The organism is Corynebacterium sp. 401_CJEI (assembly GCF_001076435.1).
In the GTDB taxonomy this organism is placed as follows: domain Bacteria; phylum Actinomycetota; class Actinomycetes; order Mycobacteriales; family Mycobacteriaceae; genus Corynebacterium; species Corynebacterium jeikeium_D.
In genome coordinates this window covers 1-57,671 of sequence record NZ_JVIP01000018.1, presented here as the reverse complement: position 1 = coordinate 57,671, position 57,671 = coordinate 1, and the positions used below count along the sequence as shown (strand labels likewise).

The following is a 57,671-nucleotide window of genomic DNA, read 5'->3' as shown; positions in this document are numbered from 1 at the left end:
GCCCGACCACATTTCTATACTGTGGCCCTTGATCTGGGCGCAGTACTTCTCGCTCGAGCTGGAGACGACACCGTCGATGTGGTTGTTGTCGAAGAGTATGAGCCCGACCTGTGTACTGGAATCGCGAGAATCATCGAGGTCAGTCGTACAGGTTCGCCCACGGCAGCAGCAGCGGAAATGCCAGCTTCGTGCCCTCGACTGGCGATGGGCGAATTCACCTGGACGCTATCTACCGCCCGCACTACCGATGAACTGCAGCCACTAGCTATGCGGGCAACTAGCGGTTCAGTCCCGGAATCAACGCACCCAAATCTGGCAGACCGCCCGGCGCCTGGGAGCCGTCAGGCTCACCCTGCTGCGCCGGGTCATTCGGAGCGCCATTTTCTTGGCCACCCGGCTGACCGCCTGCTGCAGGAGGCACATCCTCCTTCGGCATCTGTGCACCGGTGACATTGCCATTGTCGATAGTGGCAGCGCCCGCTGGTCCCGAGCACTCCAGAGTAGACGGGCCATAGGCCGCGCAGTTGTAACCGAATGCGCTCAACTGAGAATTCGCTGGCAGCGTCTTCATCTCACCCGCCGGCGGGAACGTAAGGACCTCGTAAGTAACTCCCCCCGGGTTCCAGGACACAGCATTGGCGGGAACCTTGTTTCCCGTGCCGTCATCGACCATCGGAGGATTGGCAAGATTCACCTGGCAGGCCAAGTAGGCGTCACCGCTCAGATCGTTGAGGAAGCAGCGTGTCGTGCCATCCTCCAACTGAAAGAGTCGAGTATTTGGGCCGTCCGCCGGGGTGTAATCCGCATCATTGACCTGGGTGATTGCAGGAGTTTCCGTCGGCGTCTCTGATTCTGTCGGTGTCGTCGACTCCTCAGTCGGCTTCGGCGGAGTCGAGGATTTAGTCTTTGCGGAAGAACTGACGGAGCGATTCGAGACTTCCGGCTTAGCCGGCTCGTCGTCTCCACATCCGGCCAGCGCGAAAGTCATCATCACACCAGCTGCGATCGTTGCCATAAATTTATTCATCCGCATGGTGTCCTAACCTACCCGACCATCGCTCCATCCCCTAGTAGCCGAGGGAGGAATTACTTCCGGAGAACTAGCTCGCATCTCGTCGATGCGTTCTGGCGTAATCACGTCATTGAAGGCGAAGATAGTTACTTCCCTATCTCGATAAACAGGGGTTACCCCTGGAGCTACCCAGAGCCCTTCACCAGGAAACTCTAAATCCTCCTTGGAATCCCAAATACCCGGGGGTGACAAATAGATGAATCCCACGTTCAGCTTTCGGGCTGAGCGATCGACATCGTTCACCCCATCCGGCCGGTCGGGGTCTGGAAAACCGAGGTAATCAGCGTGCCAATACAGCATTGAGGTGGCAGTCCACTTATTCGCCACTGGCCAGTCATAGTGCGGGAACACTACTGGCAAGTCATTGCGAGCGTACATCCAGCTGGACCCCTCCGGCGGATTGGTAAACGTGCGGTACTTATGTGCCTCCGGCTGCTCGGCCAACCAATCAAATGCCTTCAAGTCAGCCTTGGAAATGATTTGCCATTCCCTAGGGCTCTTGTAGGCGAAATCCGCAGCGCTAGCATTAGACGCCACTCCATAGACCACAAGTACAGCAGAGCTCACCGTCGCTAAGCTCAACCCCAGAACCCGCCCCGTCGATGGCACCTTTGACTCACTAATTCGAGCCGCCCACGCGCAGCCCCACGCAACGGCGATACCCGCAAACGCGGAATACAGGTACGCGGTGACCATCACCAACCGGTGAGGCGTCGAATAGTGAAGATCCGTATACAGCGCGAGAATATCGCCCGGCACGCCACCAAAATGATTGAGCGCGTGGGTCGTCATCAACACCGAAACAAACCAGGCCGGTACTACCCACACCCGTCGGCGCGAAGTATCTGCGAAAACCAAAAACGCCATCCCGATGAAACCAAGGATGATAATTGGCCAGAACGGCCGGAATTCCTCAGTGTGGCGAGTCAGCATTGTGGCGCCTCGATACCACGCATCGAAACGATCGAGGTCGTCTACTTCAGCACTAACCGCGCGCACATCCTCGGTCTGAGAAGTTCCCGTAAGCCACTGCGGCAGGAGAACTGCCACTGCTGGCACGAAGGCGGCTGCAATCACCGCGACGTCGTAAAGCCTGGCGCGAACCGCACCCAGTTCAGGATGCGCGGGACGCGGCAGGCGGTAGCACAACCACCAGATTGCACCGAGCATAACGACTGTAGGCACCGATGCCGGATGGAGCTCTCCGATACCGATTATCGCAAGAGCGGCGCTCAAGATGCGCTGAGGTGTGTGTGGGAGCGACGTAACAAAGGCAAAAACGGTAATCGCTAGTGCAATCGAGACCTGGTACGGCCAGGCCCCCACGAAGACCCCGACGGGCATCAATACCGGAAGCGCTGCGGAAACAAGCGCTGCAACCCCCGCGGCAACGGCAGTGGACAGCTTTCGGCGATCAATAATTCTCCAGGTGAGCGCCGCAGCCGCCGTGGGTATGGTCACGGCCGGAATGATAATGCCGAGGTAATTGACTGCCTCGGTGATTGGTAGACGGACAATCAATACCCAAAGCGCACCGAACGCATGCCATGCGGCGGGATAGTAGGACACCGCCTGAGTTTCCACATTCTGGATCTCGCCCATCCTAGTGGCCGAGGCCATGCCGTCTTCCGTAATCGAACGGAGCACACTTGCATGCCAGAGTGTGTCCCAGCCTTGCTGGATGGTCGCCATCCCCTCGGACATTGAAGCGATGCGGCCGATAGCGGTCCACGTGAGAACCGCCGCTGCGATGATGACCCCGATACTTGCGATTAGCCCATAGCCCAACTCGCGCCATCGACCTGAGGCGAGCGGCTGCGCCTCGGCCGACACCGAGCGACCGACACTACCGCGCCGCCGCCGAATCAAAGCGCTGCCGCCACTCCAGCAAAGCGCGAGAAGTAGTGTCACGGCCCAGCAGATAGACGCACTGACCAAGGTGAAGCGCACATCGATAGCGCCGAGCGCCCACCCTGCGGTGCCTGCGATACCAAACGTCACCGCAGGACCGAGGGCCAGCGCCCACGGAGTACGAACGCCGCTGGCTCTCACTACAACAGCGCCGGGGATTACGAGCAGCGCAACCAAGCTAACAATTGCCCACACCACTACCGAACACTCCTCCTACGGTCACTTTCTTCAGGGAATATTACCGAGAGCTTGTACATTTAAGCCTCGTCCACATCTGTCCGGGCATCACGACGCTCGCGGGTCTGCTCCGCCCTGGCCGCCAAATCAGCATCGCCGGGGTAATCAACACCTACCAGGCTGAGCCCACGCGCCTCTGCCACCGGGACCAACGGGGAACGCTTCTCTTCACTCAACAACTGTTCAGTGAATCCAACCGCACGTCGCCCCTCACCGACACTAAGGCAGGCCCCAACCAGTGAGCGCACCATAGACCAGCAGAACGCGTCGGCAGTCACATGGGCCTCGTACAGCTCTGGTTCTTCCCGCGTAGATACGTCGAACCACTGGAACTGCTGTAAATCTCTAGTGGTCGTCGCATGCGGCTTGTGTCGGCAAAAAGCGGCAAAGTCATTGAGCCCCAGTAGGGCATCAGCCGCCACCTGCATGCGGTTGATGTCCACTGACCGCCGCCAGTGGGCCGTATCGCGAGCACGGGTAGGAAGCGGGCCACTGACGCAACTAGTGACACGGTAGACATAGTGCCGACGTAGCGCGGAAAAGCGGGCATCGAAACCCGGGGGCGCAAACGAGGTGCCCCTAAGCGTCACGTCCGCGGGCAATAGTCGCGCTACACGACGAACCAAATTACCCGGATCCCCTGCGATAGAACGTGTGTCTAAACAGGAGACAGGAACATCTGCGTGAGCCACCTGCCCGGAGGCATGGACACCAGCATCTGTACGACCGGCCACAGTCAGTTGCACTGGAGTGCGCAACACCTTCTCCAGAGTGGATTCCAACGTCGCCTGCACAGTCCGCACCGGTTCTCCCGTGGGCTTATCGCGCTGAGCAGCCCAACCGTGGAAATCTGTCCCGTCATAAGCAATGTCAAAACGCAACCGAACCAGGTCGGAGTCGGTGCTCCCCATAGCGGCACGATCGGGAGAATCGCACGGGGCATCCGGAGTCGTTGGAGTAAGTGATGTCACGGTTAACAGATTGTAGCCGGGACCCCGGATTAGAGAATCAGCAGTTTCCACCGCAGGGTCTCAGTATGGCTCTCAATGTTGGTGCGAAATCCGTCGGTAGAACCGGAGGCAGAACTGGGGACGGGCGCTATGCACCGTCGTTAAGCACAAAGAACCCCCGGGAGAGCGTTCAGATATGAACTGCTCAACGGGGGTTCAAAGCTGTGACGGCCAGAAGCCGTCGGCGAGGGGAATTACTCCTCCTCTGCAGCCTCAGCCTCAGTAGCCTCAGCCTCTTCGGCCTTTGCCTCTTCAGCCTGCTTGGAAGCAGCAGCGCGAGTTGCGCGAGTTGCCTCAGCAGTTGCGGTCTCTTCCTCAACCAGAGCGATCAGAGAGATCGGGGCGTTGTCGCCCTTGCGGTTACCCAGCTTGATGATGCGGGTGTAGCCGCCGTCGCGATCAGCGAACTGCGGACCGATCTCGTCGAACAGCTTCTTAACTGCGTAGTTGTCGTTGAGCAGCTTTGCAACGTTGCGGCGATCTGCGAGAGTGCCGCGCTTTGCCTTGGTAATCAGCTTCTCAACGTACGGACGCAGCAGCTTGGCCTTGGTGTCGGTGGTCTTAATCTTGCCGTGCTCGATGAGCTGCTTCGCGAGGTTGGCCAGAATCTTCTTCTGGTGCGAAGCGGAGCCGCCGAGACGGGAACCCTGCTTAGGGGTAGGCATAGGTATCTCCTCGTTTTAATGAAGTCGCGTCGGTGAACTACTCGTCGTAGCCAGCGCTTGCGCCATCAGTCCAGTCAGCGTCATCGCCCGAGGCAGCGTCCAAATCAGCGACAGCAGCCGGGTCGAAGTTGTTCGGGGAATCCTTCAGAGCCAGGCCAAGCTCAGCGAGCTTTTCCTTGACCTCATTGATGGACTTGTCACCGAAGTTGCGGATATCCAGCAGATCCGACTCGGTACGAGCAGCGAGCTCACCGACAGTGTGGATCTCCTCACGCTTGAGGCAGTTGTAGGAGCGCATAGAGAAGTCCAGATCCTCAATCGGAGTCTGGTACGCAGCGACATCCTCAGCCTCGCGCGGGCTCGGGCCAATCTCGATGCCCTCAGCAGCCTCGTTCAGCTCACGTGCCAGACCGAACAACTCAACCAGAGTCTTGCCTGCCGACGCCATTGCGTCGCGGGCGGTGATCGAGTTCTTGGTCTCGACATCGATAATCAGCTTGTCGAAGTCGGTGCGCTGCTCAACACGAGTAGCCTCCACCTTGTAGCTGACCTTCAGAACTGGCGAGTAAATCTGGTCCATCGGAATGCGGCCAATTTCGCCACCGGAGTTCGGGGTCGCCGGCACGTAGCCACGACCACGCTCAACGATCATCTCAATTTCCAAGCGACCGGATTCGTTGAGAGTAGCGATGTGGTGATCCGGGTTATGAATCTCCACACCTGCTGGGCACTCAATGTCTGCAGCGGTCACCGCGCCTGCACCTTCGCGACGCAGGTAAACGGTAGCCGGCTCGTCGAACTCGCTCGAGAGCACCAGACCCTTGATGTTCAGGATGATGTCGGAGACATCTTCCTTCACGCCCGGGATAGTGGTGAACTCGTGTAGCACACCGTCGATGCGGATGCTGGTGACTGCAGCGCCCGGAATGGACGACAGCAACGTACGACGAAGAGAGTTACCGAGGGTGTAACCGAAACCCGGCTCCAGCGGCTCGATAACGAACCGGGAGCGAGAGGAATCAATGTAGTCCTCGGTCAGCGTTGGGCGCTGGGAAATGAGCATTTTCGAAAATCCTCCAGGTGGCGACCGCTATATGACGCCATAGGGAATGAATGGATGCAAGCGAAGTTGGTTATTACTTCGAGTAGAACTCGACGATCAGCTGTTCCTGAAGCGGAATGTCGATCTGTGCGCGTTCCGGGGTCTGGTGCACGAGGATGCGCAGGGACTCAGGAACAACCTGAAGCCATGCCGGGACGACAGCGTCGACCAGGTTCTCCTGTGCCTCTTCGAACCAAATCATCTTCTGCGACTTCGGGCGCACGTCGATGATGTCGTACTGGCTTACCTGGAAGGACGGCACGTTGATCTTCTTACCGTTAACGGTGAAGTGGCCGTGGGAAACCAGCTGACGAGCCTGGCGACGGGTACGAGCCAGACCAGCGCGGTAGACAACGTTGTCGAGACGCGACTCCAGCAGGACGACGAGGTTATCGCCTGTCTTGCCCGGACGACGGTGAGCCTCGGCGTAGTAGCGACGGAACTGCTTCTCCATCACGCCGTAGGTGAAACGTGCCTTCTGCTTCTCCTGGAGCTGGAGCAGGTACTCCGACTCCTTGATACGAGCGCGGCCAGCCTGCCCCGGAGGGTAGGGACGACGCTCAAAGTTCATGTCGCCACCGACGAGGTCGACGCGGAGACGACGGGACTTACGGGTTGCGGGACCGGTATAACGGGCCATTTCTGTTCTCTCCTTACCCTATTCCTAGACGCGACGACGCTTCGGCGGACGGCAGCCGTTGTGCGGCTGAGGGGTCACATCCGAGATCGAGGACACCTCAAGGCCAGCGGCCTGGAGGGAACGGATGGCGGTTTCGCGGCCCGAACCCGGACCCTTAACGAAAACGTCAACCTTCTTCATACCGTGCTCCATGGCCTTACGAGCAGCGTTCTCGGCGGCCATCTGAGCAGCGAACGGAGTGGACTTACGAGAGCCCTTGAAACCGACGTGACCAGAGGAGGCCCACGAGATAACAGCGCCCTTCGGGTCCGTGATGGACACGATGGTGTTGTTGAAGGTGGACTTGATGTATGCGTGGCCCTGAGCCACGTTCTTCTTTACAACGCGACGGCCGGTACGACGGCCGCGTGCGGACTTCGGAGCTGCCATGTTTTACTTCTTCTTTCCGGCGATCGTCTTCTTCGGACCCTTACGCGTACGAGCATTGGTCTTGGTGCGCTGACCACGGACTGGCAGGCCACGACGGTGGCGCAGACCCTGGTAGGAACCAATCTCAATCTTGCGGCGGATATCAGCCTGAACCTGGCGGCGGAGGTCACCCTCGACCTTCCAGGTAGCTTCAATCACGTCACGCAGCGCAGCAACCTGCTCATCGGTGAGAGCGTCGGTGCGCAGATCCGGAGAGATGCCGGTCTTCTCCAGCAGCTCATTAGCACGGGCGGGGCCGATGCCATAGATGTAGGTAAGAGCGACCTCCATACGCTTGTTACGTGGCAGGTCAACTCCAGCAAGGCGTGCCATACGGCAATTTCCTTCCGGTTGATGCGGTGGTTTACTCCACTGCCATCCTTTCCAGACCCGGCTTACTCGGTCGGACGCCGAGTCGCGTAGGTGTTATAGAAAGGCTCCAGCCACCGTTGCCGGAGGTATTCTCGCTTACTTCTGTGGAAAAGCTTTCGCAAGGAGCCGCCGTGCCAATCCGCCGAGACACCAGGTCTCAACATCACGCGGCCGTCACCAGAAGCAGCTAGGACGGTGGAGTTTCTGTCTAGTTAGTAAATAAGCCCATAACCACTACCAACAGTGGTCAGGTCAATTTACTTGTAGCGGTAGACGATTCGCCCACGCTCGAGATCGTACGGAGAAAGCTCCACTACGACTCGGTCTTCCGGGAGAATACGGATGTAGTGCTGGCGCATCTTGCCACTGATATGGGCGAGCACCTTGTGCCCGTTGTCCAGCTCCACTCGGAACATCGCGTTCGGCAAGGGCTCGACGACGCGACCCTCAACCTCAATTGCGCCTTCCTTTTTAGCCATGTCCTCCACGTCTCTCTGGTGGATACCCGGGACAACCCCGGCACCAGTTGGGAAATCTCTACTCTGCCTGGTGTTTTAGCAGTTCCGCGCAGGGATAATCATCACTGCAGCGACACTGCGCCCACACCATCGCCCAACTTTACACGCGACCTGCGTTTTTTACCAAATACGACCGCTCTGGGGCCGCCTGCAAGCGACGGCAGGCGGATTCACCCCACGGGGACAGAGGCCATCGCGTCTCAAGTGGCAATATTCTGACCTTTCGCGTGGCCCCTCACGCACTAGTTATTCATATCGAGGAGTCAAAATACGGGGGCCGTCCGCCGTGGCGGCAACTGTGTGTTCCCAATGGGACGCCGGCATTCGATCAGCGCTGACGACCGTCCAGCCGTCGTCAAGCTCATCGCTACCCCACTCGCCGCCGAGAATGAGCATCGGTTCGATGGCCAACACGGAGCCTTCGACGATGCGGGGGCCCTTGCCTGCTTTGCCTTCGTTGGGGAGGAAGGGATCCATGTGCATCTCGCGCCCGATGCCGTGCCCGCCGTAGCCATCGACGATGCCGAGTTCAATATCGTGGCGCAGTTCAGCCTCACGGGTGGCCATTTCAAGCGCATATGAAATATCGGTGAGGCGAGCACCCGGCACCATGGCCTTAATACCTTCGGCGAGGACCTCCGACGTCGCGATGTTTAGTTTTTCGACATCTTCACTCAGCTTTCCGACACCGAAAGTCAGTGCCGAATCGCCGTGCCAACCGTCCAAAATTGCGCCACAGTCAATCGAGACCAGGTCACCTTCGGATAGAACTGTGGCCGAGGACGGAATGCCATGGACGATAACTTCATTCACGGATGCACAGATAGATGCCGGGAAACCTTCATAACCAAGGAAAGATGGCGTTGCACCCGCATCGGTAATGACCTGATGCGCAATCTCATTGAGATCCGCCGTGGTCACCCCTGGCTTAGCGGCATCTCGGCAGGCTAGCAATGCACGACCGACGATCTCGCCGGCCGCTTGCATCGCATCCAACTCTCCCTCGGTGCGGGCAGGAACTACTTTACGGCGGCGTCGAAAACTCATCACGCTGGTTGAGTCTACTCTGACTCAGAAAAGAACCACCGGCTAGCCGCATCCCACCACCTACGAAGGCACCGCTACCCCAGCCAGCTCTTTACTTCATACATTTTTGCATCGCGTTGCATGGGAATTTTTATGGATGTTCATTGGTGACAGTTGATCCGCAATCGACTTGCTTCAATTTTCGCGCAGTTTACTCCCAAAGATGAGCTGCCTTACGATAACTGGCATGCATTCACTGTTGAAGTCCACGCAGATTGCTGGCGTTGTTATTGCTGCCAGCTCGCTTTTCCTGATTGGCGCATGCTCAAGCAACCCCGAACCGGCGCCAGCGCCGACTGTCCCTTCCACTTCCCCTGCTGCGGAATCGCCGGAGGCCCCTGGAAGCACCTCGGGTTTCATGGGCACCTCTGCACTGCCTGAGTCAATCCAAAACTTCACACCTGATTCAATTAAGGAGGCGATTGGCAGCTGCGTCGAGTCGGATGACTCTAAACCCGTCATTTTTGGCAGCGAGAGCGTACATGGCTTCACCTGCGTAATGGCTGTTGGCGACGGCGGCACTGCGATGCTCAGTACGGCCGAGGACCCGGCCACTGTCAGCCGGATTAATGAAAAGGCTGAGTCCGTCGAGAACTACGTGCCATACGAGCTACCCGGCAAGCACGCATTTAGCGGCGTCAACAAGGGCTCCCCTTTCGTTATGGTCATCGACGAGGATAACCGCATCTACCAAGAGTTCGTTTTCGCGAATATTGGTGCCGAGGCCGCACAGCCGCTTATCGACGAGATCATTCAGGACTTCCAGTAGCCCTAACCTGCAGTTCAATCCAGGGAACTCACCCAGCATCAACTCTCCGCTGCCGTAACGCTCTGATTTCGCTACGACGGCCGGAGCACTTCTGCTGTACTCGCCCCAAAAGAGTCTTCACCTCCCGCCAGCGTTACCCCTGCGCCTCGTTACCGCCCGCCCCCCCCCTTCGTCATCCACGTCCGCACCGCACCCGCCTGCGCCGCCGGGGTCAGCGTCATCCTTATCGCCTTGGTTACGCTTCGCCCCTTTTTGCCGAAGTATTCGCCGCAACCAACGTCCTGGGTTATCAAAAGCGTTTGAATCTTGATTCGAGTTCCTGTTTTTCTCTTCCGATGAATCATTCGTCTTTCGGTCTTTTCCTGGCTCAATCCACACCACCCGTTCCGCCTCGACAGGCTCCCCTTCACACTCATCCGGCCGCAACGTCCACCAGGATTTGTCATTCGACCGATTGTCATCAATCTTTCGATGCGTACCGGGGTCAACAAATGTCAGATTTGAAATGTCCGTTGCCCCGCCCCTCGCCCAGGACTCAATATGATGCATATCGCACATAGCCGGTGGCGCAGCTTTGCCCGGCGCGGAAGATCCGCCCTCCTCGCCGCACAGCGCAAGGTACTGGGCCATCGTCCCTAGTCTCTGCGATCGGCCAAGAAACAGACTCTGCCCCTTGTCTCCCAAAACCTGCAAGAACGAATTTCCGGCCGCAACCTTCTCTATCGCCTCAGCGATTGACATTCGCACGCCACCATCGCTGATTGCTTTCCCCATCCCCGGTAGCTTCCAACCATCCGTGCCCTGCAGCTTTACGCCCGCTATTTTCGCGATATCCGAAATATGGGCCACAGTGACAACCGACGTGGTGCCCCGCACCGGCTTTAAGGTCGCACCTATCCCAAAACCGGCATCGACCGCAGCCTCAAGTGCATCATGAAACCGCTGCTCTGGAGCGCGCTCATCCTTAGCGCCTTCCTCCAAGAGTCCACCCGGCCGCCCGTAGTCAGCCTGCAACCTCTTCAGCATCGCCGCGAAGTGCGGCGTAATCAGCCCCGTCAACCGACTCATACCGTCGGCTCGTTGTGGCCCGACCTTCACTCCCCGCAGCCGCTGTCTGTCCTCATCCGTATATGGGTCATCCAATCCCAACATCGCCCGCAGTCGATGTGACAGCGCACCCAAGTCGTCGACACGCACCTGTGTCACAACCTCACTGGCATGCTCATCCAAGGCCTGCGCCACCCGCGCATGTTCTGACTTCGGGAGATCTTTGACAGCTTTATCAATCTTTTGAACCGCATCCGCCCCTACGACCCCTTCGGATACCTTGTCCCGCAGAGCAGGCATTCTTTCATCATCGCTTTTCGACGAAAAAGGCTCCGCTTCCTTCCGGAGCCGCCCTAAACAACTAATTCGCTGACGAGCCTCCGCACGGGAAATATGAGACTCTTCCGCCAGCCAGGCAACTTTCCGGTGATTCGATGAAGGTATCTCCGGCGCAAGCGCCGCCAAGTACTCCGCGTCAACTATGGCTAGGCGCTTCCGAGCCCTCTCAACCAATGCATAGGCGTCTCGCATATGAACTGGTGATAAATCACCGAAGCTCTCCACAACTAACCGAGACAGAGCTTCGAATTGAGTTATCAAGTCTAATATCTGCGACACCGACAGTGCTTGATTCAGCCCCTTTGACGGCTCCTGACCTTGCGGTTGATTAGGTCGCATCATTCCCCTCCCCTCGAATCCCCTAGAAATCGCTTTCGCTTTTACTTCCCTAACTATCCCCTACTACATACAAATATCGCACACCCATTCGAGTACGTCAATACTCTTCTTCGTATTTCTTTTCCCGTTTAGCTCCACACCATTCAAGCCAACTAGCCCCCCCTTCCCGAGCCCACTCAACACAAAAGCCGCCCTTCCAAACCTCAACGGTTCGGAAGGGCGGCTTCAATAACCATCTACTACGGGTCAAACCCATCGGCCCGACCAACGCAAAGTTGCCAGAGCACCAATTACCGGCACGCCAGGAGCTTAGTTCAGCTTCTCCAGCTCGGCCATCGTGCGCTCGTTAATCTCCTCAACGGATCCCTCAGCGGCAATCTTGATGATCTTTTCCGAGTAGTAATCCAGCAAAGGAGCGGTCTCATTGGTGTACACATGCATGCGGTTGCGGATGACCTCTTCAGTGTCGTCTGCGCGACCACGGGCCAGCATGCGCTCGACTACGACATCCTCAGAAACGTCGAACTGTACGACCGCATCCAGCTCAGTACCGAGGTTGGACAGCAGACGCTTCAGCTCTTCTGCCTGACCAACAGTGCGCGGGAAGCCATCCAACAGGAACCCCTTGGCGGCGTCGTCCTCGTTCAGACGGGACTCGACCATACGCACAGTCACGTCGTCCGGAACAAGGTTGCCGGCGTCGATGTAGGACTTCGCCTCAATACCGAGCGGAGTGCCTTCACCGATGTTTGCGCGAAACAGGTCACCGGTGGAGATGTGCGGGACACCGAGCTTCTCCGAGAGGATAGCTGCCTGAGTGCCCTTACCTGCACCGGGAGGACCTACAAGTACGAGTCGCATTACTTCAAGAACCCTTCGTAGTTACGTTGCATCATTTGGCTTTCAACCTGCTTGACCGTCGTCAGCGCAACACTGACCAGAATCAGCAGGGCTGTACCTCCAAACATACCGCCTGTACCCGAGTTCGCGTCGCCAAGCCCCATATCAAGAGCGACATTTGGCAGAACAGCAATCAGCGCCAGGTACAGCGAGCCGACAGTCAGCAGGCGAATCAGGACGTAGGACAGGTATTCAGCAGTCGGACGCCCTGGGCGGAAGCCCGGAATGAATCCGCCGTACTTCTTCATGTTCTCCGCCTGCTCGTGCGGGTCGTACTGCACGGAGGTGTAGAAGAAGGAGAAGAAGATGATCATCAGGAAGAACAGCAGAATGTACTGCCAACTGGACGGCGCCAGCAGGTACTGAATGACATTGCGCTGCCACCAGTTGTCCATGTTCGGATTCGACTGACCGGACTGAACAATCTGGGTAATCAGAACCGGCACGTAAATCAGCGAGGACGCGAAGATGACCGGGATAACACCGGCCTGGTTCACCTTCAGCGGCAGGTAGGTGGAAGATCCGCCGTACTGGCGACGACCAACCATGCGCTTTGCGTACTGCACCGGAATACGGCGCTGTCCCTGCTCAATGAAAATAACGCCGATGATGAGAATCAGCACCGCAACAATCACGGTGGCGAACACGACACCGGTAGTGGAGCGCAGAATGTTCGCGCCCTGTGCCGGCATACCAGCGGCGATACCGGAGAAAATCAGCAGCGACATACCGTTGCCGACACCTCGGTCCGTGATGAGCTCACCCATCCACATGACCAGCACGGCACCGGAGGTCATCACAACGACCATCACCACGAGGTCAAAGACACCCGCATCCTTGACCAGCAGCGACTGCGAGCCACCCAGCAGGGCGCCACGGTCTGCCATGGCCACAATGCCCGCAGACTGCAGCAACGCCAACGCTACTGTGAGGTAGCGGGTGTACTGGGTCATCTTCGTCTGACCCGACTGCCCTTCCTTCTTCAACTGCTCGAAGTGTGGAATCACCACCGTGAGCAGCTGGACGATAATCGAGGCCGTAATGTACGGCATAATGCCGATGCCGAAAATCGCCATCTGCAGCAGAGCGCCACCTGAGAACAGGTTGATCAGCGAGTAAACGCTGGACTGATCTTTCGAAATCTGCTCGAGCTGCGCGTTGACCAACTGGTAGTCGATACCAGGGCTTGGAATCTGCGAACCGATTCGGTACAGAATGATCATCGTCAGAGTGAAGAAGATCTTCTTACGCAAATCGGGATCGCGCAACGCCGCAATGAGACCGGAAGCCACGTGCATCCTCCCGAGGTCAAGAAATCCGCTTCTCCCACGCTTTTCCCGAAAGACTTACCCGCTTATCCGCCAGTAGTCTTCCGTTTTAGTTAAGCAACGCGGATGACGTATTCCTCAAACCTTTAATTGACAGTATTTGACGTAGTGAGTCTACCAGCGTTTCTCCATATCGTCGCAATACGCCTCTATATCACCGTTAGTACAGCGCCCCGTCAATCACCCTCTTTTCGCTTGACGACGATTCCAGCGCTCATCCCCTCTGAGCCCCCGCCCTCTCATGTGCTCCACCCAACCTTCTCAAACAAAACTTGAACAGTGTTAAAGTTTTGCTCTGTGAGTACCTACAGCATCCGCATGCGCTCCAGCGCCGATGGCTGCCATATCTCTGGCGCTGAGCGTCTTGCACCGGCCACCGAACTACCTCAGTTGGCTTCTGCTATGACTAGCCGTGCACTTCACCACGACAAGGGGCGAGCCGACACAATTCACATCACTGCGGACAAGATTGATGAGTCGACCATCAGCACCGTGTCGGCGTTAGTCCCCTTTCTAGAGTCGAACTCCAGCCCTGGGGACGCCCGCAAGCTCATTACTCAACGCCTACACGCTGCAGGTATACAGGCCGCCGATATCGCCGTCGAGATGGCCTATTCACTCACGGGTCTTCGCGGCGCCGCTCTTATCGATGCCTCCTCCGGTGAGCGGCTCGACCCAAACCCAGTCCGCGGTGTACGGGTTTCCACTTTTGATGCCATCTCACACCCCAGCAAGGACTGCGCCAAGGACCATTTTCACGAGGCGCTCATCCTCGCATCCAAGGTTCACTGCGCCCCGGGCATCGTCGCAGAAATCTGCCTCTCCGACGATCCCTTTTACACGCGTGGCTATCTCGCACTGGACGGAATCTTCCACCGTATCCCCAATATCAAGGACCACGGCAGCACTCTTGGTACTCGCATTTTCATCGTTGAACCCGGCACCGATATCCCCGAGCTAATCGATTACCTGGAGAACACGCCGGTCTATATCGAGCTCCCAGCTGACGCCAGTTTCTCGACGGACACTACCGGCCTCAGCAGCGACCTCTCAGCAATCGCCGCCCAAAGAAACACGGCCTGGGCCGGTGCAGGACTTGCCCGCACACTGCGCACTTTCGAAACCGCACAACTACCGCATAGCCGAATTGACGGAGCCGACTACCTATTGTTTTCTTCTTCGGACTACCTCGGCCTGTCCACGCACCCTGAACTCATCTCAGCTGCCACCGAGGCAATTGGACATTTCGGCACCGGGTCCGGCGGCTCTCGCCTGACCACCGGCACTAGCATCCACAGCGCACTTGAGAATGAACTGGCGCAGTTCTTCGGTTTCGACGATGCCGTTCTCTTTGCGACTGGCTACCAGGCGAACCACTCAACCATCGCTGCCATCGCCACCGCCGACGTGGAAATCTTCTCCGACGCCGCCAACCATGCTTCCATCATCGACGGGTGCCGCAATGCCCGAGCTAACGTCACGGTCTTTCCACATGCTGACTACCAGGCACTCGACCGTCTCCTCGCAGCATCGAGCGCCCGCCACAAGCTTGTCATCTCCGACTCCGTGTTCTCTATGTCAGGCGAGGTCATCGACGGCCCCGCACTCGAGCGCACCTGTCGCCGTCACAACGCATGGTTGATGCTTGACGACGCCCACGGCGTCGGCGTTATCGGAGAGCAAGGCCGTGGCACCGCAGCGCACCTGGGCATTCACCCGGACATTGTGGTCGGCACCGCGAGCAAGGCTCTCGGTGTCGAAGGAGGATACGTTCTCTGCTCCGCACCAGTTGGCGACCTGCTACGCAATCAAGCCCGTAGCTTCGTGTACTCAACGTCGATGAACCCCGGTTCCGTCGCAGCTATCCGCGCCGCGTTGAAGCAGTTGGAGGCTGGGGACGTCGTCAAGCGATTGCAGCGTAATATTGCGCGCGTCCGCTCCCTGGTTGACGCACAGTCAGACCCCGCATCTGCAATCATCCCACTGCCCGTTGGCGACGAGGCCGAAGCGATGGACGCCTCAGCACGGTTGGCGGAGCTAGGCGTGTACATACCTGCGATTCGCTACCCGACGGTTCCCCGTGGTGAGGCAATGTTGCGATTGACCATTACCGCGCTCCATACGGACGCTGACATCGACCGACTGGAGCAGGCTCTGCGCCACACCGGCCTGCTGTAAGCGGGCGGTTTGCGCTGCCCTCCCCTCCCCTTTCCTCCCCCTCAATACAAAAAGAGCTCTTAACCACTTGGGTTAAGAGCTCTTTTGTTAAAGCTTAAATGCTTTAGGCCTCAGTGACAGAGCCGCCTGCAGCCTCGATCTTGGACTTTGCGGAGCCCGAGAACTTGGTTGCGGTGACGTTGACGGAGACGTTGATGTCGCCGTCGCCGAGGACCTTCACCGGCTGGTTAGCGCGGACAGCGCCCTTTGCAACCAGGTCGGCGATGGTGACGTCGCCACCGTTCGGGAACAGACGCTCCAGATCCGAAACGTTGACCACCTGGAAGGTGACCTTCGCCGGGTTCTTGAAGCCCTTCAACTTCGGCAGACGCATGTGAAGTGGCATCTGGCCACCCTCGAATGCTGCCGAAACCTGCTTGCGGGCCTTGGTGCCCTTGGTGCCGCGACCAGCGGTCTTACCCTTGGAAGCCTCACCACGGCCGACGCGAGTCTTCTTCTTCTTAGCACCCGGAGCCGGGGCCAAGTCGTGGAGCTTAATTGGTTCGCTCATGGTTTACCTACTCCCCCGCTACTTCTTCAACCTCGACCAGGTGACGCACAACGTTCACGAGACCGCGCACAGCCGGAGTATCCGGGCGAACGGCGGAATCGTTGATGCGCTTCAGGCCGAGGGTGCGCAGCGAATCCTTCTGGTTCTGCTTGGTACCAGCGGTACCACGGACCTGGGTAATCTTCAGTGCCATGGAAATCACGCTCCCTGACCTGCGCGTGCGCGCAGCATACGTGCTGGGGTGACCTCTTCGAGGGACTTGCCACGACGTGCGGCGACCTCTTCAGGGCGAACCAGCTGCTTGAGGGCATCAACGGTTGCGTGAACAACGTTGATGGAGTTGTTGGTACCCAGCGACTTGGACAGAACATCCTGAACACCGGCGCACTCGAGAACCGGGCGGACAGCGCCGCCGGCAATCAGACCGGTACCCGGAGCAGCCGGGCGCAGCAGGACGATGCCAGCAGCGGTCTCACCCTGAACCGGGTGGGTAATGGTGCCAGCAATCATCGGGACGCGGAAGAAGTTCTTACGAGCCTCTTCAGCACCCTTCTGGATAGCTGCCGGTACTTCCTTGGCCTTGCCGTAGCCGACGCCGACCATGCCCTCGCCGTCACCGACGATGACCAGAGCGGTGAAGCTGAAGCGACGACCACCCTTGACGACCTTGGAAACTCGGTTGATAGTTACTACGCGCTCGATGTACTGCGAACGCTCGTCCTGCTGGCGACGGTCGTTACCGCGGCCACCACGACGGTTGTTGTTCTTGTTGTCAGCGGAGTTACGTCCGCCTTCGCGCTTATCGCGTTCCGACATCACGCATTCCTTCCGTTGGACTTGTAAGTGCGCATTAGAACTTCAGACCACCTTCACGGGCAGCCTCGGCCAGAGCAGCAACGCGGCCGTGGTACTGGTAGCCACCGCGGTCGAAAACGACCTTCTCGATGCCAGCATCCTTAGCGCGAGCAGCAATCAACTCGCCGACCTTGGCGCTCTTGGCCTTCTTGTCGCCCTCGAAGCCACGGAGATCTGCGTCCAGAGTGGAAGCAGCTGCCAGGGTACGACCGATGGAGTCGTCGATAACCTGAGCGGTGATGTGGCGGGAAGAGCGGTGCACGACGAGGCGCGGTGCCTCGGAGGTGCCGCGGACGTTCTTGCGCAAGCGTGCGTGACGGCGGGCGCGGGCGACACGACGACGAGTCGAGATGTCCTTGCCTACCGGGAGGCGCTTTTCGTTGGTGTTGCTCATTACTTACCCGTCTTTCCGATCTTGCGACGGATCTGCTCGCCATCGTAACGAATGCCCTTGCCCTTGTAAGGATCATCCTTACGCAGACGACGGATGTTAGCTGCGAGCTGTCCGACCTGCTGCTTATCAATACCTGTGATCGACAGCTTGGTGGTGCCGTCGACGTCGAAGGTGATACCTTCCGGTGCTTCGATCAGGACTGGGTGCGAGTAGCCCAGGGAGAACTCGAGGTCCTTGCCCTTCTTGGCGACACGGTAACCGACACCGAAGATTTCCATCTTGATGGTGTAGCCCTCGGTCACACCGACAACCATATTGTTAATCAGCGAACGGGACAGACCGTGCAGGGAGCGGCTCTTACGGTGGTCATCCGGGCGGTTGACCACAATCTCATTGTCCTTCAGCTCAACGGTAATTGGAGCCGGGATAGAGACAGACAGCTCGCCCTTCGGGCCCTTGACGGAAACGTCCTGGCCGTTGACCTGGGCAGTAACGTTTGCCGGGACAACGACAGGGTTCTTACCAATACGAGACATTGTGTAGTTCCCCCTTTACCAGACGTAAGCGAGGACTTCCCCGCCAACCTTCTTCTCGTAAGCCTGACGGTCAGTCAGCAGGCCCTGAGACGTGGAGATGATAGCCACGCCCAGGCCGCCGAGGACCTTCGGCAGGTTAGTGGACTTTGCGTAAACACGCAGACCCGGCTTGGAGACGCGACGCACGCCAGCGATCGAACGCTCGCGGGACGGACCGTACTTCAGGTTCAGGGTCAGGGTCTTGCCGACCTTGGCATCCTCGACTGCGTAGTCCGCAATGTAACCCTCAGACTTGAGAATCTCGGCGATGTTAGCCTTCAGCTTGGACGACGGCATCGAGACAGAGTCGTGGTACGCGTTGTTAGCGTTGCGCACGCGCGACAGCATGTCGGCGATTGGGTCAGTCATGGTCATGGTTAGTGACCGCTTCCTTTCTCGCTGCGGTTCCTTCCCACCTCGTGGCTAACTCCAATGACCGCGCAAACAGCAACTGCCACACGGCAAAAGCTTAAGTTGGAGCGATTTCCAATATCGTGATTCCGGCGATTTAAGGGCTACTGTTCGCCAACTCGGTTCAATAGCCGAGTCAGCTCGCCACCCAGGTGACGCCAGAGACGATGCGAGGCGAGGGGCCTACAGCAAAGTTCTTACATTTTTACTGCCGCACCTCTTATAGAGGGCAGACCTGGTGATACTAACAAATACAGGCCGAAATGCAAAAACGCCGCAGACGGACGTTAGTCCGCTCGCGGCGTGAAGCCCCACCAATTAACAGTGGAACTCAATTCCTAGCCGACATGGCGCCGGCTAGAGGAAATTAGTAGAGCTGGTCGGCGATGATGTTACCCATTGCCTTTTCACCAGCCACCGTCGGGTGGTTGGTCATCGGACCCATCACCGGGTCTGCGAAACCGGCGACGAAGCGCTCATCCGGGTTCGGGTTGCAGGTACCGTGGCCGAGGGTTGCCTCGTAGACGTCAATGAAGCCGGCACCTACGTGGTGAGATGCGGAGCGAATGCTGTCACGGAATGCACCCTGGATCTCGCTGGCACCCGGTGCCGGGATCGGGAAGGTCTGGTCCGAGGTGTTCACCAGGCACAGCTGATCATCAGTGGCGTACTCAGGGTACGACGCCAGGACGACCTGAGCGCCCGGGGCAACCTGGTGGACGCGGTCAGTGAACTGACGCAGCGTCTGCTTGAACGCGGATGGAGCCTGGGGATCCGGCTTTGCGACAAGCTCGCCTGCCACGTCAACCCACTGGACCCAGTCCATGCCGCCGTACATCAGGACAACCTTCTCGGTGCCCTCTCCGATGTCGCCGTACTGGATGGAAGCCTCCAGGTATGCGAGGAGCTGACCCGGGAAGCCGCCAAGACCGTTACAGGACCAGTCACCCAGGGACTTGTTCAGCTTCGAAGCTGCAATCTTCGGCCAGTTTTCCATGTCGGTAGCGCAGTTAGCGACCAGTGCGTTCTGTCCCGGCGCCAGGCCACGCGGGCCGCCCTTACCGGCATTAGCGGTGAAGGAGTCACCGAAGGTAACGATTTGCTTAACGCCCTTCGGGCCGGTGTCGCCGATACCCGGAATCGGAATGTTCGGCATTTCCGGCAGTGCCGGCTGTGCGTTGGCAGCACCTGCACCCAAGCTCAGACCCAGAGCCGCAACAGTTGCAATAGCAGCCGAGCGGACGGCCACGGAGAAGTTCTTCATGTAGTTAATCCCTTTGCGTTTTAACTTAAGAACCGCTCTGTGTAGAACCACTGGCTCAATCACACAGAAGCTGAAGTCACTTAAGCCTTGCCCAAATTGATAACGACCACAATGCATTTTGGCGGCCGTCACTATGACGAATGGCAGTTTACAACGAAATCATCACAAACGCCTAACTTTCAACTGAGAAACCTTGTGGCTTTACTAATTTCCAACCCCCAAAAAGGGTCAACTTTCCCACCAGCAACACTGGTAACTTTTACGCAGGCCCCGCACAGCGACCTCACTCCCCCACGAACATAAGCAGTTAACAGAGCAGCAAAAAGCCCCGGAGGCCAAGCGGCATCCGGGGCTTCAGGCAAAAGCTACCGAAGAGGCAAAACTACTTCTTGAACGGGAAGCCCAGCTCGCGCAGCAGCGCGCGGCCTTCCTCGTTGTTGGTAGCGGTGGTCACGACGGTGATGTCCATACCGCGCGGGCGGTCGATCTTGTCAACGTCGATCTCGTAGAACATGGTCTGCTCAGACAGGCCGAAGGTGTAGTTACCGTGACCATCGAACTGCTGATCAGACAGACCGCGGAAGTCGCGGATTCGCGGCAGAGCCACGGTCAGCAGACGATCCAGGAACTCCCACATACGGTCGCCACGCAGGGTGACGCGAGCGCCGATGGCATCGCCTTCACGGAGCTTGAAGTTAGCGATCGACTTGCGAGCACGACGGGTCTCCGGCTTCTGACCGGTGATCAGAGTCAGGTCGTTGATAGCACCGTTGATCTGCTTCTTGTCCTGAGCAGCAGCGCCGACGCCCATGTTGACGACGACCTTGGTGACGCCCGGAATCTGCATGACGTTCTCGTAGGAGAACTCTTCCTGCATCTTGCCGCGAATCTCATCGCGGTAACGGGCCTTCAGACGAGGGGTGTAATTTTCGCTCATGCTTAGATGTCCTTCCCGGTACGGCGGGAGATGCGAACCTTCTTGCCGTCCTCATCGAAGCGGTAACCGACGCGAGTCGGGGTACCATCTTCGTCGACCAGCATGACGTTCGACACGCGAATCGGAGCTTCCTGAGTGACAATGCCACCCGAGGAAGCGCCGCGCTCCGCAGCGGAGTTTGCAACGTGCTTCTTGATACGGTTAACGCCCTCGACCAGGACCTTGTCGCGCTTCGGGTAGGCCTCGATGACCTTGCCCTGAGCACCCTTGTCCGGACCGGAGATAACCAGCACGGTATCGCCCTTACGGATCTTCACTTAAATCACCTCCGGTGCGAGCGAGACAATCTTCATGAACTTCTTGTCACGCAGCTCACGCGCGACCGGGCCGAAAATACGGGTGCCCTTTGGCTCACCGTCGGCCTTGATGATGACAGCTGCATTCTCGTCGAACGAGATGTAGGAGCCATCCGGACGACGGGTCTCCTTCTTCGCACGGACGATAACTGCCTTAACAATTTCGCCTGCCTTGACGTTGCCGCCCGGAGTAGCTTCCTTGACAGTTGCGACAATGGTGTCGCCAATGCCAGCGAAGCGTCGGGTCGAGCCACCGAGAACGCGGATGCACAGAATTTCACGTGCACCAGTGTTGTCGGCAACGCGCAGACGGGATTCCTGCTGAATCACTGCGTTTCTCCTGACCTGGTTGCATTGTGCGTCAGATTTCCGTCCTAAACGCACGCGGTCTTTATGTCTTGCGTTTACGCTTTACGACGGAAGCACCTGCTAGAGGTAGCTTTCCTATCGCTTTGACCTCGTGCTTACTACGGTTCTAGACCGTTGAGAGCAGCACGCAGTCGCTTCGCGCAACCTGTGTATTATGGCACGTTCGTGCGGGACAACAAAATCCCTTAGTTTCATGCCCCCAACATGGTTTATGCCTTCTGCGGCAACCCTATACTGAGACAGTGACAAATCAACATTCCGGGAGCGCTCAGACACAGCCAGCACAGACGCTGCCGGTATCGCTACTTGCCGGGTTGGCCTTGTTATCCGCCGCCGCCCCGTTCGGCGCAGATACATATCTGGCATCCTTCGTGGAGATTGCACGCGAGTTCTCCACGACCGAGTCGATGGTTCAGCTCACGCTGACAACCTTCATGATTGGCATGGCTGCTGGACAGCTCGTCATTGGCGCCCTTTCCGATAGTTTGGGCCGCAAGAAGCTGCTTCTCATTGCGACTTTGGTGTTCTTGGGATCGTCAATTCTCTGTGCAGTAGCACCGAATATTGGCACGCTTATTGCAATGCGCTTGTTCCAGGGGTTAGCTGGTGGCTCCACAGTTGTTCTGGCTCGTTCTGTAGTACCAGACCCCTTGACGGGCAAGGCATCAGCGAAAGCTTTCTCTACCCTCATGGGTATTTCCTCCATCGCCCCGGCAATCGCTCCCCTTGTGGGCGGTTTTCTAGGCCCCGCATTCGGCTGGCGCAGCGTGTTCTGGTTTCTCGCAGCCATCAACGTCGCCATGGTCGCGATTGTGATCCTGATGGTTCCGGAAACCCTGCCGCCTGAGCGACGCTCCACAGGCGCTCTGTGCAATCTCCTGCCCAATATTGGCAGGCTGCTGCGGCGGCCAGTATTTGTCGGCTACTTGTTGGCTTTCGCTGGTGGCTTCTCGGTGATGTTTTCCTATATCGCTGCGTCACCCTTTATCTTCCAGGAACTGCTGGGGCTCACCCCTACTCAGTTTTCTCTCGTGTTCGCATCCAATGCAGCGATGTTGACATTTGTGTCAATCCTCAACGGTAAGATGATCAACCGGCTTCATCCCCGCAAAGGCATTTTAGTTGCCCTTACGGTCATGCTCGTGACGTCGATAGGCCTGATTATTAATGCCCTCGTCGGGATTACCTTCTTCACTACTTGGCTGTTGCTGTTCATTACGGTACCGATGATGCCGCTAATCTTCGCCAATGCCACGGCACTCGGAATTGAGGAGGTTCGAGATATCGGAATTGGCTCAGGTTCCGGTCTCATGGGCTTCACACAGTTCCTCGCGGCCGCCACGGTTTCCCCGTTGGTGGGGCTTGGTTCCAATCTGCCCCTCTCGATGGCTATTTCGATGTTGACCTGTGCATTGATTGCACTGACCGCGGTGTTGACATTGACGCGCGCCGACCTCCACAAACGCTCACACCGACTTCCATAAGAGCTACGCGCGCGAGAGGACTCCCCGCGTTTCACTTCACTGGTTGAGAATGTGTCCGAATCGGCATTAAATCGATGGTGAGGCCTCGTACCACCCGTAGGCATGGGGCTGACATGGGAGAAAGGTCCTGCCATGACCACGCACATACATCCTCATGAACCACATAAGGCATCTGAGACGGCGAAGCTCAACTGGCTTCGCGCCGGAGTCCTCGGAGCCAACGACGGTATCGTCTCCACTGCTCTAATCTTGCTCAGCGTGATTGCAGCAGGTTCCTCTCGCGAAGCTATTCTGACTGCTGGCGCCGCGGCCGTTATCGCTGGTGCTATCTCGATGGCTCTGGGTGAATACGTTTCGGTTTCAACCCAGCGCGATACCGAGCGAGCACTCATTGCCAAAGAAAAGGCCGAGCTTAAAGACTTTCCAGATGAAGAGCATAAAGAGCTCGTGGGGATTCTCTCTAGCTACGGTATCCCAGAACATATCGCCGAAGATGCTGCCCACGGCATCGCACAAAGCGATCCGCTGGCGGCTCACCTAAAGCTGGAATTGGGCATTGACGGTGAGGAACTTACCAACCCCTGGGCTGCTGCCGGTTCTTCGGCACTGTCGTTCCTGCTCGGCGCCATCCTGCCAATGATTGCGGCACTGATTTTCACCGGCCCCACCTCTGGCGCAATCGCAGTCACCGTTGTCACCATCGTGACTCTGGCCCTGACCGGCTACATCAGCGCCAAGCTCAGCTCCACGCACTCCGGCAAGGCTGCTCTGCGCCTGGTAATTGGTGGTGCGCTCGGTTTGATTGTTTCCTACTTCGTCGGTCTGCTCTTCGGGCAGGCTGTCGGTTAGGACGTCAGATAGGCGGCCGGTTAGCACGCGACGAAGCTCAAAAACTAGTCAACATAGCTGGTCTTCGTCTGGTTCAACCAGGCGTAGACCGCGCCGATTCCCAGGCCACCACCTACGAAGTTGCCCAGCCACACGGCCACCCAGTTAACAGTAATGTGCAGACCATCGAAGCCTGCAGGATGCGGATCAGCGAAAAAGGCCAAGGAAAACAACGAGAAGTTCGCAATCACGTGCTCGAGTCCGAGCCCGACGAACACTGCAATGATCGGCAGAATCACAGCGAACTTCGAAATGATTTCTTTGGCTTGAAGTGCACCTAGGACAGCCATATTGACCACGAAGTTCGCACCCATGGCCTCTACGAAAGCGCCGAAGAACGGCTTGGCCAGCTTCCCCTCAGTCAAGGTGGAAATCAGATGTGTGTCATCGATCCCACCGAGCTTGGCGCTCTGGCTGAGCACCAGCGCCACAATCGCCGCACCGATGAAGTTGTAGAACGTAGCGACGGCCACCATTCGAAAGGCCACTCCCCACGCCATGCGTCCGCGTGCGGCGGACCAGGACACAAACATCATGCTGCCGGTCGCAAGCTCCGCACCGAGCACCACAATGGCGAACAGCCCAAGCCCGAACAGGCACGCAAAAACCAGTCCCCCAGTCCCCGGCGCGACGCCCTCTGCCACTTGTCCAGCGACCGCTGCAAAGGCCGTCCCGAGCGTCAGGTACATACCCGCCAGGACCGCTCGCACGGCAAATCGTCCGTAGTCCTGCGTCAACAGTTCCTGTTTCTTGTCGCCAGCCGTATCCAGCGTTTCGTATAGCGTCACCGCCGAAGCCTTTCCCTGCGTGCCGTTAATTGCAGTTATTCGCATAAAAGAATAACGACAGGCTGACGCGGAATCGCAACCGCTTTACGACGGTCACAGCGCCCTACCCCCCTTAGGCGCTGCAACCAGGAACTGCGATTCACCGTCGAAGAGAGGCAGATTTACTTCTTTTCTCCGGTACCAGCAGGTGCAGCAGCAGTTTCTGACTTCGGCTCATCCTTCATGGTTGAGGCAATGGCCGAGGCACCCATGCCGATGTAAAACGGCCAGCGCAAACGTAGGTTCACACCGAAGATGGCCGGCTCGGTAATACCGAATAGCGCCGACATACCGGAGGCGCCTGCCAACCTCTTGAGCTTCTCGCTCTTGGCCAGGAAGTACACCGCCAGTGCGGCACCACCTTGAGCGATATTGGCCATCGATGCCGTCGCGAAAATGAACGAGCCGCCCTGATCCCACAGCATGTACTCGATTGGAGGGAAGGACTGGTGCAGACCAGTGATGACAATTGGCGAGTAGACCAAGCCGAACAAGAAGCCACCCACAGGTCCCGCGAATTCGTACAGATTCGCCAGACCAATACCCAGCCATTCACCTGCAGTGCGCAGTACTGGACCAATGGCGGCAAAGGTGATGAAACCAGTGATGAGCAACGTCAACAGTGGTGTCAGCATAAAGTCGACAGTGCCCTTGAGACGCTTATGGAAGAACTTCTCAATCGTTGCCAGAATCCATGAGATAACCAGAATCGGCAAGATGAATCCCACCCTCCGGGCCGGAGGGAGCAAGCGCGCGCACCCGATTCTGCGATGGTATACGGCGTCCGTCTGCCTTCAAGTTTCCGGTATAAAAGAGCCACACATCATCGCCATCAACAGCCGCGCCGCCCGAATAACAACCATGCTTGTCATAGGGCATGTCCGGATACAGCGCATCTGGATGATGACGCCACCGCTCGGCTGTCGTGAGCGACGCGGACGCATGCCCCCACCCAGTTCTCTTCGACGCATGTGGAAAGCATGGATCATGCTGGTAGACACATGCAGTGTCTCGCCGTCCACGAAAAGGCCATTCGGGTCATTCAGTCGGCCCTGCGGCGGTGACAGATGGTAATTCGACCGATAGGTCATACCCCTCCCCCCGATATTATTGAAGTCATGGCTATTTGTGTTTGCGGCGAAGGTCTGGTTGACCTCGTTCCGGTATCTCCTGGCAGCCTCAATAACCACGTGCCGGCGCTAGGCGGAGGCCCCTACAACGTCGCGGTTACGGCCTCTCGCCTCGGTGCGGATGTTATTTTCCAGTCCCGCCTGTCCACGGATGGTTTCGGAAATGAGCTGGTCAAGCACTTGGAAAACGAAGGGGTCGACACCTCTTACGTTCAGCGTGGCCCAGAGCCGACCATTCTGGCGGTAACCACCATCCACGACGATCGCTCTGCAACGTACACCTTTTACACCGACGGCACGGCCACCCCGTTGGTGGAGCCGAAGCACATCGATGCGAATATCGCATGCTTCGGCACCCTGTCACTGGCGCTAGAACCAGGTGCCAGCCGGTACGCGGAATTGCTCAAACAGTTCGCGGCCAATGGCACCCTGGTCGCTTTGGATCCAAATATTCGCCCCATTTACGCAACGGATGCACACCGCGAATTCCTCATGAGCTTGCTCCCCTACGTCAATTTGTTGAAGCTCTCGGACGAGGAAGTCGAGTTCCTTGGCGAAGAGGCGCTGACTAAAGTTCCGGCCGCCGTCATCACCCGAGGTGGCGATGGGCTCACTTTGCTTGCCGACGGAAACCGCATCGATGTCCCAGCCGTCAACGCGAATGTCGTTGACACCATCGGTGCTGGGGACACAATTATGGGCGCGCTGTTGGCACAGTTCGACAAGCGTGGCCTAACAGTCGCTGACCTGACTTCCGTATCACCAGATCAGTGGCGCGAGATTCTGCACTATGCGACCGCCGCGGCTGCCATTACTGTCTCCCGTAAGGGAGCTCAGCCGCCGACGAAAACCGAAGTCGAGGAACTGCTGGCCAAGGATTCCTAGGCGGCACTACTTAGTCCGCTCTATTTAGCTCGCTCAAGCACTGCAACCAGGAACTGAGACTCATCGTCAAAGGGACGAAGATCCCACGTGGAATAACGCTGAATCACGGTGAGCCCAGCCTTCTGCGCAGTGGTTTCAAAATCGGCAAAGTCCCAACCACGGCCAGCGCCGAAGCCGATAATGGCACGACCGTTCTCCGGATTCAGCATCTTCGCGAAGCCCTGCAGTACCTTCGCGCGGTCTTCTGGCGCTACGAAAGTGAGCACATTGCCGGGGCAAATGATGACGTCGAAGGCGGATGCCGTGTCATCGTGGGGTGTGTTCTCCAGCCCGTCGTCAAGCACATGCGGCAATTGCGCCAAGTCCCCTACCAACCACGTCGCATCCGGGAACTGTCGCTTTGCCTCGTCGATGAGATAGGGGTCGACGTCGACACCGACGACTCGATGACTAGCCTTCGCCAGGTAACCGCCGACGCGCCCCTGCCCACAGCCGGCATCCAGGATTCGAGCGTGGCGTGGCGCCATTGCATCCACCAACCGCGCCTCGCCGTCAATATCGCGGCCCTCGCGCACGAATCCCCGCCAGCGGTTGGCGTAGCGGCGGGAATGCTGCGGATCGGCGGCGATAATTTCTTTCCAAGTGCGGTGATTATGGTTGCCATTGTTCATGGCCACCATTATGGCGCGGTTGGTCTCTTTTCTATACCGCCGACGTCCCCTGCGCGACGGGACTAGATTCCCAAAACCGACTTAGCAATCAGGAAGTAGATGATCAGGCCGGAGGCATCAACAAGCGTGGTAATGAACGGGTTAGCGAAGACCGCCGGGTCAATACCGAACTTCTTACCAATCAGCGGCATAATGCCGCCGACAGTTGCCGCGAGAGTACAAATACCCAGCAGCGTCAGACCAATCACTAGGCCGATGTCCCAGCCGTAAACCAAGCCAGCCAATAGCAGGCCGAGAGTACCAAGCAATAAACCGAGGAAGGCACCGACTCTCACCTCGCGGAGAATGACTTTGAATATATCGCGGGGTTGGACATCCCCCAGCGCCAACGCACGCGTAATCGTGGTTGCTGCCTGGTTACCGGTATTGCCACCTGTACCGATCAGCAGCGGCACAAATACCGAGAGAACCACCATCTGAGAAAGAGTCTCTTCGAAAGTTTCCAGGACTTGCACGGTCAATGTTGCACCGATAGCAAGCACGAGCAGCCACACCACACGAGAGCGAACAATCTCGAAAATGGGCGTCGCGAGATAGGGCAAGCGCAGAGGCTCAGAACCGGAAATACGAGCTTGGTCCTCGGAGTCTGCCTCTTCCAGAATCCGGAGGGCGTCGTCCACCGTGAGCAGACCGATAACACGCCGCTCGCTGTCGACAATCGGCAGAGCTAGGCGCTTACGATCAGCGCACATGCGGGCTACCTTCTCTTCGAGTTCGGTAGCTTCTGCGTAATCAGCCTTCCGCAAGATAGCCGCAACATGGATATCACTGCTGGCGCGCATCAGTTCACGAAGGCTAACCACGCCCACCAGCCGACGGTTCCGGTTCGACACCGGCAGCGTGTAGATGGATTCGGCATCATCCAGATGCTTGTAGACGGTCTCCAGAGCCTCCCCCACCGTCATATCGTCGTGAAGCGACACCAGCTCCGGGCTCATCCGACGCCCAATGGAACCGTCGGGGTAGCCGAGGACGATGTTGGTTAGCTCTCGCTCATCATCCGGCAGATCGGCAAGCAGTTTTGCAGCGACAGACGCAGGAAGCTCGTCGAGCAGCTCTGCTCGATCGTCCGGTTCCATCTCCGCGAAAACTGCGGTGACTTCAGGATCACGGAGGCTGTCAATCAGGTGCGCCTGCAGAGCCGAGTTCAGCTCATCGAAGGTTTCAACCGCCGTGTCTTTCGGCAGTGTGCGGTAGAACAGCGCACGTTCCCCATGGCTGAGGCGGCGCATCTTTCGAGCGGCAGCCTTGGGTTCAATATCAGTTAAGAGCCGCGACAGCGTAGCCACGTCATGTGAGCGAAGCGCGGACTCAAGATCTCGATCATCAATCCTGGTCACGTCAGTAGTCACCGAACTTCTCCCCTCACAAAGCACAAATCCTGGCCAATGCTATCAGAGATAAAAACCCATCAAACCTGGACTGAGCGGACTAGAAATACAAAGGAACATGGCTTTCTAAAAAAACAAAACCCCTCCACAGAAAACACTTTCGTGTTTCCCGCGGCGGGGTTCTCGTCGTAAAGCCCGAGCTGATTGCTCAGCTGACGGGTCTTACTTAGCCTTCTCGATGATCTCGATCAGGCGGTAGTGCTTGTCCTTGGAGAGCGGACGGCACTCTTCGATGCGGACGCGGTCGCCCACGCCAGCCTCTTCGTTCTCGTCGTGCGCCTTGACCTTAGAGTTCGTGCGCATGATCTTGCCGTACAGGGCGTGCTGCTTGCGGTCCTCGAGCTCGACGACGATGGTCTTCTGCATCTTGTCGGACACGACGTAACCGGTGCGCACCTTGCGTGCGCCAGCCTCGGTGGTGTTCATGTTTTCCTCACTCATGCTGCATCACCATCGGTTGGTGCAGCAGACAGGCCGAGCTCGCGCTCACGCATAACGGTGTAAATGCGAGCAATATCCTTGCGGACAGTGCGGAGACGGCGGTTGTTGGTCAGCTGACCGGTAGCGCTCTGGAAACGGAGGTTGAACAGCTCCTCCTTAGACTCCTTGAGCTTGGCAACCAGGTCATCGTTATCCAGCGAGCGAAGCTCGTGGGCGGGAATGCCGTTCGACATCAGTACTGATCCTCCTTCCGAACGATTCGGGTCTTAATCGGCAGCTTAGCGCCTGCGCGCTTCAGTGCCTCGACAGCAGTTGCCTCGTCCGGGTAGGACATCTCGAACATGATGCGACCCGGCTTGACGTTTGCAACCCACTTCTCGACCGGGCCCTTACCGGAACCCATACGAACACCCAGTGGCTTCTGGGTCAGCGGACGGTCCGGGAAAATCTGGATCCAGACCTTACCACCACGCTTGACGTGGCGGTTGATAGCAATACGCGCTGCCTCAATCTGACGGTTGGTGATGTAGGCCGGCTCGAGAGCCTGGAGACCGTAGTCACCGAAAGTCACCTTGTTGCCGCCCTTGGACATACCAGAACGGGTCGGGCGGTGCTGGCGACGGAACTTAACGCGCTTCGGGATGAGCATGAATTAGCCCTCCTTCTTCTCAGATGCACGCTGACGACGCTTGCCACCACGACGCGGACGGTCGTTGCCGCGACGCTGGCGGTCGTTGCCGGCGTTGATCTCGGACTCGCGACGGCCACCGATCACGTCACCCTTGTAGATCCACACCTTGACGCCAATGCGGCCGAAGGTGGTGTGAGCCTCGTGGGTGCCGTAGTCGATTTCCGCACGCAGGGTGTGCAGCGGAACGCGACCCTCGTGGTAGCGCTCGGTGCGGCCCATCTCGGCACCGCCGAGACGACCGGAGCAGACAACCTTGATGCCCTTGACGTGCGGCTGACGCATTGCAGACTGGATAGCCTTGCGCATTGCACGACGGAAAGCGACACGGTTGGCGAGCTGCTCAGCGATGGACTGAGCAACCAGCTTCGCATCCGCGTCAATGTTCTTGACCTCGAGGATGTTCAGCTGAACCTGCTTGCCGGTGAGCTTCTCGAGCTGGCCGCGGATGCGGTCAGCCTCGGAGCCACGACGACCGATAACAATGCCCGGGCGTGCGGTGTGGATGTCCACACGCACGCGGTCACGGGTGCGCTCGATAACGACATCGGAGATGCCGGCGCGCTCAAGACCGGTGGACAGCAGATCGCGGATCTTGATGTCCTCGGCCAGGTAGTCAGCGTACTGCTTGTCGGCGTACCAGCGGGACTTCCAGTCGCTGGAAATACCGAGGCGAAGACCGTGTGGATGGATCTTCTGTCCCACTATCGGTCACCTTCCTTCTGGCTCTCGACGACCACGGTGATGTGGCTGGTGCGCTTGCGGACGTGGAAAGCACGGCCCTGCGCACGCGGGCGGAAGCGCTTCATGGTCGGTCCCTCGTTGGCGTAAGCCTCGGAGATGACCAGAGTACGACGGTCCAGGCCGAAGTTGTTCTCAGCGTTTGCAGCTGCAGACGCAACAACCTTGGCAACCGGATCAGCAGCACCCTGCGGAGCGTACTCCAGGATGTTCAGTGCCTCGTCGACGGACTTACCGCGAACGGTGTCCAGGACGCGACGTGCCTTCATCGGAGTAACGCGGACGAAGCGCGCAGTTGCGCGTGCAGAAGTAATGTCGTTGCTCATGGCTTATCGACGTCCCTTCTTGTCATCCTTGACGTGACCCTTGAAGGTCTTGGTCGGGGCGAATTCGCCCAGCTTGTGGCCGACCATAGAGTCATCCACGAACACCGGCACGTGCTTGCGACCGTCGTGAACGGCGAAGGTGTGGCCGATGAAATCGGGGAGAATCGTGGAGCGGCGAGACCAGGTCTTGATGACCTGCTTGGTGCCCTTCTCGTTCTGTGCATCGACCTTCGCGAGGAGGTGCTCATCGACGAACGGGCCCTTCTTAAGGCTGCGTGGCATTCTCAGTTCCCTCCTTAGCGCTTCTTATTCTTGTTGGTACGACGGCGACGAACGATCAGCTGGTCGCTCGGACGGTTCGGCTTACGGGTGCGGCCTTCCTTCTGGCCCCACGGGGAAACCGGGTGGCGACCACCGGAGGTCTTACCCTCACCACCACCGTGCGGGTGGTCGACCGGGTTCATGACAACACCGCGGACAGTCGGGCGCCAGCCCTTCCAGCGCATACGGCCGGCCTTGCCCCAACGGATATTGATCTGATCCTGGTTTCCGACCTCACCGACGGTTGCACGGCAACGTGCGTCGACGCGACGGATCTCAGAGGACGGCATACGCAGAACTGCGTACTTGCCTTCCTTACCGAGAAGCTGAATAGAAGCACCAGCAGAACGTGCCAGCTGTGCGCCAGCACCCGGCTTGAGCTCCACGCAGTGAATGGTGGAACCGGTCGGGATGTTGCGCAGCGGCAGGTTGTTACCCACCTTGATGTCGGCGTTTGCGCCGGACTCAACGATGGCGCCCTGCTTCAGGTTCTTCGGAGCGATGATGTAGCGCTTCTCACCGTCTGCGTAGTGCAGCAGTGCGATGTTGGCGGTACGGTTCGGGTCGTACTCGATGTGAGCGACCTTTGCCGGAATGCCGTCCTTGTCATTACGACGGAAGTCGATGACACGGTACTGGCGCTTGTGTCCGCCACCCTTGTGGCGAGTGGTGATGTGACCGTGAACGTTACGGCCACCGGTCTTCGACAGCGGGCGCAGCAGAGACTTCTCAGGAGTCGAGCGAGTAATCTCGCTGAACTCGGAGACGGAGCTCTGGCGGCGACCCGGCGTAGTCGGCTTGTACTTACGAATAGCCATACTTTTGCTCTTCCTTAACTTCCTCGTCGGCTAGCGGCTAAGCTGCCGAACCGCCGAAGATGTCGATGGGATCGCTGCCGGCCGCGAGAGTCACGTAGGCGCGCTTGGTGTTCTTGCGCTTGCCGTAGCCGGTGCGGGAACGCTTGCGCTTGCCCTCACGGTTGAGGGTGTTGACGGAAGCGACCTTGGCACCGAAAATCTCCTGGACCGCGATCTTGATCTGGGTCTTGTTAGCGTCGGTGTGGACCAGGAACGTGTAAACGCCCTGCTCCATGAGTCCGTAGGACTTCTCAGACACTACCGGTGCAACAATGATGTCGCGGGGATCTGCGATGGTAGCCATTACTTCTCCTCCTTACCGGCGGTGCGAGTGATGAAGTCATTGAGTGCCTGAACGGCGAAAATGACGTCATCGGCCTTCAGAACGTCGTAGGTGTTCAGCTGATCCTCAGACAGGATGTGGACACCTGGCAGGTTACGAACCGACTTCCACGAGTTGACGTCCTCGCGCGGCAGAACGACGAGCACGTTGCGGCGCTCAGTCAGACGCTCGACGAAAGTACGAGCTGCCTTGGTGGACGGGGTCTGGCCTGGGACCAGTTCCTCGACAACGTGGATGCGGTCGTGGCGAGCACGGTCAGAGAGTGCGCCGCGCAGAGCAGCTGCAATCATCTTCTTCGGGGTGCGCTGGCTGTAGTCGCGCGGCACCGGGCCGTGGACAATGCCACCGCCGGTCCAGTGCGGAGCACGGATCGAACCCTGACGAGCGCGACCGGTACCTTTCTGGCGCCACGGCTTGCGGCCACCGCCGCGAACCTCACCGCGGGTCTTGACCTTGTGGGTGCCCTGGCGAGCTGCTGCACGCTGTGCGACAACAACCTGGTGCATCAGGGCGATGGACACCTCCGCGTCGAACACGGAAGCAGGAAGCTCAACCGAACCGTTCACGCCGCCTTCAGCGGTGTGTACGTCTAGCTTGAGGTTGGTCATGCGTGAGCACCACCCTTCGTGGCAGTCTTAACAACCAGCAGGCCGCCGCGTGCACCCGGAACTGCGCCCTTGATGAGCAGCAGGTTCGCGTCAGCGTCAACCTTCTGGATCTTCAGGTTCTGGGTCGTGACCCGGTCGTTACCCATGCGGCCTGCCATGCGCTTGCCCTTGAAGACGCGTCCTGGCGTGGCGCAAGCGCCAATGCCACCAACACGACGGTGAGCAGCCTGGTTACCGTGAGCAGCACCCTGGCCAGCAAAGCCGTGGCGCTTCATACCACCGGCGAAGCCGTGGCCCTTAGAGGTACCAGTGACGTCGACGTACTCAATTTCGCCGAAGATGTCGACACCAACGGACTGGCCGACCTCGTAAGAGGAAGCGTCCGGGGTGCGAATCTCAACGCTGTGGCGACGCGGGGTCACACCGGCCTTCTTGAAGTGGCCGGCCTCCGGCTTGTTGACCTTACGCGGGTCAATTTCGCCGTATGCAATCTGGACGGCGTCGTAGCCGTCGGTTTCCTTAGTGCGCACCTGAGTCACTACGCACGGCCCAGCCTCAACGACGGTAACCGGAACAACGCGGTTCTCCTCGTCGAAGATCTGAGTCATACCGAGCTTCGTGCCCAGGATGCCCTTGATCTCGTTTTCACTCATTTATCTTGTCTCCGCTACCAAAAGTCCAGGATCACTGAATGTTCACATCGACACTTGCCGGAAGGTCAATGCGCATAAGTGCATCGACGGTCTTCGGCGTTGGATCGAGAATGTCGATCAGACGCTTGTGAGTGCGCATCTCGAAGTGCTCGCGCGAGTCCTTGTACTTGTGCGGCGAACGGATAACGCAGTAAACGTTCTTTTCGGTTGGCAACGGCACCGGGCCAACGACGCGTGCACCCGTACGGGTAACGGTCTCCACGATCTTTCGCGCAGAAGCGTCGATAGCCTCGTGGTCGTAGGCCTTGAGCCTGATGCGGATCTTCTGTCCGGCCACGCTTGTCCTCTCCTCGGTCGGCGCGCCCCAATTAAAGGGGCGTCGACCCTGTCAATGTTTCTCGACGCCGTCAGCAACTATGGCCAGCGCCAGAAATCAAAACTGGGTTGTGCATTACTTCAAAGCGATTTCGTCTTCGATCGTCATGGCAAATTAACTTTTGGCCATGACCCGAGCGGACGAATAACGCCTTGCACTCAAATCCCAGTGGAAAACAAGTCCCCCTCGTGGGGCTCTTCATTTGCCTACTGCCGCTGTTAATTTGCCATGCCACCTCCGACCCCCGCGGTCGGGCGTGTCGCCCATTTTCTCCGTGAGGCACGATCAGGAAGAAACTTCCCTACGTGGTCATGCTCGCCTTACCATAGGCGCTATGTCCAATTTCGTACTGGTTCCCAACTGGGCCTGATACAACAATTGGCGCGAACGCCTTTGTTAAAGCAACCTCCGTATTAAAGCACGTCCGGGCTACGAATGTAAAATCACGATTCCAAAGTGCAACGTACATCACACCCATTACGGCACAGTCTGCTTGACGACGGCTATTGCGCCGCCCCCCACCCCGTCTAGTGTCGGCTATGTACAGATACAAAAATCCCGACTCCCGCTTACGCGGAGTCGGGATTCTTCTAAGACTTAAGTTAAAGCATTTCCCCTATGGGGAGAAACCTTACTTAACGATCTTGGTAACGCGGCCAGCGCCGACGGTGCGGCCACCCTCGCGGATAGCGAAGCGCAGGCCCTCGTCCATTGCGACCGGCTGGATCAGCTTGACAGACATGTCAACGTTGTCGCCCGGCATGACCATCTCGACACCTTCCGGCAGGGAAACGACGCCGGTGACGTCGGTGGTGCGGAAGTAGAACTGCGGACGGTAGTTGTCGAAGAACGGGGTGTGACGGCCGCCCTCATCCTTGGACAGGATGTAGACGGAACCCTCGAACTCGGTGTGCGGGGTGTAAGCGCCCGGCTTAGCAACGATCTGACCGCGCTCGATGTCCTCACGCTTGGTACCGCGGAGCAGCAGACCACAGTTGTCGCCAGCCTCAGCGGAATCCAGCAGCTTGCGGAACATCTCGATACCGGTAACGGTGGTCTTCTGGGACTTCTCCTTGATGCCCAGAATCTCGACCTCGTCGTTAACGTTCAGAACGCCGCGCTCAACACGACCGGTAGCAACGGTGCCGCGACCGGTAATGGTGAAGATGTCCTCAATCGGCATCAGGAACGGCTTGTCGGTCTCGCGAACCGGATCCGGGATGTTCTCGTCGCAAGCTTCCATCAGCTCGACGATGGAGTTGACCCACTTCTCTTCGCCCTCAAGAGCCTTCAGAGCGGAGATGTGGACGATCGGAGCTTCCTCGTCGTAGTCCTGCTCAGCCAGCAGCTCGCGGACCTCCATCTCGACGAGCTCGATGATCTCTTCGTCGTCGACCATGTCGCACTTGTTCAGCGCAACGAGGATGTACGGAACGCCAACCTGGCGAGCCAGCAGAACGTGCTCGCGAGTCTGCGGCATCGGGCCGTCAGTAGCAGCGACAACCAGGATTGCGCCGTCCATCTGAGCAGCACCGGTAATCATGTTCTTGATGTAGTCGGCGTGGCCCGGGGCATCGACGTGAGCGTAGTGGCGCTTCTCCGTCTGGTACTCAACGTGGGAAACGTTGATGGTAATGCCACGTTCCTTCTCTTCCGGTGCCTTATCGATGGCATCGTAAGCGAACGACTCGTTCAGGTCCGGGAACTTGTCAGCCAGAACCTTGGTGATAGCGGCGGTAGTGGTGGTCTTACCGTGGTCAACGTGACCAATGGTACCGATGTTGACGTGCGGCTTCGTACGCTCGAACTTCGCCTTTGCCACTTTTAGTCCTCCTGGAGGTCTAGGTGGCCACGACTCTCGCAGCCACAATTTTGTGGTCACTCAATCCGCCTTCACAACATCAGAAGCCTTCAAGCTGTTCGCTTACGACTTCGGAACGTGCGCGCGCAAAAGAGCACTATTCTTTCACTGTGCCAGTTACTCGATACTAGGGCAGGATACTGGAGTTTTCCAAACCAGACCAACCCCCTAGTTAAGGGTGGGTAACGGCCAGCAACTCACATCGTCATTTACCTGCATAAATGCTAGATATTTGAGTTGCGATTTAAAATCGCCCAACGATATGAATTGCGAGCAGCTACCCCCTAGAGCTTGCCTGTGCTAACACACGCCAACAGTCTGACGATGTCTTAGCACAGTCAAAGCTAGAGGGAATCTACTAAAGCTGCAGACCCTCGCACTGCGTTCCCTAAAAAGAGCGACACTGCAGTGCGTGCAGGGATGGGGTCAGCTCTGATTGAGTGCCCCACCCTGCCGGCGCGATTTAAGCGCCGGTACGAGCTGCAATGATCTCCTCGGCCACGGAGGACGGAACCTCAGCGTAGGAGTCGAAGATCATGGTGTAGTTAGCGCGACCCTGGGTCTTGGAGCGCAGGTCACCAACGTAGCCGAACATCTCGGACAGCGGAACCAGAGCCTTGACAGCCTTGACGCCGGTGCGGTCTTCCATGGAGTTGACCTGGCCACGACGGGAGTTGATGTCGCCGATAACTTCGCCCATGTACTCTTCCGGAGTAATGACCTCAACGGCCATCATCGGCTCGAGCAGGACCGGCTTAGCCTTCTGAACAGCTTCCTTCATAGCCTGCTGACCAGCGATCTTGAAGGCCATTTCAGAGGAGTCAACTTCGTGGTAAGCACCATCGAGCAGGGTTGCCTTGATGTTCACCAGCGGGTAGCCAGCGAGGGTACCGTACTGCATTGCGTCCTGAATACCAGCGTCGACAGACGGGATGTATTCCTTCGGAACACGACCACCAGTGACCTCGTTGACAAACTTGTAAGTGGTGGACTCGCCCTCTTCCACCTCGTCAGTAGCCGGAGCGTACGGCTCCAGAGCAATAATGACGCGGGCGAACTGACCCGAACCACCGGTCTGCTTCTTGTGGGTGTACTCGAACTTCTCGACCGGCTTGCGGATGGTCTCGCGGTAAGCAACCTGCGGGTTACCGATGTTTGCTTCAACCTTGAACTCGCGCTTCATGCGGTCAACCAGGACGTCGAGATGGAGCTCGCCCATACCGCCGATAACGGTCTGGCCGGTTTCCTCATCCAGGTGAACAGTGAAGGTCGGATCCTCTTCAGCCAGACGCTGAATAGCGGTACTCAGCTTCTCCTGGTCGGCCTTGGACTTGGGCTCAATAGCAACGTCGATAACCGGATCCGGGAAGGACATGGACTCCAGAACAATCGGAGCATCCTGTGCACACAGGGTGTCACCGGTGGTGGTGTCCTTCAGACCAATGAAGGCGTAGATGTTACCTGCCACTGCCTCGTCAACAGGGTTCTCCTTGTTGGCGTGCATCTGGAACAGCTTACCGACGCGCTCCTTCTTGTCCTTGGTGGCGTTCAGGACCTGCTGACCAGGCTCCACGCGACCGGAGTAAACGCGGACGAAGGTCAGCTTGCCGAAGAACGGGTGAGCAGCAATCTTGAATGCGAGAGCGGAGAACGGCTCATCCTTAGACGGCTTACGGACCATTTCGACGTCCTCGTCGCCCATCTGGTGGCCGTGAACTTCACCGATGTCCAGCGGATTCGGCAGGAAGTCAATGACAGCGTCGAGCAGCGGCTCAACACCCTTGTTCTTGTAGGCGGTACCACAGTAGACCGGGTAGACCTCAGAGTTCAGGACCATCTTGCGGATGGCACCCTTGATCTCGTCCATGGTCAGCTCTTCGCCACCGAAGTACTTCTCCATGAGCTCCTCGTCGGACTCAGCGACGGTCTCAATGAGCTTCTCACGGTACTCGTTAGCCTTGTCGACCATGTCCGCCGGAATCTCCTCGACCTGCGCAGGAGTACCGATCTCAACCTTGCCCGGCCACATGAGGGCCTTCATCTCCAGCAGGTCAACAACGCCGTCGAAGTCATCCTCAGCGCCAATCGGCAGCTGCATAACCAACGGCTTAGCACCGAGGCGGTCAACGATGGTGCCAACGGTGTAGTAGAAGTCAGCGCCCAGCTTGTCCATCTTGTTGACGAAGCAAATACGCGGGACATCGTACTTCTGAGCCTGACGCCAAACCTGCTCAGACTGCGGCTCGACACCTTCCTTACCGTCGAAGACTGCGACGGCACCGTCGAGCACACGCAGGGAACGCTCAACCTCAACGGTGAAGTCGACGTGGCCCGGGGTATCGATGATGTTGATCTGGTTGTCGTTCCAGAAACAGGTCACAGCAGCGGAGGTAATGGTAATACCGCGCTCCTTCTCCTGCTCCATCCAGTCGGTTGTGGACGCACCATCGTGAGTCTCGCCGACCTTGCGGTTAATACCCGTGTAGTACAGGATGCGCTCGGTCGTAGTCGTCTTACCAGCATCGATGTGCGCCATGATGCCGATGTTGCGGACCTTGTGGAGGTCCTTCTTTACGGGAAGTGCACCTTCAGCCACTTGATTCCCCACTCGTTTCAAATCGGTTTGGCGGTGAGACTCAATCACGGGATTGCAATTGGCCGTCAAATCCGCCGTCGGTCGGGTTTGCTTTATCTATAATGCCACCGTCTTGGCGCGAAGTCGCGCCGTGACGTACACCTATTGCGTAAATTCTACGCAAGACATCGGGTGTAAGCGCCGGGCTGGCCCCTATTGAGTGACCCTTAAAGATCTGTGGACCTCGACCGACGCGCGCCGTTGACATACCGGCAGCTGCTTTACGACGGTGACCACTCGCGGCCTCCGTCGATAAGCGATTACCAGCGGTAGTGAGCGAATGCGCGGTTAGCTTCCGCCATCTTGTGAGTGTCCTCACGACGCTTGACGGATGCACCCAGGCCGTTGGATGCATCGAGGATCTCGTTAGCGAGACGCTCGGTCATGGTGTTCTCACGTCGCTGACGGGAGAACATCAGCAGCCAGCGCAGTGCCAGCGTGGTGCCGCGGCCCGGGCGAACCTCGACCGGGACCTGGTAGGTGGCGCCACCAACACGGCGGGAACGAACCTCAAGAGCCGGCTTGACGTTCTCGATTGCGCGCTTCAGAGTCAGCACCGGATCAGTACCGGTCTTCTCTTCGCACATCTCAAGTGCACCGTAGACGATGCGCTCTGCAGTCGACTTCTTACCGTCGATCAGAACCTTGTTGACCAGCTGCGACACCAGAGGGGAGCCGTAGACCGGGTCGTTGACGACAGGACGCTTCTGTACTGGGCCCTTACGTGGCATGGCTTACTTCTCCTTCTTTGCGCCGTAGCGGGAACGAGCCTGCTTGCGGTCCTTGACGCCCTGGGTGTCAAGGGAACCACGGACGATCTTGTAGCGGACACCCGGGAGGTCCTTAACACGACCACCGCGAACGAGCACCATGGAGTGCTCCTGCAGGTTGTGGCCCTCACCCGGAATGTAAGCCGAAACCTCGACACCGGAGGTCAGGCGAACACGAGCGACCTTACGAAGAGCCGAGTTCGGCTTCTTCGGGGTGGTGGTGTAAACACGGGTGCAAACGCCGCGGCGCTGAGGGGAACCCTTCAGAGCTGCGGTTGCAACCTTAGCCTTCTTGTCATGGCGGCCCTTGCGGACCAGCTGCTGAATAGTGGGCATGAAGCCTCTTTCTGTTTTCAATCCTCGCTGGACATTCTCACGACCGATGCCAACCGCAGCGGAGTAACCACCTTCCGTGTGAATGCATCACAAGAAAAGTTATTACTCATCCAGTGGTGAGCCCATCGGTTGAACGCAAGAAATGGAGGGATTTTGAACGTGCGAAACCCAGTCAGCCGCTCTCGCTGGCCTACTGGGTAATGTCTCAAGTTCCCAATTCTTTTCTGGGATCGTTGTATAACAGTACGCGAGCTGCGGGTTTAGTCCAAACACCCTGGTAATGGCCTATAAATTTCAAGCACTTTGAGCGCTTGTGGGCTTGGTGATCAAATTTTTGGGTGTTCAGCACGGCGCGCCTCGCCCCAAAAGACGCAGACGTTACTATGCCGGTTTGAATCGATAACTCGGCCAATTCTGCCGTCCGTTCGGTTTGCCCATAGTACTGTCCTGCATCAGCGCTGGAGAAACTTAATCGCCATGTTCACCACAGGCGAATGCCTTCTTCATTGCCAGCAGTGTACTGGCAGCGTATAGGTGGGGACATGTCTAAGAAGGTTATTGTCATTGGCGGCCACGGCAAGGTGGCCCAAATCGCTACTCCCCTACTTATCGACGATGGCTACGAGGTCACGTCTGTTATTCGCAACCCCGACCAGGTTCCGGATATCGAGGCTCTCGGCGCCACACCAGCCGTTTACGACATCGCCAGTCTCTCAACCGAACAGTTTGCGGACCTTCTCAGCGGGCACGACGCTGTGATTTGGTCCGCCGGCGCTGGTGGAGGTTCACCAGAACGGACGTACGCGATCGACCGCGACGCAGCTATTACTTCGATTGCCGCAGCCGAGCAGGCTGGCGTTAAGCGCTACGTGATGGTCTCTTACTTTGGTGCGGGCCACGACCATGGCGTTCCAGAGGATCACAGCTTCTTTGCCTATGCCGAGTCCAAGGCTGCAGCCGACGAAGCGCTGCGCGCTTCAAACCTGGAATGGACCATTCTCGGCCCGAGTGCGCTCACGCTCAACGAGGGCCAGGATTCCATCGACACCACGGCGGACAAGGCAGGCGAGGTCGCTCGTGCGACCGTTGCCAATGTCATCGCGCAGACCGTGTTCAACGAGGCTACCGTTGGTCGCATGATTAACTTCAACGAGGGCAACACCCCGATTGCAGAGGCTCTCAAGATGTAGAGGAAGGAGGCCGGGACGGACCCCTAGCCCTCCCTCCCTCCCCTGCCTCTGCCTCTGTTCCTATCGCCTTTCTTCAGTCTCCAGCCGAGTTTTCCAGTTGGGTTTCCTCGACAAAGAAAAATCCTCCGGCACGACCGTGACGAACTAGCAATCCGCTAGTAAGCCACAACTGTGCCGGAGGATTTTTCCGGTTGCCACCTAACAGGTAGAGCACGAAGCCCCAACTGTTAGGCGAGGTGCTTTGCCAGACAGTGACCGAGGGAATTCTCCCGCTCCCCCCCCCAGCCACTGCCGCAAAGCTATTGGTTTTTACTCGAAGGTTCCGATGTCATCCAGCGGAACTGCGGAACCGACCTGGTCGATGCCGTAGGTGTCCTCGGCGCCGTAGAAGCCCTCACCGAAGGAAGCGAACGGAGCGGCTGCCTGGCGGGCAGCTTCCTCAGTCGGCTCAACCGTGATGTTGCGGTAGCGCGAGATACCCGTACCAGCCGGAATCAGCTTACCGATGATCACGTTCTCCTTCAGGCCGATGAGCTTATCCGAGCGCTTGTTGATAGCGGCGTCGGTAAGCACGCGTGTCGTCTCCTGGAAGGAGGCGGCGGACAGCCAGGACTCGGTGGCCAGCGATGCCTTGGTAATACCCATCAGCACGCGACGGCCCTCGATGACGCTGCCACCGGAGGCGACAATCTCGCGGTTCTTAGCCATGACCGTGGAGCGCTCGACCAGTGCACCTGGCAGCAGGTCGGAGTCACCTGGCTTAGACACAATCACGCGGCGCAGCATCTGGCTGACGATAACCTCGATGTGCTTGTCGTGAATGGCCACACCCTGATCACGGTAGACCGACTGGACTTCCTCGATGAGGTGGCGCTGGACGCCTCGGCGGCCCAGAACCTCGAGGACCTCGTGCGGATCGGCAGCGCCCTTGAGCAGCTGCTGACCCTTGACCACGTGGTCACCATCGCGGATGGCGCGACGACGGCCATCGACGGTGATCTCAGCCAGGCCCTGACGCTTGGACAGCTTGTCGTATACGACCTCGTCCTCGCTGTTGGCATCCGGGATGAGGGTGAGCGTGTAGAAGTGCTCGTCCTCCTCCAGGCGCACGCGACCGTTTTCGCGGACCAGCGGAGCCTTGTTCTTCGGCACGCGGGCCTCAAACAGCTCCTGGACACGCGGCAGACCACCGGTAATGTCGCCACCGACACCACCCTGGTGGAACGTACGCATGGTCAGCTGGGTACCCGGCTCACCAATGGACTGCGCAGCAACAATACCGACAGCCTCTCCGATGTCGACCAGCTTGCCGGTTGCCATCGAGCGACCGTAGCACTTGGCACAGACACCGGTTGCGGTGGAACAGGCCAGAACCGAGCGGACCTTGACTTCCTTGACACCGTGGCTGAGAGCCAGGGTGATGTGGTCGTCGTTCAGGTCGGTGTCAGCCGAGATAAGGACATTGCCCTCAGCGTCGGTGACATCGGCTGCCAGCACACGAGCAATCGCGGCAGTCTCGACGTACTTCGCACGACGAATCTCGCCGGTCGGGTTACCGGCTGCGTCCAGAACATCCTCGCCGATCTCGACAATGACACCATCGTGGGTGCCACAGTCCTCTTCGCGAACGATGACGTCCTGCGCAACGTCGACCAGACGACGGGTCAGGTAACCCGAGTCAGCGGTACGAAGCGCGGTATCGGCCAGACCCTTACGGGAACCGTGCGAGTTGTTGAAGTACTCGAGAACCGACAGGCCTTCGCGGAAGGAGGTCTTAATCGGACGGGTGATGTATTCACCACGCGGGTTCGTAACCATGCCCTTCATGCCGGCCAGCGAGTGAATCTGGCCCATGTTACCGGCAGCACCCGACTTCACGATCATCGGAATCGGATTGTCATCCGGGTACAGAGCCTCGACCTTTTCACCGACCTCAGCCGTCGCGGCCTTCCACAGGTTAACCAGCGACTCGTGACGCTCAGCAGCCGAGAGCTTACCGCGGCGGAACTTCTTCTCCACCGTGGCGGCCTTCTCTTCGTAGCCGTTCAGGATCTCCCGCTTGTTCGGGAGAACCAGCACGTCAGACATAGCAATGGTGACACCAGAACGGGTAGCCCAGTAGAAACCAGCATCCTTGAGCTTGTCGACGGTCTGAGCGACCGTGATCATCGGGTACTTGGCAGCCAAGTCGTTGATGATCGCAGCCTGCGGCTTCTTAGCCATAACGCCTTCGACGTATGGGTAGTTCCACGGCAGCAGGTCGTTGAACATAACGCGACCCAGCGTGGTCGAAGCCAGCCAGGTATCGCCCTTGTTCCAACCGTCTGGGAACTGCTCGGCCTCAATCTCGGCCGGCGGACGCAGGTGGCTGATGCGAACCTTAATCGGGCTCTGCAGGCCAATTGCACCGCGGTCGTAAGCCATGATGGCCTCGGCCGGGCTGGTGTAAATACCCTGCTCCGGTGCGTCCTCGGTGGCATCCTGGTGGCCACCCGGCAGCTCCGGCTTCTCCAGCGTCAGGAAGTACAGGCCAGTGACCATATCCAGACGCGGCATAGCCAGCGGCTTACCGGAAGCCGGTGACAGAATGTTGTTCGAGGACAGCATCAGGACACGAGCCTCGGCCTGTGCTTCAGCGGACAGCGGCAGGTGGACTGCCATCTGGTCACCGTCGAAGTCAGCATTGAAAGCTTCACATGCCAGTGGGTGCAGCTGAATTGCCTTACCCTCAACCAGGACCGGCTCGAACGCCTGAATACCCAGGCGGTGCAGCGTAGGTGCACGGTTCAGCAGGACCGGGTGTCCGGTAATGACATCTTCGAGGACGTCCCAGACCTCTGGGCGCTGACGCTCAACCATGCGCTTTGCGCTCTTGATGTTCTGCGCGTAGCTCTTGGCCACGAGCTCCTTCATCACGAACGGCTTGAACAGCTCGAGAGCCATCAGCTTCGGCAGACCACACTGGTGCAGCTTCAGCTGCGGGCCGACGATAATAACCGAACGGCCGGAGTAGTCAACACGCTTACCCAGCAGGTTCTGACGGAAACGACCCTGCTTACCCTTGAGCAGGTCGCTCAGGGACTTCAGCGGGCGGTTACCCGGACCAGTGACCGGGCGGCCACGACGCCCGTTGTCGAACAGTGCGTCAACGGATTCCTGAAGCATGCGCTTCTCGTTGTTGACGATGATCTCCGGAGCGCCGAGGTCGATCATGCGCTTCAGGCGGTTGTTGCGGTTGATGACACGACGGTAGAGGTCGTTCAAGTCCGAGGTCGCAAAGCGGCCACCGTCGAGCTGCACCATCGGGCGCAGCTCCGGCGGAATCACCGGGATGCAGTCAAGCACCATAGCGGCCGGGTCGTTGCCGGACTGCAGGAATGCAGTGACAACCTTCAGGCGCTTGAGGGCGCGCATCTTCTTCTGTCCCTTGCCGTCGCGAATAATCTCGCGCAGCTCCTCGGCCTCCTTGGCCAGGTCGAAGTTGCGGATCAGGGTCTGAATAGCCTCAGCACCCATACCACCGGTGAAGTAGTCCTCGTAGCGGTCGACGAGCTCGGTGTAAATACCCTCGTCGATAATCATCTGCTTCGGCTCGAGCTTGATGAAGGTGTTCCAAATCTCATCGAGACGATCCAGCTCGCGCTGGGCGCGCTCACGGATGTGGCGCATCTCGCGCTCGGCTGCAGACTGAACCTTCTTGCGGGCGTCAGCCTTGGCACCGGCTGCCTCGAGCTCAGCCAGATCCTCTTCCAGGGTCTGGGCGCGCTCGGCCAGCTCCTGGTCGCGGTCGTCCTCAACCAGCTTCTTGTCCACGAGCATGTCTGCTTCGAGGGTTTCCTGGTCGTTGTGGCGAGCCTCTTCATCCACAGAAGTGATGATGTTGGCAGCGAAGTAGATGATCTTTTCCAGATCCTTCGGAGCCAAGTCGAGCAGGTAGCCGAGGCGGGACGGCACACCCTTGAAGTACCAGATGTGAGTGACCGGAGCGGCCAGCTCAATGTGGCCCATGCGCTCACGGCGAACCTTCGACTTGGTCACCTCAACGCCACAGCGTTCACAGATGATGCCCTTGAAGCGAACGCGCTTGTACTTACCACAAGCACACTCCCAGTCACGGGTCGGGCCGAAGATACGCTCACAGAAAAGGCCATCCTTTTCCGGCTTCAGCGTACGGTAGTTAATCGTCTCGGGCTTCTTGACCTCACCGCGAGACCAGCGGCGGATGTCGTCGGCGGTAGCGAGCCCAATCCGGAGCTCGTCAAAGTTGTTGACGTCGAGCACCTGTTTTCCCTTTCCCTCCGCATCGAAGTAATGCGGAAACCAAATTCTCTGCGGAGGTTTTTGTACGTTGTCGTCTGTGTTGGGTTATTCGCGAGTTAGGGCTTCCCGACCCTGATACTCACGCAATGTTTCGTCGTTAAGCGAGAAACTATGCGGAGTCAGCGTCGGAACGCTCATCGCGGGACAGGTTAATGCCGAGGGATGCGGTCGCGTGGTCGAGTTCCTCATCGTCGGAGGAGCCCAACTCAACCGGAACGCCGTCGGCCGAAAGGACCTCAACGTTCAGGCAGAGCGACTGCAGTTCCTTCAGAAGCACCTTGAACGACTCCGGAATACCCGGATCCGGAATGTTGTCGCCCTTCACGATTGCCTCGTAGACCTTGACGCGGCCAACCACGTCATCGGACTTGATGGTGAGCAGCTCCTGCAGGGTGTAGGCAGCGCCGTATGCCTGCATTGCCCACACCTCCATCTCACCGAAGCGCTGACCACCGAACTGGGCCTTACCACCCAGCGGCTGCTGGGTAATCATGGAGTACGGACCGGTGGAACGAGCGTGAATCTTCTCGTCGACCAGGTGGTGCAGCTTCAGCATGTACATGTAGCCCACCGAAACCGGGAACGGGAACTTCTCGCCAGAGCGGCCGTCGAACAGCGTGGCCTTACCGTCAGCGTTGACCAGCACCTCGCCGTCACGGTTCGGGCGGGACGACGCGAGCAGACCAGCGAGCTCCTCGTTCTCAGCACCGTCGAACACTGGGGTTGCGACCAGGGAGTCGGACGGAACGTCGTGCAGGTCTGCCGGAAGACGCTTAGCCCAATCCGGGTCGCCCTCAATGCTCCAGCCGGCCTTCGCCAGCCAGCCGAGGTGAACCTCGAGGACCTGGCCGATGTTCATACGACGCGGAACACCGTGGGTGTTCAGAATGATGTCGACCGGGGTGCCGTCCGGCAGGAACGGCATGTCCTCCTGCGGCAGGATCTTGCCGATAACACCCTTGTTACCGTGGCGACCTGCCATCTTGTCGCCGTCCTGGATCTTGCGCTTCTGCGCAACGTAGACGCGGACCATCTCGTTGACACCCGGTGCCAGGTCGTCATCGTCTTCACGGGAGAAGACGCGGACGCCGATGACCTTGCCGGACTCACCGTGCGGAACACGCATGGAGGTGTCACGGACCTCGCGGGACTTCTCGCCGAAGATAGCGCGCAGCAGGCGCTCCTCCGGAGTCAGCTCAGTCTCGCCCTTCGGCGTGGTCTTAGCGACCAGGATGTCACCGTCGCGAACGTCGGCACCGATGCGGACGATACCGCGGTCATCCAGATCCTTCAGCATCTCCTCGGATGCGTTCGGGATGTCACGGGTGATTTCCTCCGGACCCAGCTTGGTGTCGCGGGCATCAATCTCGTGCTCCTCGATGTGAATCGAGGTCAGGATGTCCTCCTCAACCATGCGCTGGTTCAGGATGATGGCGTCCTCGTAGTTGTGTCCTTCCCACGGCATGAATGCCACGAGCAGGTTCTTACCAAGTGCCATCTCACCGTTGTCGGTACCCGGACCGTCAGCGATGACCTGGCCGGCCTCAACACGCTGGCCTTCGTCAACCAGAGGCTTCTGGTTGTAGCAGGTGCCCTGGTTGGTGCGTTCAAACTTGCGCAGCAGGTAGGTGTGGCGCTGGCCCTCATCATCCATGATGGTGATGAAGTCTGCCGACACGGTCTCGACCACACCGGTGGCCGAAGCGACAATGACATCGCCGGCGTCGTAAGCAGCACGCTGCTCCATACCAGTACCGACGAACGGAGCCTCCGAACGCAGCAGCGGCACAGCCTGGCGCTGCATGTTCGCACCCATCAGGGCACGGTTAGCGTCGTCGTGCTCGAGGAACGGAATCATGGCGGTAGCCACAGAGACCATCTGACGCGGGGAAACATCGAGGTAGTCGACCTCATCGGCGCGGACGGACTCGACGTCACCACCCTTCTTACGAACAGACAGAGTCTCCTGAACAAAGTGGCCGTTCTCGTCGATCGGGGTGTTGGCCTGCGCGACGACGTAGCGGTCTTCCTCATCAGCGGTGAGGTAGTCGACCTCGTCGGTGATGACACCATCGCGGACGCGACGGTACGGAGTCTCAATGAAACCGAACGGGTTCACGCGTGCGTAGCAGGACAGCGAACCAATCAGACCAATGTTCGGACCCTCTGGGGTCTCAATTGGACACATGCGACCGTAGTGGGACGGGTGAACGTCTCGAACCTCAAGGCCAGCACGGTCACGGGTCAGACCACCCGGGCCCAGTGCGGACAGACGACGCTTGTGGGTCAGACCCGACAGCGAGTTGTTCTGGTCCATGAACTGGGACAGCTGGGAAGTACCGAAGAACTCACGGATAGCCGCGGAAACCGGGCGCACGTTAATCAGGGTGGTCGGCTGGATCGACTCCACGTCCTGAGTGGTCATGCGCTCACGAACCACGCGTTCCATGCGGGACAGACCCACGCGGACCTGGTTCTGAATCAGCTCGCCTACGGTACGCAGACGACGGTTACCGAAGTGGTCGATATCGTCGGTCTCAACCGGGATCTCGACACCTTCCGGCGAGGTCATAACATTCTCGCCGTCGTGCAGGCGCACAAGGTATTCGATGGTGGTAGCAATATCCTGCTCGGTCAGAACCATCTCGCCGGAGGCATCAGCGCCCAGACCCAGCTTGCGGTTGACCTTGTAGCGACCGACCTTAGCCAGGTCGTAGCGCTTCGGCTTGAAGAAATTGTTCTCCAGCAGAGCCAGCGCGGACTCGCGCGTCGGCGGCTCACCCGGGCGCTGCTTGCGGTAAATCTCCAGCAGAGCCTCGTCGGTGTTTGCAACACCGTCCTTCTCCAGGGTGGCCATCATGATCTCAGAGAAGCCGAAGCGCTCCTTGATCTCCTCGGTGGTCCAGCCGAAAGCCTTCAGCAGAACCGTGACCGGCTGGCGACGCTTACGGTCAATACGAACGCCGACGGTGTCCCGCTTGTCGACGTCGAACTCCAGCCACGCACCGCGCGACGGAATAATCTTCACCGAGTGCAGCGGGCGCTCGGTGGACTTGTCGATGGTCTCATCGAAGTAGACACCCGGAGAGCGCACCAGCTGAGAAACAACGACACGCTCAGTTCCGTTGACGATGAACGTACCCTTGTCCGTCATCATCGGGAAGTCACCGATGAAGACGGTCTGGCTCTTGATCTCACCGGTCTCGCGGTTGGTGAACTCCGCGGTGACGTAGAGGGGAGCCGAGTAGTTGATGTCCTTATCCTTGGACTCATCCACGGTGTTCTTGACGGAGTCGAACCATGGGTCCGACAGCGTCAGGGACATCTTCTGGGAGTAGTCCTCGATCGGAGAGAGCTCTTCTAGAATATCTTCGAGACCGCTGGTAACCCGAGCGTCTTCTCCGAGCTCCTCCTGGCGACGAGCACGCCACTCAGGCGTGCCAATGAGCCATGCGAAAGACTCACGCTGCAGGTCGAGCAGACCAGGAACCGCAATCGGCTCCTGAATCTTTGCAAACGAGTACCTCTTCGAAGCTCCGGGAATACCGGTTACTGCCTTGGTCTGGCGGGAGACTGCCAAGATGCGTCCTTCCAGCACCTCACGCGGTGGAGCACACCGGCAACCGGTGGTGCGCTCCGCCCGCTTGGTTTATACGCGATTCAAGTTGCAGGAATTATTTCTGTTGCGCACCGGGATACTTTGCGTCTAACCTTTGGTCACACACGAAAGTGATTCCCCCGCCACTTGGCCTCCAAGACCAGCCTTTAAAGGCGAGCCCCCGAGCCCTAACGGCGGCGCCGCAGCAACTCCTTTAACAGCTAGATGCACGAAAAACGGTGCTACATAATAGCCCCGCGCTCCGAGCGCAAACTATAAAAGAGCTGGCGACAGATACACTAATTCCAGCGCAACGATTTAGCCTATATCAAAAACTGGCAGTTGTCTAGTACAACTTGACAAATCGGGCGTGTCGCATTCACCCGTTACCGATATAACGATGAGGCCTGGGCGCTATGGCCGTCGTAAAGCGTTACTCTGCTTTACGACGGGTCGAAGGACGCACGATGCCCACGATTGCGATGAATACCAGAATCGAACCGGACGCAATGAGGCCGATTGACCACGGCTCTAGAGCTGGGCGCTGGAAATTCTGTATTGCGCCAAAGAGAAGCTGATTGGAAAGGCCTTCGTCCATCTTGCCGTTGAAGCGCAGGTAGTCCATGATCGGCTCGCCATCGCGGGTCTCCCACCAAAGGTGGATGTCCTCGGCCATATCGATGACCGAGCCAGACTTGGGCTCAACCCACAAATCACGGGTGCCCTGGTACTGGAGGAAGCCGGACTTGTCATCCTGGGTTAGCTGAGAGACATAAGAACGGTACTTCTGGGCGAGATTCGTCTTCTCAATGTCCTGACGGAAATGCAGGACACGGTTACCACCGCGCTCCTCTTCCCCGACAAACTTTGCTGGCAAGGAATCGTGGAGGAGATCATCAAAGATCAGGTATTCCTTTTCCTCCGTGTCGGCCGGGAGCTTCACCCAGTTCCCCTCGAAAGCCACTGACCGTGGAACGCCCGCCATGCGGTCGACAAGTGTCGCAGGAGCCAGCGCCTCGCCGGTGAGTCGGTCGATGGTAACTGTCCAGATATTGGCCTCGATAAGCTCCGTCAGCGGGTCGGTGCCGATAACCTCAGGGGGAAGCTCACGCATTTCAGTCACGCCGACGCGGAGCGAAACCTTGTCCGCATCCGCGGGTTCGATGAGCACGCCGTGAAGCTGTCGCTGCAGCGGCGAGTGCACTTCTTCCCGCTTGCCCTCTTCGTTAATCCTGGTGGATACGCCGTCTTCCGCCCGCAGGGTATACGACACCGGCGGCAGGTCAAGCGGCATTTTGGGATCAACATTGAGCACTTTGGGCAGCAAAATGCCAGCAGCAAGCAGTGCGGTGCCTAGACCCAACAGAAGGATAGACAGAATTCTCGGCCGTGAGAGCATGTTAGATACTTTACAGGCCAATAAGGGTAATCAAGACAATGAGTGGGCTGGTTTTTGCCTCAACTCCCTGTGACGGGTGAGATTAGTGAGGTTTTGCCCGGGTCAGGCGGGTTAGCAAAGGCCCCAGAAACAAAAGAACCGCCAACCCCGGGCACGAAGCCCAGAATTGGCGGTCATAATTGGTAGCTTTAGGCCACTACCGGGGCCGAGGCAAGTATTTGAATTACTTGAGGGCAACCTTTGCGCCAGCCTCTTCCAGCTTAGCCTTAGCAGCCTCAGCGTCGTCCTTGGAAGCACCCTCCAGGATAGCCTTCGGAGCGGACTCAACCATCTCCTTAGCCTCCTTCAGGCCCAGGCCGGAGACGATCTCGCGGACAGCCTTAATAACGCCGATCTTCTTAGCGCCAGCGTCCTCGAGGACGACGTCGAACTCGTCCTTCTCCTCAGCAGCAGCCTCGCCGCCAGCAGCGCCTGCAGCAGCAACTGCAACCGGAGCAGCAGCGGTGACGTCGAACTCTTCCTCGAAAGCCTTCTTGAACTCGGTGAGCTCAACGAGGGTCATTTCCTTGAAAGCCTCGAGCAGTTCCTCAGTGGTGTACTTAGCCATGGATATTCTCCTATGAGTGTGGTGCGGCCGCTCCCCTCAGAGATCCCTGGGGTCGAAGCCGTCAAAGTGATATTGAAAAGTTTTTCGCGTGATTTAGTTCGCGTAGATCGCGAGCCGCTCGGGATTACTTCTTTTCCTCGAGTGCCGCAGCAAGGCGGGCAACCGAGGAGGTCGGAGCGTCGAGCAGGCCAGCGACGTTCGCCAGAACGCCGTTGAAGGCACCAGCCAGCTTTGCCAGCGTGGTCTCACGGTTATCCATATCCGCAAGAGCCTCGAACTGTGCTGCATCCATTGCAGCACCGTCCATGTAGCCGCCCTTGATCACGAGGTTCTTGTTGTCACCGGCGAACTTCTTAATCGCCTTAGCCGCATCCACAGCCTCGCCCTTGATGAAGGCGACTGCAGTCGGGCCGTTCAGGTGCTCATCAAGACCCTCAATCCCTGCCTCGTCGGCAGCGATCTTGATCATGGTGTTCTTGGCGACGGAGTACTTAACATCAGCACCGAGGGCGCGACGCAGTTCCGTGATTTCCGCAACGGACAGGCCGCGGTACTCAGTCAGCACGATAGCGTTGGACTCTTCAACGTCCTGCTTCAGCGCTGCAACAGCTGCAATCTTCTCAGCATTTGCTGCCATGTGTACTCTCGCCTCCTTCCTGGTCTTTGCAATTTTCCGCTCGGCCAAGTGAAGGATTCTTTTGCGCAAATACAACAAACGCCCCAATCCTCGCACAAGGATGGGGCGCACAATTCTTGTGGCATGTTCCACTTCAACTCCGCCGACGCCGTGGTCAGCAGGTGAAGTTAAACTGCGCAAGCGCTTCCAAGTCCTCCTGCGTGGGCCGCTCACTGTATTCCTACAATGAAACCTTCAATCCGCTTCTTTCAAAGCGAATGACCGACGGTCTTCGGTGAAACTTGAGTACCAACCTCCATCTTCCCAACTCGATGTTGGTACCGATTGGAAGCCGGTCAAACTTCGTGAAGAAACTTTATACCAGACCCTGGCAATTAACCAAATCGCCTATCCAAACCGCGCCGCACCTGGCTCTCCGAAGCGGCCGAACTCCAGGTCCTTCTCACGTTGCTGGACAATCATCTCGAGCTCGGCAAAGTACGCATTCAGGTCATCGTCGGCAAGCCAGAGCACTTGGTCGGCGTAGTCGAGTACCACGCGCACCATGTCGTCGGGATGCGCGTCTAACCTAGCGGCGTCGAGAATATCCACGGTCAGTGTCAGCGCCACACGCACGACCGGCGGAATCTGCAATGCCAGGCGCTGTTGCGCCACGACATTGCGCAGCTCCACGGCTTCCATCCGCGCAATGATGCGCAACAACCGCACTACGACGACCTGCGCCGCCCGAGCTTGCAGAGCTTCCTCCTCACTCATCCCCGGAAGCACCACAGAATCCTGGATATTGCGGCGAAGGACCTCAGCTACGCGCTCGTCCTCCCCTAGCCCCGTCAGTACCTCGCCCAGCAGCGTCTGCCCCGCGATGCGCAGGCAGGGCATGTCATAGGCATCGTCGCCCAACGAATCAAGGTACGAGATGAGCTGCGGTTCAATAATTCCGGAACCGTCGTCGAGCTGCGCCAGGCGATTAATCTCGCCGAGCGCCTCCAGCCCTTCTTCGGGTTCCAAAATTAACGTCATAGTCGCGATTTTAAGCAACAAACTTTGGCTGTGAGTCCATTTCGCCTGGATTAGTTGTTTGGATTAGCAATTCGCTTTACGACGTCTACCGCGCCCAAGCCCCCACCGCGCTATCGATACCCCTTATGCCAATGCAAAACCGCCACCTCACACACTGTGGGAAAGTGCGCGCGGCGGCGGTTTTAAAGAGCTTTGCTCAGAGTCGCTCTCGAGTGACTCATGAAGAGCACACTCACCTATCGGCTGATGCTGATTTAGGCGGTGTAGTCCTTGATCACGCTGGTGTCAACCGGGATGCCCGGGCCGTTGGTGGCGGAGACGGTGATCTTCTTCAGGTACTTACCCTTAGCAGCGGACGGCTTGAGGCGCATCAGCTCGTCGATAAGCGCACCGTAGTTCTCGGCCAGCTTCTCAGCGTCGAAGGAAGCCTTACCGATAACAGCCTGCAGGTTTGCAGCCTTGTCAACGCGGAAGGAAATCTTACCGCCCTTGATCTCGGTGACAGCCTTAGCGACATCCGGGGTAACGGTGCCGGTCTTCGGGTTCGGCATCAGACCACGCGGGCCGAGGATACGAGCCACGCGGCCAACCTTGGCCATCTGGTCCGGGGTAGCGATAGCAGCGTCGAAGTCGGTCCAGCCGCCCTGAATCTTCTCGATCAGCTCCTCGGAACCGACGAAGTCAGCGCCGGCCTCTTCAGCCTTGGTGGCGTTCTCGCCAGCAGCGAAGACGACAACGCGGACGGTCTTACCGGTGCCGTTCGGCAGGGAGACAGTGCCGCGAACCAGCTGGTCAGCCTTGCGCGGGTCAACGCCCAGGCGGATGGCAACGTCGATGGTGGCGTCGTAGTTCTTGGAGGAGGTCTCCTTGGCCAGGTTAGCGGCCTCGAGCGGAGAGTAGATGCGGCCGGCGTCGATCTTCTCGGCGGCGGCGCGGTATGCCTTAGAGTTCTTGCTCATGAAAAGTCCAATCTCAATTAAGTGAAATGGTTGGATTGTGGTGTGTAGCGGGCCGAAGCTGGCCCTACCACTTGATGAAGGAGCAGCTAAACGCTGACGGTTTACTTTGCGCCCTCGACGGTGATGCCCATGGAGCGAGCGGTACCGGCGATGATGCGTGCACCCATCTCGATGTCGTTAGCGTTCAGGTCCGGCTTCTTCAGCTCGGCGATTTCCTTGCACTGCTCCCAGGTCACGGAACCGACCTTGTTGGTGTGCGGAACGCCAGAGCCCTTCTGAATGCCAGCGGCCTTCAGCAGCAGCTTAGCTGCCGGCGGGGTCTTCAGAACGAAGGTGAAGGAGCGGTCTTCGTAGACGGAGATTTCAACCGGGACAACGTTGCCACGCTGGTTCTCAGTTGCTGCGTTGTAAGCCTTGCAGAACTCCATGATGTTGACACCATGGGCACCCAGTGCCGGACCAACCGGCGGAGCCGGGTTAGCCTGACCAGCCTGAATCTGCAGCTTAATAATCGCAGAAAGCTTCTTCTTCGGAGCCATCGGATTAACCTACTTCCTAGTTACCGGGGCACGCCGCCCCGATGAAAAGGCGACTCACCCCGTCCGGATGCCGACGCTTTACGACGACCCTTGCGCCCTCGACCATCATGGCCACTGGCGCTGGTCATTGAGTTGGTGCCAGCCACCGGGGATACGAATTACTTGGCGCATCTGTGCTCAAGGCACAAAAATGCACGCCTGGCTACGTTACCGCAGCGTATGGCGTGCATCAAAATCCGTTACCGGATTGGTTGCGCGAGCGAGCTAGCTGGTGCCTTGCTCGGCGCTTGGCTTGGCGGCCGGCTTAGTGCGAGGCCTAGTTCAGCTTCTCGACCTCATCGATGCCCAGCTCGACCGGGGTCTCACGGCCGAAGATGGAAACCAGAGCTTTCATGCGGCCGGTGTCCGGGTCGATCTCGGAGATGGTCGCAGCCACGGATGCGAACGGACCGGACAGGATGGTGACGGACTCGCCGACCTCGTAGTCGATGGCGACGGCCTTCTTCTCCGCCTGCGGCGCCGCTGCGACAGCCAGCTCACCGTCAGCATTTGCAGCTTCTTCAGCGGCGTCCGCGGTGATGGTCTCCTTCGGCATGAGGAACTTAGCGACCTCGCGAATCTTGACCTTGGACGGCTGGCCCTCGCTACCGACGAAGGAAGTAACACCCGGGGTGTCGCGGACGACGGACCAGGACGGGTCATCCAGGCTCATACGAACCAGAACGTAGCCCGGCAGCAGCTTGCGCTTAACGATCTTCTTCTTGCCGTCGTCCTTGCGCTCTTCGACTTCCTCAACCGGAACGATGACCTCGTGGATCTGCTCATCGACACCCATGGTCTGGGCGCGCATTTCCAGGTTGGTCTTCACCTTGTTCTCGTAGCCGGAGTAGCACTGGATGATGTACCAGTCGCCCGGACGACGCTTGAGCTCACGCTGGAACTCGCGCAGGCGCTTACGGTACTCGGCATCTGCGTCAGCAGCTGCCTGTGCCTCAGCGTCAGCGGCAGTCTCCTCTGCCGGCGCTGCTTCTGCTGCAGCAGAGTCAGCTGCGGCTGCGTCGGCTGCGGCTGCGTCGGCTGCACCCTCGGCCGGAGCTTCTACCTGAGCCGGTGCGCCCTGCGCATCCTGCTCAGTTGCGGCAGCATCCGCGGACTGGGCGTCGGAGAAAATATTCTGACCATCATTCATGTCGTGCTAACCCCTCTTGTATCTACATCAACGGTTCGCGACATTGGCATCTTCGCCTAAAGAGTCTTAAGAGCCAATATGCCATCCGCAATCACTTCGCACAGCCAGACACCAGCTGCGCTAACGAATAATCCCGCCGTCCGGAACTCGGAGGCGGGATGAAAAGCATCACTGCGAAACAGTATAACCGATTACTTGCCCAACACCGATCGGACACCCAGACCGGCCAGCGTGTCCACACCCCACACGAGAGCGATCATGGCAATCAGGAACAGAATCACGATGATGCTGTAGGTGACCATCTGGCGGCCGGTCGGCCAAATCACCTTGCGCAGCTCGTCAACAACCTGCTTGATGAAAACCAAAGGGTTACGAGTCGAAAGCTCGTTGGTCTCCTTCTCACGCGCAGGCTTCTTCGCCACGGTGGTCTGCGCGCCCGTCGCCTGGCGCTTACCGGACGGGCGAGCCGCCGCCTGGAAAGTCTGGTTTTCCTCAGACACGATGCTCCTTCGCTACTTCGTGCATATGAGACCTAAAGATACTGCACAGTGAAACTCAAACGTGAATTCTTCAAGGGCAAACTCCGGGGAAGTTCTCCGGAGCCAAGCCCCCCACTGTGCAGAGCAAGTCTGGTTCAGTGCGTAAATTCTAGCCGATAATCCACACTATCGAAGAAATGCCCTTCGTGGGAACCGCAGGCTTCGAGATTCGATTCTGACAACCCCAAAGAGCCACGGGCTGCTCGCTCGGGCTGCTCGCTTCGGCCGCTCGCTCGGGGATGCGAACTTGGGGCTGCAAATGTGAAACTGTATGGGTTTATGACACTTTCGGGTTAAGTAGCAAAAAGTGTGTCCGCTCGGCGTGTTGCGGGGCGGGCACACCGTTTGTTACTTCATGGGGCCTTTTCTGATTCCTATCGAGTGTTCGTACTCGGTTGGGATAGCGTTGTCGTAGAAGGCTGGTCGGCCTGTTTCATGGTCGGCTTTGTTGTGGTCTTCTTCGACAAGATCGTTGACTTTGGCGAGTTGATCTTGGCCGAAATTGCACTGCCTGGCGATCTTTAATGGGTCGTCAGGCAGTTGCGTTTTCGAGTGCAGGTACCACTCGAGCATTTTTCGTTGGCGTTCCCCGGACCTGCCGCGATGCGCGTCGGCGATGCGTTTGAGCCCGGCGTTGATGCCGCCTTCCAGACTGTTTGTCGTTGAAGCCCAGCGTTGAGGCTCAAGCGCATTCGGTGGTGGCTGCAGGTAGGTAAACAGCCATCCTTTCCGTGAGAGGTGCAGCAGGGAGTTGTATGCCTTGCGAACTCGCAGATGGGTCCATTCCCACTGGTTGTTGAGTGTGCGGCGCTCTTTTGACACGGGCGTTTTCTCGTTGAGGAATGCTTTGAATACCTGTCCGAAGTCGTGCAGACGCAGCGTCCACTCCCGTGCCTGGTCGAGTGTGGTGATACGGGTCAGTTTCAACGCCAGGGCGTAGATGGCTTTGCCGGCGTCGGTGCGTGGTCGTGATGTGGTGTAGCGGCGGATGACGCGTTGCGCATGGACGAGGCATCGTTGGATTATCGCGTTCGGCCAGCAGGCTTTAATCGCAGTAAGTGCGCCTTGTCCGCCGTCGAGGACGACGCAGAGCGGCTCAGCGATTTTGCGGAGTAGCTGCGTGTAGGCGTGGGCGGTTTCGTGTTTGGTCCAGTGCCATGCGATGACGTGGTCGTGGCTGGCTGCGACGAGCAAGCATCCGGCGGCGGTGTAGGTACCGTCGATGAAGATCTGGTCGTAGATGCGCTGTGGGTCACCGTCGTTGGGGATGTCGATGAGCCAGAACGGTTTGAATCGGCGGTCAAGTGTCCAACGGCTTACCCCTTGTTGCTGGGCGAGTTCAGACAACGTTGCTGTGGAGGTGGCATAAGAGACGAAGGCTTTAAAGTCGCGGGTCTGCGTGCGGTCGGTGCGGGTTCGTGTCGTGGAACTGCCGCAGTTCGGGTCCTTGCATCGCCACCTGGTTGTGCCTTTAGAAGTGGTTCCGTTTTTCTTCATTTGCCCAGCGCATATCGGGCATCGTGGTCTGTTTTTACTCACCCGGAAAGCACACCAACCCCCGATTAGCACATGCGGGTGCCATTCCGGTGGATTGAACACTAATCGGGCGGATATAAGGTCTTGATGCTTATATCCGCCCGATTTACCCAGCCTAATCAGCAGTAATGCTGAAAGTCAGACACACTTTTTG

Annotated in this window: 58 protein-coding genes and 3 pseudogenes (1 of these 61 running past the window's edge); 8 read left to right on the top strand and 53 right to left on the bottom strand. The window is 58.3% G+C overall.

Going from position 1 to position 57,671, the window contains the following annotated elements; genetic code table 11:
* A protein-coding gene (locus ADM64_RS10770; RefSeq protein ID WP_080985609.1) for a hypothetical protein crosses the window boundary here: on the top strand, positions 1–450 show its final stretch. Its footprint begins 705 nt before the window's first position; only the last 450 of its 1,155 coding nucleotides appear in the window; the start codon falls outside the window, past its left edge; its stop codon occupies positions 448–450.
* 589 nt (positions 451–1,039) lie between these two features.
* Here ADM64_RS10770 and ADM64_RS04180 read toward each other — a convergent pair.
* The 9 genes from ADM64_RS04180 to map form a co-directional block, all read right to left on the bottom strand.
* Positions 1,040–3,181: a DUF6541 family protein gene (locus tag ADM64_RS04180; RefSeq protein ID WP_049193232.1), complete on the bottom strand. Its 2,142-nt coding sequence runs from the start codon at positions 3,179–3,181 to the stop codon at positions 1,040–1,042.
* 59 nt (positions 3,182–3,240) lie between these two features.
* Entirely contained in the window at positions 3,241–4,131 is an 891-nt protein-coding gene (locus ADM64_RS04175; protein WP_048731480.1) for a tRNA pseudouridine synthase A, read from the bottom strand.
* Positions 4,132–4,424: 293 nt separating this feature from the next.
* Entirely contained in the window at positions 4,425–4,895 is a 471-nt protein-coding gene (gene rplQ, locus ADM64_RS04170) for a 50S ribosomal protein L17 (protein ID WP_016422080.1), read from the bottom strand.
* 37 nt (positions 4,896–4,932) lie between these two features.
* Positions 4,933–5,958 (bottom strand): DNA-directed RNA polymerase subunit alpha, encoded by a 1,026-nt coding sequence (locus ADM64_RS04165; RefSeq protein WP_005509919.1) that lies wholly within the window; start codon positions 5,956–5,958, stop codon positions 4,933–4,935.
* Between the two features lie 73 nt (positions 5,959–6,031).
* Complete coding sequence (rpsD, locus tag ADM64_RS04160) at positions 6,032–6,637, bottom strand: 30S ribosomal protein S4 (RefSeq protein ID WP_005509964.1); 606 nt, start codon at positions 6,635–6,637, stop codon at positions 6,032–6,034.
* Positions 6,638–6,661: 24 nt separating this feature from the next.
* Positions 6,662–7,066: a 30S ribosomal protein S11 gene (gene rpsK, locus ADM64_RS04155; protein ID WP_016422078.1), complete on the bottom strand. Its 405-nt coding sequence runs from the start codon at positions 7,064–7,066 to the stop codon at positions 6,662–6,664.
* 3 nt (positions 7,067–7,069) lie between these two features.
* Positions 7,070–7,438 (bottom strand): 30S ribosomal protein S13, encoded by a 369-nt coding sequence (rpsM, locus tag ADM64_RS04150; RefSeq protein WP_005509836.1) that lies wholly within the window; start codon positions 7,436–7,438, stop codon positions 7,070–7,072.
* Positions 7,439–7,734: 296 nt separating this feature from the next.
* On the bottom strand, positions 7,735–7,956 hold the full coding sequence (gene infA / locus ADM64_RS04145) for a translation initiation factor IF-1 (protein ID WP_016422077.1): 222 nt from the start codon (positions 7,954–7,956) through the stop codon (positions 7,735–7,737).
* A 285-nt stretch (positions 7,957–8,241) separates the two neighbouring features.
* Entirely contained in the window at positions 8,242–9,042 is an 801-nt protein-coding gene (gene map, locus ADM64_RS04140; protein WP_049193230.1) for a type I methionyl aminopeptidase, read from the bottom strand.
* Positions 9,043–9,268: 226 nt separating this feature from the next.
* Between map and ADM64_RS04135 the strand changes: the two genes are divergently transcribed.
* Entirely contained in the window at positions 9,269–9,850 is a 582-nt protein-coding gene (locus ADM64_RS04135; RefSeq protein ID WP_049193228.1) for a hypothetical protein, read from the top strand.
* A gap of 117 nt (positions 9,851–9,967) precedes the next feature.
* Here the strand turns inward: ADM64_RS04135 and ADM64_RS04130 are convergent, their stop codons facing one another.
* The 3 genes from ADM64_RS04130 to secY all read right to left on the bottom strand — a co-directional run bounded on the left by ADM64_RS04130 (position 9,968) and on the right by secY (position 13,773).
* Entirely contained in the window at positions 9,968–11,428 is a 1,461-nt protein-coding gene (locus ADM64_RS04130) for an HNH endonuclease signature motif containing protein (protein WP_241486326.1), read from the bottom strand.
* A 456-nt stretch (positions 11,429–11,884) separates the two neighbouring features.
* A complete protein-coding gene (locus ADM64_RS04125) occupies positions 11,885–12,436 on the bottom strand; it encodes an adenylate kinase (protein WP_005509947.1) in 552 nt (183 codons plus the stop codon).
* Complete coding sequence (gene secY, locus ADM64_RS04120) at positions 12,436–13,773, bottom strand: preprotein translocase subunit SecY (RefSeq protein ID WP_042388411.1); 1,338 nt, start codon at positions 13,771–13,773, stop codon at positions 12,436–12,438. The genes ADM64_RS04125 and secY overlap by 1 nt, the downstream gene beginning before the upstream one ends.
* Before the next feature lie 348 nt (positions 13,774–14,121).
* On the opposite strand from secY, the pseudogene ADM64_RS11225 reads away from it, so the two are divergent.
* Together ADM64_RS11225 and ADM64_RS11220 are read left to right on the top strand one after the other, a co-directional pair.
* Positions 14,122–14,784: pseudogene (locus tag ADM64_RS11225) on the top strand (6-carboxyhexanoate--CoA ligase); the annotation flags it as partial.
* A gap of 9 nt (positions 14,785–14,793) precedes the next feature.
* Complete coding sequence (locus ADM64_RS11220) at positions 14,794–15,981, top strand: aminotransferase class I/II-fold pyridoxal phosphate-dependent enzyme (RefSeq protein WP_414630316.1); 1,188 nt, start codon at positions 14,794–14,796, stop codon at positions 15,979–15,981.
* A 103-nt stretch (positions 15,982–16,084) separates the two neighbouring features.
* Here the strand turns inward: ADM64_RS11220 and rplO are convergent, their stop codons facing one another.
* The 10 genes from rplO to rplN form a co-directional block, all read right to left on the bottom strand.
* Positions 16,085–16,531: a 50S ribosomal protein L15 gene (rplO, locus tag ADM64_RS04110; RefSeq protein WP_016422071.1), complete on the bottom strand. Its 447-nt coding sequence runs from the start codon at positions 16,529–16,531 to the stop codon at positions 16,085–16,087.
* 7 nt (positions 16,532–16,538) lie between these two features.
* The gene (rpmD, locus tag ADM64_RS04105) at positions 16,539–16,724 is read right to left on the bottom strand and encodes a 50S ribosomal protein L30 (protein WP_005509843.1); all 186 of its coding nucleotides are present in this window, start codon (positions 16,722–16,724) and stop codon (positions 16,539–16,541) included.
* Positions 16,725–16,729: 5 nt separating this feature from the next.
* On the bottom strand, positions 16,730–17,347 hold the full coding sequence (gene rpsE, locus ADM64_RS04100) for a 30S ribosomal protein S5 (RefSeq protein WP_005510059.1): 618 nt from the start codon (positions 17,345–17,347) through the stop codon (positions 16,730–16,732).
* A 34-nt stretch (positions 17,348–17,381) separates the two neighbouring features.
* Positions 17,382–17,780 carry a 50S ribosomal protein L18 gene (rplR, locus tag ADM64_RS04095; RefSeq protein WP_005510009.1) on the bottom strand — a complete coding sequence of 133 codons (399 nt, stop codon included), beginning with the start codon at positions 17,778–17,780 and terminating at the stop codon, positions 17,382–17,384.
* Positions 17,780–18,316: a 50S ribosomal protein L6 gene (gene rplF, locus ADM64_RS04090; RefSeq protein WP_005509895.1), complete on the bottom strand. Its 537-nt coding sequence runs from the start codon at positions 18,314–18,316 to the stop codon at positions 17,780–17,782. The genes rplR and rplF overlap by 1 nt, the downstream gene beginning before the upstream one ends.
* A gap of 15 nt (positions 18,317–18,331) precedes the next feature.
* Complete coding sequence (rpsH, locus tag ADM64_RS04085) at positions 18,332–18,730, bottom strand: 30S ribosomal protein S8 (protein WP_005509822.1); 399 nt, start codon at positions 18,728–18,730, stop codon at positions 18,332–18,334.
* A gap of 403 nt (positions 18,731–19,133) precedes the next feature.
* Positions 19,134–20,030 carry a GDSL-type esterase/lipase family protein gene (locus ADM64_RS04080; RefSeq protein WP_049170004.1) on the bottom strand — a complete coding sequence of 299 codons (897 nt, stop codon included), beginning with the start codon at positions 20,028–20,030 and terminating at the stop codon, positions 19,134–19,136.
* A 382-nt stretch (positions 20,031–20,412) separates the two neighbouring features.
* Complete coding sequence (gene rplE, locus ADM64_RS04075; RefSeq protein ID WP_005509901.1) at positions 20,413–20,967, bottom strand: 50S ribosomal protein L5; 555 nt, start codon at positions 20,965–20,967, stop codon at positions 20,413–20,415.
* Between the two features lie 2 nt (positions 20,968–20,969).
* Positions 20,970–21,284 (bottom strand): 50S ribosomal protein L24, encoded by a 315-nt coding sequence (gene rplX, locus ADM64_RS04070; protein WP_049193227.1) that lies wholly within the window; start codon positions 21,282–21,284, stop codon positions 20,970–20,972.
* Positions 21,285–21,653 carry a 50S ribosomal protein L14 gene (gene rplN / locus ADM64_RS04065; RefSeq protein WP_016422069.1) on the bottom strand — a complete coding sequence of 123 codons (369 nt, stop codon included), beginning with the start codon at positions 21,651–21,653 and terminating at the stop codon, positions 21,285–21,287.
* Between the two features lie 281 nt (positions 21,654–21,934).
* Between rplN and ADM64_RS04060 the strand changes: the two genes are divergently transcribed.
* Positions 21,935–23,176: a multidrug effflux MFS transporter gene (locus ADM64_RS04060; RefSeq protein WP_065428880.1), complete on the top strand. Its 1,242-nt coding sequence runs from the start codon at positions 21,935–21,937 to the stop codon at positions 23,174–23,176.
* A 132-nt stretch (positions 23,177–23,308) separates the two neighbouring features.
* Positions 23,309–24,025: a VIT1/CCC1 transporter family protein gene (locus ADM64_RS04055; RefSeq protein WP_049193225.1), complete on the top strand. Its 717-nt coding sequence runs from the start codon at positions 23,309–23,311 to the stop codon at positions 24,023–24,025.
* Positions 24,026–24,069: 44 nt separating this feature from the next.
* On the opposite strand, the gene ADM64_RS04050 is transcribed toward ADM64_RS04055, so the two are convergent.
* The 3 genes and pseudogenes from ADM64_RS04050 to ADM64_RS10765 all read right to left on the bottom strand — a co-directional run.
* Positions 24,070–24,852 carry a formate/nitrite transporter family protein gene (locus tag ADM64_RS04050; protein WP_049193224.1) on the bottom strand — a complete coding sequence of 261 codons (783 nt, stop codon included), beginning with the start codon at positions 24,850–24,852 and terminating at the stop codon, positions 24,070–24,072.
* A gap of 221 nt (positions 24,853–25,073) precedes the next feature.
* Positions 25,074–25,616 (bottom strand): annotated as a pseudogene (locus ADM64_RS04045) (PTS transporter subunit EIIC); the annotation flags it as partial.
* Positions 25,600–25,982: pseudogene (locus ADM64_RS10765) on the bottom strand (glycoside hydrolase family 32 protein); the annotation flags it as partial. The pseudogenes ADM64_RS10765 and ADM64_RS04045, both read right to left, overlap by 17 nt.
* A gap of 27 nt (positions 25,983–26,009) precedes the next feature.
* Here ADM64_RS10765 and ADM64_RS04040 point away from each other — a divergent pair.
* Positions 26,010–26,906 carry a carbohydrate kinase family protein gene (locus ADM64_RS04040; protein WP_049193222.1) on the top strand — a complete coding sequence of 299 codons (897 nt, stop codon included), beginning with the start codon at positions 26,010–26,012 and terminating at the stop codon, positions 26,904–26,906.
* 20 nt (positions 26,907–26,926) lie between these two features.
* Here the strand turns inward: ADM64_RS04040 and ADM64_RS04035 are convergent, their stop codons facing one another.
* The 17 genes from ADM64_RS04035 to rpsL form a co-directional block, all read right to left on the bottom strand.
* Positions 26,927–27,586, bottom strand: coding sequence for a class I SAM-dependent methyltransferase (locus ADM64_RS04035; protein WP_049193221.1), 660 nt, complete (start codon positions 27,584–27,586; stop codon positions 26,927–26,929).
* Between the two features lie 53 nt (positions 27,587–27,639).
* Positions 27,640–28,989 (bottom strand): magnesium transporter, encoded by a 1,350-nt coding sequence (mgtE, locus tag ADM64_RS04030; RefSeq protein WP_016422061.1) that lies wholly within the window; start codon positions 28,987–28,989, stop codon positions 27,640–27,642.
* 201 nt (positions 28,990–29,190) lie between these two features.
* Positions 29,191–29,469: a 30S ribosomal protein S17 gene (gene rpsQ, locus ADM64_RS04025; RefSeq protein WP_042388398.1), complete on the bottom strand. Its 279-nt coding sequence runs from the start codon at positions 29,467–29,469 to the stop codon at positions 29,191–29,193.
* A complete protein-coding gene (gene rpmC / locus ADM64_RS04020) occupies positions 29,466–29,702 on the bottom strand; it encodes a 50S ribosomal protein L29 (RefSeq protein WP_005509851.1) in 237 nt (78 codons plus the stop codon). The genes rpsQ and rpmC overlap by 4 nt, the downstream gene beginning before the upstream one ends.
* Positions 29,702–30,118 (bottom strand): 50S ribosomal protein L16, encoded by a 417-nt coding sequence (rplP, locus tag ADM64_RS04015; protein ID WP_016422059.1) that lies wholly within the window; start codon positions 30,116–30,118, stop codon positions 29,702–29,704. The genes rpmC and rplP overlap by 1 nt, the downstream gene beginning before the upstream one ends.
* 3 nt (positions 30,119–30,121) lie before the next feature.
* On the bottom strand, positions 30,122–30,862 hold the full coding sequence (gene rpsC, locus ADM64_RS04010; protein ID WP_016422058.1) for a 30S ribosomal protein S3: 741 nt from the start codon (positions 30,860–30,862) through the stop codon (positions 30,122–30,124).
* Positions 30,862–31,224, bottom strand: a complete 363-nt coding sequence (gene rplV, locus ADM64_RS04005) for a 50S ribosomal protein L22 (RefSeq protein WP_005509775.1) — start codon at positions 31,222–31,224, stop codon at positions 30,862–30,864. The genes rpsC and rplV overlap by 1 nt, the downstream gene beginning before the upstream one ends.
* 3 nt (positions 31,225–31,227) lie before the next feature.
* Complete coding sequence (rpsS, locus tag ADM64_RS04000; RefSeq protein WP_005509882.1) at positions 31,228–31,506, bottom strand: 30S ribosomal protein S19; 279 nt, start codon at positions 31,504–31,506, stop codon at positions 31,228–31,230.
* A gap of 14 nt (positions 31,507–31,520) precedes the next feature.
* Positions 31,521–32,363: a 50S ribosomal protein L2 gene (gene rplB, locus ADM64_RS03995; RefSeq protein ID WP_016422056.1), complete on the bottom strand. Its 843-nt coding sequence runs from the start codon at positions 32,361–32,363 to the stop codon at positions 31,521–31,523.
* A gap of 37 nt (positions 32,364–32,400) precedes the next feature.
* The gene (rplW, locus tag ADM64_RS03990; RefSeq protein WP_005509869.1) at positions 32,401–32,706 is read right to left on the bottom strand and encodes a 50S ribosomal protein L23; all 306 of its coding nucleotides are present in this window, start codon (positions 32,704–32,706) and stop codon (positions 32,401–32,403) included.
* Entirely contained in the window at positions 32,706–33,353 is a 648-nt protein-coding gene (gene rplD, locus ADM64_RS03985; RefSeq protein WP_049190610.1) for a 50S ribosomal protein L4, read from the bottom strand. The genes rplW and rplD overlap by 1 nt, the downstream gene beginning before the upstream one ends.
* Positions 33,350–34,006, bottom strand: coding sequence for a 50S ribosomal protein L3 (gene rplC / locus ADM64_RS03980; protein ID WP_005509762.1), 657 nt, complete (start codon positions 34,004–34,006; stop codon positions 33,350–33,352). Before rplC ends, rplD begins: the two co-directional genes overlap by 4 nt.
* Positions 34,007–34,037: 31 nt before the next feature.
* Complete coding sequence (rpsJ, locus tag ADM64_RS03975; RefSeq protein WP_003938093.1) at positions 34,038–34,343, bottom strand: 30S ribosomal protein S10; 306 nt, start codon at positions 34,341–34,343, stop codon at positions 34,038–34,040.
* 670 nt (positions 34,344–35,013) lie between these two features.
* Positions 35,014–36,204: an elongation factor Tu gene (gene tuf, locus ADM64_RS03970; RefSeq protein ID WP_016422054.1), complete on the bottom strand. Its 1,191-nt coding sequence runs from the start codon at positions 36,202–36,204 to the stop codon at positions 35,014–35,016.
* A 502-nt stretch (positions 36,205–36,706) separates the two neighbouring features.
* Positions 36,707–38,839 (bottom strand): elongation factor G, encoded by a 2,133-nt coding sequence (gene fusA / locus ADM64_RS03965; RefSeq protein WP_080985608.1) that lies wholly within the window; start codon positions 38,837–38,839, stop codon positions 36,707–36,709.
* A gap of 299 nt (positions 38,840–39,138) precedes the next feature.
* Entirely contained in the window at positions 39,139–39,609 is a 471-nt protein-coding gene (gene rpsG, locus ADM64_RS03960; protein ID WP_049193220.1) for a 30S ribosomal protein S7, read from the bottom strand.
* A 3-nt stretch (positions 39,610–39,612) separates the two neighbouring features.
* The gene (rpsL, locus tag ADM64_RS03955) at positions 39,613–39,984 is read right to left on the bottom strand and encodes a 30S ribosomal protein S12 (protein WP_038627636.1); all 372 of its coding nucleotides are present in this window, start codon (positions 39,982–39,984) and stop codon (positions 39,613–39,615) included.
* Between the two features lie 542 nt (positions 39,985–40,526).
* On the opposite strand from rpsL, the gene ADM64_RS03950 reads away from it, so the two are divergent.
* Positions 40,527–41,174, top strand: a complete 648-nt coding sequence (locus ADM64_RS03950; RefSeq protein WP_049193219.1) for an SDR family oxidoreductase — start codon at positions 40,527–40,529, stop codon at positions 41,172–41,174.
* Between the two features lie 309 nt (positions 41,175–41,483).
* On the opposite strand, the gene ADM64_RS03945 is transcribed toward ADM64_RS03950, so the two are convergent.
* The 11 genes from ADM64_RS03945 to ADM64_RS03895 all read right to left on the bottom strand — a co-directional run bounded on the left by ADM64_RS03945 (position 41,484) and on the right by ADM64_RS03895 (position 57,520).
* Positions 41,484–45,455, bottom strand: coding sequence for a DNA-directed RNA polymerase subunit beta' (locus ADM64_RS03945; protein ID WP_049193218.1), 3,972 nt, complete (start codon positions 45,453–45,455; stop codon positions 41,484–41,486).
* Between the two features lie 148 nt (positions 45,456–45,603).
* A complete protein-coding gene (locus ADM64_RS03940; RefSeq protein ID WP_042388391.1) occupies positions 45,604–49,092 on the bottom strand; it encodes a DNA-directed RNA polymerase subunit beta in 3,489 nt (1,162 codons plus the stop codon).
* Positions 49,093–49,525: 433 nt separating this feature from the next.
* Entirely contained in the window at positions 49,526–50,491 is a 966-nt protein-coding gene (locus tag ADM64_RS03935) for a DUF3068 domain-containing protein (RefSeq protein WP_049170045.1), read from the bottom strand.
* A 223-nt stretch (positions 50,492–50,714) separates the two neighbouring features.
* Entirely contained in the window at positions 50,715–51,098 is a 384-nt protein-coding gene (gene rplL, locus ADM64_RS03930) for a 50S ribosomal protein L7/L12 (RefSeq protein ID WP_016422047.1), read from the bottom strand.
* 124 nt (positions 51,099–51,222) lie between these two features.
* Positions 51,223–51,735: a 50S ribosomal protein L10 gene (gene rplJ, locus ADM64_RS03925; RefSeq protein ID WP_016422046.1), complete on the bottom strand. Its 513-nt coding sequence runs from the start codon at positions 51,733–51,735 to the stop codon at positions 51,223–51,225.
* A 387-nt stretch (positions 51,736–52,122) separates the two neighbouring features.
* Positions 52,123–52,755, bottom strand: a complete 633-nt coding sequence (locus tag ADM64_RS03920) for a hypothetical protein (protein ID WP_049193217.1) — start codon at positions 52,753–52,755, stop codon at positions 52,123–52,125.
* 254 nt (positions 52,756–53,009) lie between these two features.
* Positions 53,010–53,714 (bottom strand): 50S ribosomal protein L1, encoded by a 705-nt coding sequence (rplA, locus tag ADM64_RS03915; RefSeq protein ID WP_016422044.1) that lies wholly within the window; start codon positions 53,712–53,714, stop codon positions 53,010–53,012.
* A 101-nt stretch (positions 53,715–53,815) separates the two neighbouring features.
* Positions 53,816–54,253 carry a 50S ribosomal protein L11 gene (gene rplK / locus ADM64_RS03910; protein ID WP_016422043.1) on the bottom strand — a complete coding sequence of 146 codons (438 nt, stop codon included), beginning with the start codon at positions 54,251–54,253 and terminating at the stop codon, positions 53,816–53,818.
* 316 nt (positions 54,254–54,569) lie between these two features.
* Entirely contained in the window at positions 54,570–55,442 is an 873-nt protein-coding gene (nusG, locus tag ADM64_RS03905; RefSeq protein WP_049193216.1) for a transcription termination/antitermination protein NusG, read from the bottom strand.
* Positions 55,443–55,633: 191 nt separating this feature from the next.
* Positions 55,634–55,942, bottom strand: coding sequence for a preprotein translocase subunit SecE (gene secE / locus ADM64_RS03900; protein ID WP_016422041.1), 309 nt, complete (start codon positions 55,940–55,942; stop codon positions 55,634–55,636).
* A 387-nt stretch (positions 55,943–56,329) separates the two neighbouring features.
* Positions 56,330–57,520, bottom strand: coding sequence for an IS1249 family transposase (locus ADM64_RS03895; protein WP_162838042.1), 1,191 nt, complete (start codon positions 57,518–57,520; stop codon positions 56,330–56,332).
* Positions 57,521–57,671 lie beyond the last annotated feature (151 nt).

Coding starts and splice junctions, on each gene's coding strand:
- rpmC (WP_005509851.1), bottom strand. CDS start 29,702: ATGTCGAACGGCATTCCCGCCCACGAGCTTCGCTCGCTGGATAACGAT.
- rplO (WP_016422071.1), bottom strand. CDS start 16,531: ATGAGCGAACCAATTAAGCTCCACGACTTGGCCCCGGCTCCGGGTGCT.
- rplW (WP_005509869.1), bottom strand. CDS start 32,706: ATGGCTACCATCGCAGATCCCCGCGACATCATTGTTGCACCGGTAGTG.
- rplD (WP_049190610.1), bottom strand. CDS start 33,353: ATGACCAACCTCAAGCTAGACGTACACACCGCTGAAGGCGGCGTGAAC.
- ADM64_RS04130 (WP_241486326.1), bottom strand. CDS start 11,428: ATGCGAGACGCCTATGCATTGGTTGAGAGGGCTCGGAAGCGCCTAGCC.
- rplR (WP_005510009.1), bottom strand. CDS start 17,780: ATGAGCAACACCAACGAAAAGCGCCTCCCGGTAGGCAAGGACATCTCG.
- rplL (WP_016422047.1), bottom strand. CDS start 51,098: ATGGCTAAGTACACCACTGAGGAACTGCTCGAGGCTTTCAAGGAAATG.
- secY (WP_042388411.1), bottom strand. CDS start 13,773: ATGCACGTGGCTTCCGGTCTCATTGCGGCGTTGCGCGATCCCGATTTG.
- rplE (WP_005509901.1), bottom strand. CDS start 20,967: ATGAGCGAAAATTACACCCCTCGTCTGAAGGCCCGTTACCGCGATGAG.
- rpsH (WP_005509822.1), bottom strand. CDS start 18,730: ATGACCATGACTGACCCAATCGCCGACATGCTGTCGCGCGTGCGCAAC.
- rplB (WP_016422056.1), bottom strand. CDS start 32,363: ATGGCTATTCGTAAGTACAAGCCGACTACGCCGGGTCGCCGCCAGAGC.
- rpsD (WP_005509964.1), bottom strand. CDS start 6,637: ATGGCCCGTTATACCGGTCCCGCAACCCGTAAGTCCCGTCGTCTCCGC.
- rplF (WP_005509895.1), bottom strand. CDS start 18,316: ATGTCTCGTATTGGTAAGAACCCTGTCGTTGTCCCGGCAAACGTTACT.
- ADM64_RS04125 (WP_005509947.1), bottom strand. CDS start 12,436: ATGCGACTCGTACTTGTAGGTCCTCCCGGTGCAGGTAAGGGCACTCAG.
- ADM64_RS03935 (WP_049170045.1), bottom strand. CDS start 50,491: ATGCTCTCACGGCCGAGAATTCTGTCTATCCTTCTGTTGGGTCTAGGC.
- rplJ (WP_016422046.1), bottom strand. CDS start 51,735: ATGGCAGCAAATGCTGAGAAGATTGCAGCTGTTGCAGCGCTGAAGCAG.
- ADM64_RS04040 (WP_049193222.1), top strand. CDS start 26,010: ATGGCTATTTGTGTTTGCGGCGAAGGTCTGGTTGACCTCGTTCCGGTA.
- ADM64_RS04135 (WP_049193228.1), top strand. CDS start 9,269: ATGCATTCACTGTTGAAGTCCACGCAGATTGCTGGCGTTGTTATTGCT.
- rplV (WP_005509775.1), bottom strand. CDS start 31,224: ATGAGCAACGACATTACTTCTGCACGCGCAACTGCGCGCTTCGTCCGC.
- rplK (WP_016422043.1), bottom strand. CDS start 54,253: ATGGCTCCGAAGAAGAAGCTTTCTGCGATTATTAAGCTGCAGATTCAG.
- rplQ (WP_016422080.1), bottom strand. CDS start 4,895: ATGCCTACCCCTAAGCAGGGTTCCCGTCTCGGCGGCTCCGCTTCGCAC.
- infA (WP_016422077.1), bottom strand. CDS start 7,956: ATGGCTAAAAAGGAAGGCGCAATTGAGGTTGAGGGTCGCGTCGTCGAG.
- rpsG (WP_049193220.1), bottom strand. CDS start 39,609: ATGCCACGTAAGGGCCCAGTACAGAAGCGTCCTGTCGTCAACGACCCG.
- rpmD (WP_005509843.1), bottom strand. CDS start 16,724: ATGGCACTGAAGATTACCCAGGTCCGTGGTACCGCTGGTACCAAGCAG.
- map (WP_049193230.1), bottom strand. CDS start 9,042: ATGAGTTTTCGACGCCGCCGTAAAGTAGTTCCTGCCCGCACCGAGGGA.
- ADM64_RS04035 (WP_049193221.1), bottom strand. CDS start 27,586: ATGGTGGCCATGAACAATGGCAACCATAATCACCGCACTTGGAAAGAA.
- nusG (WP_049193216.1), bottom strand. CDS start 55,442: ATGAATGATGGTCAGAATATTTTCTCCGACGCCCAGTCCGCGGATGCT.
- ADM64_RS04175 (WP_048731480.1), bottom strand. CDS start 4,131: ATGGGGAGCACCGACTCCGACCTGGTTCGGTTGCGTTTTGACATTGCT.
- ADM64_RS04055 (WP_049193225.1), top strand. CDS start 23,309: ATGACCACGCACATACATCCTCATGAACCACATAAGGCATCTGAGACG.
- rplP (WP_016422059.1), bottom strand. CDS start 30,118: ATGCTCATCCCGAAGCGCGTTAAGTTCCGTCGCCAGCACCGCCCGACC.
- rpsL (WP_038627636.1), bottom strand. CDS start 39,984: ATGCCCACTATTCAGCAGCTGGTCCGCAAGGGCCGCCATGACAAGAAG.
- ADM64_RS04080 (WP_049170004.1), bottom strand. CDS start 20,030: ATGAAGAACTTCTCCGTGGCCGTCCGCTCGGCTGCTATTGCAACTGTT.
- ADM64_RS03920 (WP_049193217.1), bottom strand. CDS start 52,755: ATGACGTTAATTTTGGAACCCGAAGAAGGGCTGGAGGCGCTCGGCGAG.
- rplC (WP_005509762.1), bottom strand. CDS start 34,006: ATGAGTGAAAACGAGATCAAGGGCATCCTGGGCACGAAGCTCGGTATG.
- rpsS (WP_005509882.1), bottom strand. CDS start 31,506: ATGCCACGCAGCCTTAAGAAGGGCCCGTTCGTCGATGAGCACCTCCTC.
- rpsM (WP_005509836.1), bottom strand. CDS start 7,438: ATGGCACGCCTTGCTGGAGTTGACCTGCCACGTAACAAGCGTATGGAG.
- rpsK (WP_016422078.1), bottom strand. CDS start 7,066: ATGGCAGCTCCGAAGTCCGCACGCGGCCGTCGTACCGGCCGTCGCGTT.
- rplA (WP_016422044.1), bottom strand. CDS start 53,714: ATGAGCAAGAACTCTAAGGCATACCGCGCCGCCGCCGAGAAGATCGAC.
- rpsQ (WP_042388398.1), bottom strand. CDS start 29,469: ATGAGTGAGGAAAACATGAACACCACCGAGGCTGGCGCACGCAAGGTG.
- ADM64_RS04165 (WP_005509919.1), bottom strand. CDS start 5,958: ATGCTCATTTCCCAGCGCCCAACGCTGACCGAGGACTACATTGATTCC.
- ADM64_RS03950 (WP_049193219.1), top strand. CDS start 40,527: ATGTCTAAGAAGGTTATTGTCATTGGCGGCCACGGCAAGGTGGCCCAA.
- rpsE (WP_005510059.1), bottom strand. CDS start 17,347: ATGTCGGAACGCGATAAGCGCGAAGGCGGACGTAACTCCGCTGACAAC.